Annotated in this window: 39 protein-coding genes and 2 rRNA genes (2 of these 41 running past the window's edge); 27 read left to right on the top strand and 14 right to left on the bottom strand. The window is 48.1% G+C overall.

Annotated features, from left to right (window positions below):
• The 13 genes from ACO6VG_RS11290 to ACO6VG_RS11230 all read left to right on the top strand — a co-directional run.
• Positions 1-1,188: the 3' portion of a hypothetical protein gene (locus tag ACO6VG_RS11290; protein ID WP_422473903.1), read on the top strand. Its footprint begins 897 nt before the window's first position; the window shows 1,188 of its 2,085 coding nt (coding positions 898-2,085); its start codon lies beyond the left edge, outside the window; it ends in the stop codon at positions 1,186-1,188.
• Positions 1,189-1,375: 187 nt separating this feature from the next.
• The gene (locus ACO6VG_RS11285) at positions 1,376-3,508 is read left to right on the top strand and encodes a hypothetical protein (protein ID WP_422473901.1); all 2,133 of its coding nucleotides are present in this window, start codon (positions 1,376-1,378) and stop codon (positions 3,506-3,508) included.
• 181 nt (positions 3,509-3,689) lie between these two features.
• Positions 3,690-5,744, top strand: coding sequence for a hypothetical protein (locus ACO6VG_RS11280; protein WP_422411205.1), 2,055 nt, complete (start codon positions 3,690-3,692; stop codon positions 5,742-5,744).
• 66 nt (positions 5,745-5,810) lie between these two features.
• Complete coding sequence (locus ACO6VG_RS11275; protein WP_422473899.1) at positions 5,811-7,859, top strand: hypothetical protein; 2,049 nt, start codon at positions 5,811-5,813, stop codon at positions 7,857-7,859.
• A 269-nt stretch (positions 7,860-8,128) separates the two neighbouring features.
• Positions 8,129-9,484: a hypothetical protein gene (locus tag ACO6VG_RS11270; RefSeq protein ID WP_422473897.1), complete on the top strand. Its 1,356-nt coding sequence runs from the start codon at positions 8,129-8,131 to the stop codon at positions 9,482-9,484.
• A 132-nt stretch (positions 9,485-9,616) separates the two neighbouring features.
• Positions 9,617-11,905 (top strand): hypothetical protein, encoded by a 2,289-nt coding sequence (locus tag ACO6VG_RS11265; protein WP_422137001.1) that lies wholly within the window; start codon positions 9,617-9,619, stop codon positions 11,903-11,905.
• 605 nt (positions 11,906-12,510) lie between these two features.
• Complete coding sequence (locus ACO6VG_RS11260; protein ID WP_422473895.1) at positions 12,511-14,097, top strand: hypothetical protein; 1,587 nt, start codon at positions 12,511-12,513, stop codon at positions 14,095-14,097.
• A 286-nt stretch (positions 14,098-14,383) separates the two neighbouring features.
• Positions 14,384-16,699, top strand: a complete 2,316-nt coding sequence (locus tag ACO6VG_RS11255) for a hypothetical protein (protein ID WP_422473893.1) — start codon at positions 14,384-14,386, stop codon at positions 16,697-16,699.
• Between the two features lie 227 nt (positions 16,700-16,926).
• Positions 16,927-18,579: a hypothetical protein gene (locus tag ACO6VG_RS11250; RefSeq protein ID WP_422473891.1), complete on the top strand. Its 1,653-nt coding sequence runs from the start codon at positions 16,927-16,929 to the stop codon at positions 18,577-18,579.
• Positions 18,580-18,904: 325 nt separating this feature from the next.
• Positions 18,905-23,062 carry a response regulator gene (locus ACO6VG_RS11245; protein ID WP_422473889.1) on the top strand — a complete coding sequence of 1,386 codons (4,158 nt, stop codon included), beginning with the start codon at positions 18,905-18,907 and terminating at the stop codon, positions 23,060-23,062.
• The gene (locus ACO6VG_RS11240; RefSeq protein WP_422473887.1) at positions 23,059-23,889 is read left to right on the top strand and encodes a CheR family methyltransferase; all 831 of its coding nucleotides are present in this window, start codon (positions 23,059-23,061) and stop codon (positions 23,887-23,889) included. The genes ACO6VG_RS11245 and ACO6VG_RS11240 overlap by 4 nt, the downstream gene beginning before the upstream one ends.
• Positions 23,889-24,464 (top strand): chemotaxis protein CheB, encoded by a 576-nt coding sequence (locus ACO6VG_RS11235; protein WP_422136995.1) that lies wholly within the window; start codon positions 23,889-23,891, stop codon positions 24,462-24,464. Before ACO6VG_RS11240 ends, ACO6VG_RS11235 begins: the two co-directional genes overlap by 1 nt.
• Positions 24,465-24,483: 19 nt before the next feature.
• On the top strand, positions 24,484-25,848 hold the full coding sequence (locus ACO6VG_RS11230) for a diguanylate cyclase domain-containing protein (protein ID WP_422136994.1): 1,365 nt from the start codon (positions 24,484-24,486) through the stop codon (positions 25,846-25,848).
• 635 nt (positions 25,849-26,483) lie between these two features.
• On the opposite strand, the gene ACO6VG_RS11225 is transcribed toward ACO6VG_RS11230, so the two are convergent.
• The 8 genes from ACO6VG_RS11225 to livH form a co-directional block, all read right to left on the bottom strand.
• Complete coding sequence (locus ACO6VG_RS11225) at positions 26,484-28,007, bottom strand: hypothetical protein (RefSeq protein WP_422473885.1); 1,524 nt, start codon at positions 28,005-28,007, stop codon at positions 26,484-26,486.
• A gap of 227 nt (positions 28,008-28,234) precedes the next feature.
• Positions 28,235-30,445 (bottom strand): hypothetical protein, encoded by a 2,211-nt coding sequence (locus ACO6VG_RS11220; protein ID WP_422473883.1) that lies wholly within the window; start codon positions 30,443-30,445, stop codon positions 28,235-28,237.
• On the bottom strand, positions 30,442-30,564 hold the full coding sequence (locus ACO6VG_RS11215; RefSeq protein WP_422136991.1) for a hypothetical protein: 123 nt from the start codon (positions 30,562-30,564) through the stop codon (positions 30,442-30,444). Before ACO6VG_RS11215 ends, ACO6VG_RS11220 begins: the two co-directional genes overlap by 4 nt.
• 1,185 nt (positions 30,565-31,749) lie before the next feature.
• Complete coding sequence (locus ACO6VG_RS11210) at positions 31,750-31,878, bottom strand: hypothetical protein (RefSeq protein ID WP_422442174.1); 129 nt, start codon at positions 31,876-31,878, stop codon at positions 31,750-31,752.
• Positions 31,879-32,071: 193 nt separating this feature from the next.
• Positions 32,072-32,791 (bottom strand): ABC transporter ATP-binding protein, encoded by a 720-nt coding sequence (locus ACO6VG_RS11205; protein ID WP_422136990.1) that lies wholly within the window; start codon positions 32,789-32,791, stop codon positions 32,072-32,074.
• 138 nt (positions 32,792-32,929) lie between these two features.
• A complete protein-coding gene (gene livG, locus ACO6VG_RS11200; RefSeq protein ID WP_422473880.1) occupies positions 32,930-33,697 on the bottom strand; it encodes a high-affinity branched-chain amino acid ABC transporter ATP-binding protein LivG in 768 nt (255 codons plus the stop codon).
• 14 nt (positions 33,698-33,711) lie between these two features.
• Entirely contained in the window at positions 33,712-35,034 is a 1,323-nt protein-coding gene (locus ACO6VG_RS11195) for a high-affinity branched-chain amino acid ABC transporter permease LivM (protein WP_422473878.1), read from the bottom strand.
• Positions 35,031-35,957, bottom strand: a complete 927-nt coding sequence (gene livH, locus ACO6VG_RS11190) for a high-affinity branched-chain amino acid ABC transporter permease LivH (protein WP_422473876.1) — start codon at positions 35,955-35,957, stop codon at positions 35,031-35,033. Before livH ends, ACO6VG_RS11195 begins: the two co-directional genes overlap by 4 nt.
• Positions 35,958-36,376: 419 nt before the next feature.
• On the opposite strand from livH, the gene ACO6VG_RS11185 reads away from it, so the two are divergent.
• From ACO6VG_RS11185 to ACO6VG_RS11145, 9 genes are all read left to right on the top strand, one after another.
• Positions 36,377-38,326, top strand: coding sequence for a type I restriction-modification system subunit M (locus ACO6VG_RS11185; RefSeq protein WP_422473874.1), 1,950 nt, complete (start codon positions 36,377-36,379; stop codon positions 38,324-38,326).
• Positions 38,256-38,609 carry a hypothetical protein gene (locus ACO6VG_RS11180; RefSeq protein WP_422473872.1) on the top strand — a complete coding sequence of 118 codons (354 nt, stop codon included), beginning with the start codon at positions 38,256-38,258 and terminating at the stop codon, positions 38,607-38,609. Before ACO6VG_RS11185 ends, ACO6VG_RS11180 begins: the two co-directional genes overlap by 71 nt.
• Complete coding sequence (locus ACO6VG_RS11175) at positions 38,606-39,658, top strand: PDDEXK nuclease domain-containing protein (RefSeq protein ID WP_422473870.1); 1,053 nt, start codon at positions 38,606-38,608, stop codon at positions 39,656-39,658. Before ACO6VG_RS11180 ends, ACO6VG_RS11175 begins: the two co-directional genes overlap by 4 nt.
• Positions 39,659-39,740: 82 nt before the next feature.
• Complete coding sequence (locus ACO6VG_RS11170; RefSeq protein WP_422473868.1) at positions 39,741-41,072, top strand: restriction endonuclease subunit S; 1,332 nt, start codon at positions 39,741-39,743, stop codon at positions 41,070-41,072.
• Between the two features lie 151 nt (positions 41,073-41,223).
• A complete protein-coding gene (locus ACO6VG_RS11165) occupies positions 41,224-41,817 on the top strand; it encodes a nucleotidyltransferase domain-containing protein (RefSeq protein ID WP_422473866.1) in 594 nt (197 codons plus the stop codon).
• Positions 41,814-42,230 carry a hypothetical protein gene (locus tag ACO6VG_RS11160; RefSeq protein WP_422412306.1) on the top strand — a complete coding sequence of 139 codons (417 nt, stop codon included), beginning with the start codon at positions 41,814-41,816 and terminating at the stop codon, positions 42,228-42,230. Before ACO6VG_RS11165 ends, ACO6VG_RS11160 begins: the two co-directional genes overlap by 4 nt.
• A 59-nt stretch (positions 42,231-42,289) precedes the next feature.
• Positions 42,290-43,249, top strand: a complete 960-nt coding sequence (locus ACO6VG_RS11155; RefSeq protein WP_422412304.1) for a PDDEXK nuclease domain-containing protein — start codon at positions 42,290-42,292, stop codon at positions 43,247-43,249.
• 238 nt (positions 43,250-43,487) lie between these two features.
• A complete protein-coding gene (gene iscB / locus ACO6VG_RS11150; RefSeq protein ID WP_422136981.1) occupies positions 43,488-44,708 on the top strand; it encodes an RNA-guided endonuclease IscB in 1,221 nt (406 codons plus the stop codon).
• A gap of 209 nt (positions 44,709-44,917) precedes the next feature.
• The gene (locus ACO6VG_RS11145) at positions 44,918-48,205 is read left to right on the top strand and encodes a type I restriction endonuclease subunit R (protein ID WP_422473864.1); all 3,288 of its coding nucleotides are present in this window, start codon (positions 44,918-44,920) and stop codon (positions 48,203-48,205) included.
• A gap of 64 nt (positions 48,206-48,269) precedes the next feature.
• On the opposite strand, the gene ACO6VG_RS11140 is transcribed toward ACO6VG_RS11145, so the two are convergent.
• On the bottom strand, positions 48,270-48,569 hold the full coding sequence (locus ACO6VG_RS11140) for a hypothetical protein (protein WP_422473862.1): 300 nt from the start codon (positions 48,567-48,569) through the stop codon (positions 48,270-48,272).
• On the opposite strand from ACO6VG_RS11140, the gene ACO6VG_RS11135 reads away from it, so the two are divergent.
• A complete protein-coding gene (locus ACO6VG_RS11135; protein WP_422136978.1) occupies positions 48,544-48,858 on the top strand; it encodes a hypothetical protein in 315 nt (104 codons plus the stop codon). The genes ACO6VG_RS11140 and ACO6VG_RS11135 overlap by 26 nt on opposite strands.
• A gap of 302 nt (positions 48,859-49,160) precedes the next feature.
• Positions 49,161-50,213: a PDDEXK nuclease domain-containing protein gene (locus ACO6VG_RS11130; RefSeq protein WP_422473860.1), complete on the top strand. Its 1,053-nt coding sequence runs from the start codon at positions 49,161-49,163 to the stop codon at positions 50,211-50,213.
• 109 nt (positions 50,214-50,322) lie between these two features.
• Here ACO6VG_RS11130 and ACO6VG_RS11125 read toward each other — a convergent pair whose 3' ends face one another.
• Positions 50,323-51,450, bottom strand: coding sequence for a branched-chain amino acid ABC transporter substrate-binding protein (locus ACO6VG_RS11125; protein ID WP_422413766.1), 1,128 nt, complete (start codon positions 51,448-51,450; stop codon positions 50,323-50,325).
• 231 nt (positions 51,451-51,681) lie between these two features.
• Between ACO6VG_RS11125 and ACO6VG_RS11120 the strand changes: the two genes are divergently transcribed.
• Positions 51,682-51,804: a hypothetical protein gene (locus ACO6VG_RS11120; protein ID WP_422136975.1), complete on the top strand. Its 123-nt coding sequence runs from the start codon at positions 51,682-51,684 to the stop codon at positions 51,802-51,804.
• A gap of 104 nt (positions 51,805-51,908) precedes the next feature.
• Here the strand turns inward: ACO6VG_RS11120 and rpiA are convergent, their stop codons facing one another.
• Positions 51,909-52,580 carry a ribose-5-phosphate isomerase RpiA gene (gene rpiA, locus ACO6VG_RS11115; protein WP_422139926.1) on the bottom strand — a complete coding sequence of 224 codons (672 nt, stop codon included), beginning with the start codon at positions 52,578-52,580 and terminating at the stop codon, positions 51,909-51,911.
• 188 nt (positions 52,581-52,768) lie between these two features.
• Here rpiA and ilvA point away from each other — a divergent pair, with 188 nt between their 5' ends.
• A complete protein-coding gene (ilvA, locus tag ACO6VG_RS11110) occupies positions 52,769-54,283 on the top strand; it encodes a threonine ammonia-lyase, biosynthetic (protein ID WP_422473858.1) in 1,515 nt (504 codons plus the stop codon).
• 553 nt (positions 54,284-54,836) lie between these two features.
• Positions 54,837-55,733 carry a hypothetical protein gene (locus tag ACO6VG_RS11105; RefSeq protein ID WP_422473856.1) on the top strand — a complete coding sequence of 299 codons (897 nt, stop codon included), beginning with the start codon at positions 54,837-54,839 and terminating at the stop codon, positions 55,731-55,733.
• Here the strand turns inward: ACO6VG_RS11105 and ACO6VG_RS11100 are convergent.
• From ACO6VG_RS11100 to ACO6VG_RS11090, 3 genes are all read right to left on the bottom strand, one after another.
• Positions 55,730-55,867 carry a hypothetical protein gene (locus ACO6VG_RS11100; protein ID WP_422473854.1) on the bottom strand — a complete coding sequence of 46 codons (138 nt, stop codon included), beginning with the start codon at positions 55,865-55,867 and terminating at the stop codon, positions 55,730-55,732. The two genes, ACO6VG_RS11105 and ACO6VG_RS11100, sit on opposite strands and share 4 nt — an antisense overlap.
• 539 nt (positions 55,868-56,406) lie before the next feature.
• Positions 56,407-56,522 (bottom strand): 5S ribosomal RNA (rrf, locus tag ACO6VG_RS11095).
• Between the two features lie 211 nt (positions 56,523-56,733).
• Positions 56,734-57,671 (bottom strand): 23S ribosomal RNA (locus ACO6VG_RS11090) (it continues 2,544 nt past the right edge of the window).

The following is a 57,671-nucleotide window of genomic DNA, read 5'->3' as shown; positions in this document are numbered from 1 at the left end:
GACATCCAACTCCCATTCGATTCTGCCCCACTATCAGAGCCACTGCTCCACGACATTAGTGGCAAGCCCGACAATAGCAGCAACTATACAAACGAAGTCGCCTTAATCGGAGTCACCTCAGAGTCAATGGTTGCTGGAGCAATCTGTGCAACCAAGACTCCCGCACCACTCCATGATGATATGGCAGGGAATTTGTCTTCCGGCGCTGACGGTTTTGCAATCATTAGCAGGTCACTCGACCCAAATAATCTTCTCGAAGGAGCCACTGCTTCGGTTACTAACTGGTTCACCCCGTCATTGGCTGAACATTGCCAATACAACCTGTTGAATTACAGAGGCAACATCCGCACCAGGCAGGAAATATGTGACTTGACAGTAATCGGTCAGGATAATATGCCACAGCCATGCGGAAAAGTTTTCACGAATGCTAAATATCTGTCATCTCATAAAAACAGAATCCACAGGGGGCAAAAAATCTGTTATCTGACCGTGGTCGGTAAGAATGGCAAGCAGCGAGCATGTGGGATGGTCTTTAGGAATATTAAAGCCCTGTCGTATCACAAAATAAGCCAACACACCGGAGAACAAACCTGTAGCATGACCGTGGTCAGGGAGGATGGTCAGAAACGACCATGCGGTAAGGTCTGCAGGTCTTATAAATCCCTGTTGGATCACGAAAGAAGAGGGCATAGTCGGCAACAAACCTGTAACACGACCGTAACCGGAGAGGATGGCCAGCCGCAGCCATGCGGAAAGGTTTGCAAGAGCGCTAAAGCTCTTTCCGATCATAAAAGAAGAAAACACACCGGGCAAAAAACTTGTGACTTCAGAGTGGTCAGGGAGGATGGCCAGCTGCAGTCATGCGGGAAGATCCTCAGCAATGCCAGGGCCCTGTCGGATCATAAAAGAAGAAATCACAGCGAGCAAAAAACCTGTGAAACAATAGTGATCGCAGAGGATGGTCAGCCCAGGCCGTGCGGGAAGGTCTGCAAGAGTGCCCTGACCCTGCTTGAACACATAAGAGGATGCCACGCCAAGAAAAAGACCTGTAACTTTATAGTGGTCGCCAAGGATGGCCAGCAACGGCCATGTGGAAAAGTCTACAAAAGTGTTCTTTCCCTGGCAATTCACAAATGTTCACATGGAAAACTCAAGTTTGATGGTCTGGAGGATAGCCCCAACCCTTGATCTGAAACCCTCTTTAATGAGGTTTTGCCTCCTACAACCTTTGGCTTTTGACAGAGTTTTTTTAACAGAAGAACTTCAGCAGAAAAACACGCTTATTTTCTTGATCTATCCTTCGCTTTTTAAACCAGAAGGCAAGGATAGAATTATTAAACATACACTCTTCGCAGCACAGGTGTTGTTGCTTCTGTTGCGGTCTGTCTTCTGTCCGGCCGAACCGTCGACAGAACGTTTTTCTGTTAAGCTTGAACAGAATTCAGGCTCTCCAATACAGAGCTTTTCCAAGTGTGACTGTCATACATTGCCGGGCAGCCTGTCAGGCACGGACTGCAATACCATCTGTACAGGCTCCTTTTCGCTACCCGAGAATAAACGACAAATATTTCTCAGTTTCGAAATAAAATCGACCATTCCCGAGTCGATTTCGTGGCAATGGCTTTATGCCACCCAGCTGCTGGTTGCCTGTGAACTGATCCTGACTGCCAGAGACACCCTAATGATCTCCAAACCATATTTATGCCTGCCTGTAAAATTGGTTGTCGCTATCGGTTGGCTTTTGAAAAGTGACTGGAATCCCGATTCACCATTGTTTAGTCCTATTGTACGACATTGTTCATTTATTCTGACATGGGAGGATCGTCTGTTTGCGGTCATCACTTCAGCACTTGACTCTGGAAAGAACTCAGCACAATACCAGTCATCAGAATCATCCGGCCAAAACACCAGGGAAAAACTCACCTTCACTAAAGGCTATTTCAGCAACCTCCTGTATCCTGACTCTGACAATGGTGACGAGGGCCCTGAACAACACCAACACACGCTGAATTTAAATTGCTACGTCTATCCCTGTAATAACGTTTGCATATTCCGACCATCATTCGATAGTTGCGAGTTATCTGAACAGCCACTGGATTACAGAGGAAGCTCACCTCATCTGGCTAATGGACACTGCCTGGATTACATAGATCTTTGTCATCCGGAGACTGCTGAAGACTCCCGGGAAGACCCGCTTCCTGAAATACTGAATGATTTTTCTGATATACAACCCCTATTCAATTCACACCCAGTATTTGCTGGCAACTCTGTAGACGGGATCGCATTAAATGGAATCGCTTCTACAACAAATGCTGCCGAACCATTTAATGATGAATTGCCAATGCCCGGGAATTGGCCTTACACCGCTGACCATTTAATGGACATTAATGGCTCAAGCGATCTATATGATCTTCTCAGAGAGTCCGTTTTTTCCTCAACGCCTGATTATTCAGAAATACCTGGATCAACTACTGAATCATCCCAACCGGATGATGACCAACCTCATCTTTCCCCGGTAGGCGCAATAAATGCCAAAAACGACAGAAGACAACCAACCTGTGACGTAACAACAGTGGGAAAAGATGGCCAGTTGCGGCCATGTGGGGCCATCTTCAAGAATGCTCAATCTCTATCGGCTCACAGATACAGTTACCATACCGGGCAAAAAACCTGCACCAAGATTCTGATCGGAAAAGATGGCCAGTCACGGCCATGTGGGCTCGTCCTCAAGAATGCTCAATCTCTGTCGGCTCACAAAAGCAGTTACCATAGCGGGCAAAAAACCTGCAACGAGATTCTGGTCGCGAAGGATGGCCAGTCGCGCCGATGTGGGGCCGTCTGCAAGAATGCTCAAACCCTGTCGAGACACAAACAAAGAGACCACACCGGACAACAAAGCTGTGACATAAGGGTGTTTGGGAAGGATGGCCAGCTGCGACTCTGCGGGAAGGTCTGCAATAATGTCATTGCCCTGAGGGATCACAAAAGAAGAGCCCACGCCAAAGAATATGCCTGTCGGGCAACAGTGGTTGTGAAGAGTGGCCAGTCGCAGCCATGTGCAAGAGTTTGCAAGAGTCTTCAAGCCATGTCGGCTCACAAAACAAAATACCACAGCGGGCAACAAACCTGTGACGTGACCATGGTTGGGGAGGATGGCCAGCAGCAACCATGCGGAAAAGTCTTCAGTAATATCAGAACCCTTATGAGTCACAATCGAAGAGATCACTGTGAACAACAAATCTGTAACCTGACCGTGGTCGGAAAAAATGGCCTGCAGCAGCCATGCGGGAAGGCCTGTAGGAATGCCAAGGCTATGTCATCTCACAAAAGCAAATACCATACCGGGCGAAAAACCTGTGAAGTGACCGTAGTCGGGGAGGATGGTCAGCCGCAGCCATGCGGGAAGGTCTGCAACACTGCTCAAGCCCTGAACAATCACAAAAGGGTACATCGAAAGCACAAGCCTGTTGATGTTGACCAGGAGGCTGACAGAGGACAGCGCCCGTAGAGAGGATGCTCAAGTCCGACAGGCTCCTGGCAAATAGCTTCATAGACTTCGGCTTCAGTCCATAATCTGACACCCGCACCTTCTCATAAGGTGATCTATCCTTCATCTCTGTAAACCAGAATGCAAGGATAGGATTATTAAACACTCACTCTTAGCGGCACCACTAATACTGCTATTGTCTTTGTCAGTCGCCTTTAAGGCCGAACCATTGACACGACGTTTTATTGTCGAGCTCGAGCAGGATGCTGATTCTCCAAAACAGAACTTTTCTATAAAATGTGACCGTCCTACATTACCGGACAAAGCTTCAGGCACTGCCGACAACAACGGCTGCACAGGTTCCGATTTACCGCCTGATGGCAAACGACACAGACCTTACGTTTACGGGATAAAAACGCCCCTTGTTACATCGATTTTATTGCCTATGCTTTACGCCACTCACCTTCTGGTTGCTTACGAACTGATCCTGACTACCAAAGATGCCCCTCCGGACTCACTCCCCTATTCATGGTTGCCTTTAGACCTGGTTGTCGTTATCAGTTGGCTTTCAGAAAGTTATTGCAGTCCCGATTCACTGCTGTTTAAAGCCATTGAACGACGGGTGGCCTCCATGTCAACAACGGGGGACCACCCGTTTGCAATCATCACTGCGATGTTTGGCTCCAGACGTGCGTCACCACACCATCAGCCATCAGAATCCTCCGCCCAGCAAGTCCCACATGACACTGCGCAACTTACAGGCTCTTTAATCGGCTCTTTGAATTCTGGCTCCGGAGGCGGTGACCGGGACCCTCAACAAAACGTGCACACTCTGGGCTTGAATTGCTACATTTATCCCTGTCATGGCATTTGTCAATTCCGACTCTCATCCGATGTCAGAGAGCCCGCTAAATGTTTGCCGAACTTCGAAGAAAGTTCGACAAGCCTCACAGCAATATCAGGACAAAGCCCATGCTCTCATTTGGCTGATGGCCACTGCCTTGGTTGCAGAGTTCATTTTGACCCGACAAACCCTTCCAGCTCCCAGCAACTCTCGCCGTCAGGAAAATTGAACAATCTCGCTGCCATTCAACTCCAATCTACTTCTGGCCAATTACTTCAGGCTCATGACATTAATGAAACACCTGCAAATATCTGCAACTACAGAGAGTCAACAGTTGCAGGGACCGCCTGCACCAATGACCCTAAAGGGCCAGTCAATGATGATGTGTCAAAGCCAGTGAATGAAATTAAACATTTCCAACGAGCCCTTTCGGGTCACAAACGCAAACACCGCACCAGGCAACGAACCTGTGACGTGACCGTGGTTGGTAGAGATGGGCAGCAAAAGCCATGCGGAAAGGTCTGCAAAAGGGCTCAGGATCTGCCTGAACACAAATGCAAATATCACGACGGACCAAAAACCTGCAACGTGACCGTAGTTTGGCAAAATGGCCAGCCGCAGTCGTGCGGGAGGACCTGCAAGAATAGCAGCGCCCTGTCAACTCATAAAAGCACATTCCACAGCGGGCAACGAACCTGTGGCGTGCCCGAAGTCAGAGAGGACGGCCAGCTGCAGCCATGCGGGAAAGTCTTCAAGAATGCTCAATCTATGTATTCTCACAAAAAAAGCCATCACAGCGAGCCAAAGACTTGTGTCTTCTCCATGGTCAGGGGAGATGGTCAGCAACGGCCATGCGGGAAAGTCTTTAGGAGTGCTCAGTCTCTGGCAACCCATAAAAGCAGAGTCCACAGAGGGGAACAAACCTGCGAGGTGACGGTGGTCACAGAGGATGGTCGGCTACAGCCATGCGGAAAGATCTGTAAAAACCATCTATGTCTGTCATCTCACAAAGACAGAGTCCACGGTGTTATTCGAACCTGTGATGCGACGGTGATCGGTAAGGACGGTCAACAGCGACCATGCGGAACGGTCTGTAAGAATCCCAAAGTCTTGTCACATCACAAAAGAAACTTCCACTCCGGACAGCAAGTCTGTGACGTGATCGTGGTCGGGGAGGATGGTCAACATCAGCCATGCGGAAGAGTCTGCAAGAGTGCTCCCGCCCTATCAATTCACACAAGAAGAAACCACGGCGAGATAAAATTCTGTGATGCGATCGTGGTCGGGCAAAATGGTCAACAGCGGCCGTGCTGGACGATCTGCAAGAGTGCCCTCGCCCTTTCGGATCACAAAAGGATACATCAAAAACGCAAGCCTGTTGATGTCAAACAGAATGACAAGTTCAGTCCCTGATCTGACACTCGCATTTTCAAGAGTTGATCTATTCTTCCTCTCTGTAAAAGACAATGCAAGGATAGAATGGTTAAGCATATATTCTTTTCAGCAGTGTTGTTGCTGATACTTTCGTTATCTGTCACCTGTCAGGAAGAGCCGTTGACACGACGTTTTTTTGTCGAGCCTGGACAGGATTCAGGCTCTCTAAAAAAGAACTTTTCTATAAAACCTGTCATACCTGCATTGCCGGACAACCCATCAGACATTGCCGACAACGACGGCTGTGCGAGGTCCGGCTCATCGCTTGATAACAAACGTCATAAACAAAACAGTTACGAAACAAAAACGCCCCTTGTTGAGTCGATTTCGTGGCAGTTGCTTCGCGCCACTCACCTGCTGTTTGCTTATGAACTAACCCTGACCACCAGAGATGTTACACTTTACTCTACTCCTTATTCATGGCTACCTGTAGAAGTGGCTATCATTGCCGAGTGGCTTTTGAAAAGCTATTGGAACCCCGGTTTTCCGCTGTTTAGCCCAGTTGAACAAAAAGCAGCATCTGTGGGAGCACACCCGTTTGCTACCATCACTGTGATGTTTGGCTCTGATCATAACCAGCAACAATATCAGTCATCAAAGTCATCCGGGCAGCAAGCCCCAAAGCCTCTCCCTCACCCTAAAGCCTCTTTCATCAGCCAACTGAATAATGACTATGGCGGCAACAGAGGCCCTCAACAACATTCACATACCTTGGAATTAAATTGTTACGTCTCTCCCTGTCATGGCGTTTGTCAATTGCAACCATCATCAGATAGCAGAGAACCCGCTGAATGGTCGCCGAATTCCGTAGCAAGCTCATGTCCCCACTTAGTTATTGGACACTGCTTAAATTGTGTAAGTCATTTTGATTTTTTATACACGGCAGATTCACAAGAAAAATTGTTCCTTGGAGCTTCGAATGATCTTTCTGATGTTCAACTTCCTTTTGATTCTGACCGACTATTTGATGACAACTTTATTGACGGGGTCGCCTTAGACGGGGTCGCCCTGGACGGGGCCGCCGATACGACCGGCGCTGCGGGTTCACTCAATGATGATGCACCAGTACTCGCGAGTTTTCCTACTACCACCCATGGTTTTGCGGCCATTCAAAAAGCATCCGATCTACAGCCTCCTATTCAAGAAGACGGTTTTTTTATTACGCTTAAACATTCAGAAACGCAACCAAGATCATCCCAATTGGATCAGAATCTGCCTCGTCTTTCCCGGACGGGGTCAAATCAAGCCACAGCCCACAGCGGACAGAAAGCCTGCAACGCAACAGTCATTGGAAAGGATGGCCAACTCTGGCCATGCGGGAAGGTCTGCAAGAATGCTCAGGCCTTGTCGCTTCACAGAAGAATGCACCACAGCGGGCAAGAAACCTGTAATGCAACAGTGGCCGGAAAGGATAGTCAGCAGCGGCCGTGCGGTAAGATCTGCAAAAATCTTTCATCCCTGTACAATCACAAAAGCAATGCCCACAGCGGACAAAAAACCTGTGCTGCAACAGTGGTTGGTGAGGATGGCCTGCTGCAGCCATGTGGAACAGTATGCAAGAGTACCAAAAGCTTCTCGGATCACAAAAGAAACTTCCACAGTGGTCGAAAAACCTGTGACTTGAAAATAGTCGGGGAAGATGGTCAACCGCGACCATGCGGGACGATCTGCAAAAATTTTTTAACCCTTTCTAATCACAGAAGAGACGTGCACAGCGGACAACAAACCTGTGATGGAATACTGGTCGGGGAGGATGGCCAGCCGCAGCCATGCGGGTTGGTCTGCAAGAATACTCAGATCCTGTCCTATCACAAAAGTTTAATCCACACTGGGCAACAAATCTGTGACGTGACCATAGTCGGGGAAGATGGCCAACAGCAGCCATGCGGGAAGGCCTGTAAGAATGCTCATGCCCTGTCATCTCACAAAAGCAAATACCACACCAGGCCAAAAGCCTTGGGTGAGATAGTGGTCCGGAATAATGACCGGCAGCGGCCACGCGGGAGGGTCCGCCGCCCTGCTGAAACCCTGTCGGACCACAAAAGAAAACATCGAAAACGCAAGCCTGCTGATGCGAACCAGGACGATGACTAAATCAGAATGCAAGATAGAATGATTAAGCACCCATGCTTTATGGCGTCACTTTTGCTGCTGTCGTTACCTGTCGCCTCTGATTGATTCGATGTCGTGGCAATGGTTTTACACCACATACCCGTTGATCGCTTACGAACTGATCCTGACCACTAAAGACACAACAAACACGCTTATGTTCTTGATCTATCCTTCCTCTCTGTATTCAGGAATCCAAGGACAGAATTATTAAAGGCTCACTCTTTGCGGCACCGCTGTTGCTGCTAATTTCGATGTCTTTCGCCTGTCAGGACAAACACTGGACAGGACGCTTTACTGTCGAACCTGAACAAAATTCAGGTTTTCCAAACCAGGGCTTTTCTATGAAGCATAACCTGAACACATTGTCGGGCAAGCCGTATGTCACTACCGACATAAACGACTATTCAGGATCGGATTCGCCGCTCTATAGTTCACGACATATATCGTTTATTTATAAATTAAACAGAAGCATCATTGAGTCAATTTCCTGGCATTTGCTTTGCGCTACTCAGCTGCTGGTTGCTAACGAAGTGACCCTGATTGCCAGAGACGACCCACTAAGCTTAGCCCTTTATTCAAAGTTACCTGCCGAAATAATTGTCACAGTCGGCTGGCTTTTAAATAGCTATTGGAGGGCTGATTCACCGCTCTTTAACCGAATACAACAACCTGATCTGATCGCACAACAGGCGAGTCAGAACCACCTGCCTGCGATTACTGTTATGATGTTAAACTCCGGATATAAACCATCAAACTACCAGCCATCACAATCTTCCAGCCAGCGGCCCCCTCAAGCCACCAGCCAATCAGTAAGCTATTTCTCTCATACCTTACATTCTAACTCAGGCAAAGGTAACGGAGACCCTCAACAACACCGTCATACGCTGAGTTTAAATTGTTTCGTCGATCCTTGTCATGGCGTTTGTCAATTCCGATCACTATCCGATAACAGAGGGTCTGATGAAAGTTTGCAGAATTCCCTGGAGACAGGTCAGGCAGAAGCATCTACCAGACAGAGCTCATGCCCTGATCTGCCCTATGAATCCTACTTAGGCTGTATCGGCTATCTTGATCCTGTAAACGACAAAGATTCCCGAAAAAACTCACCTGTAGAAACATCCTGTGATCTTTTTGACATTGAACATCCATACGACTCTGGAAATATGTTTGATATAAAGGCCTATGACATTGATAACGACCCAGCCAACTTCAACTTTATAGACCCAATGAGTGCCGAGGCTGGCTTTAAAGATGACACAGGCGGAACACTCAATGATGACGCATCAATGCTCAGGAATGATTACGCTCCCCGGGAATTAACTTCGACTTGTCAGTCAGCCCTGTTGGATCACAGAAGAAAATACCGAAGGCAAAAAGTCTGTGACATGGCCATAGTCGGAAATGATGGCCAAACCCTGTCGGATCAGAAAATAAAAAAAGACTACTCCAGACAAAAAATCTGTGGCTATACCGTGATCAGGGAGGATGGCCTGGAAGGGCCATGCGAAAAGATCTGCAATAATAGTAAAGCCCTGAGGAAGCACAAAAGAAAGCATCGTAAACGCAAGCTTGATGATCTAAGACAAGTCGATAGCTTCAGTCTTTGATCCGACACCCAAAACTCATAAGGGAAGCACAGATACATACTTATTTCTTGATCTATCCTTCCTCTCTGTAAACCAGAATGCAAGGATAGAATTATTCAACACTTACTCTTTACTGCACTGCTTTTGCTACCGTTGTCTTTGGTCTGTCAGGCCGAGCCATGGACAGTGCGTTTTACTGTCAAATTTGAGCAGAGTAAAGGCTCTCAAAAGCAAAACTTTTTTATAGAGAGTGATCGCCGTACTTTGTCGGGCATCCCGTCAGGCAGCACCGAAATAAACGTCCATGAAGGATCATATTTTTCGCCTGATTATAAACGACATAAACACATCGATTACGAAGTAAAAGCCACTATCATTGAATCGATTTCATGGCAATGGCTCTACGCTTCTAGTCTGCTGATTGCTTATAAACTGATCCTGACTATCAAAGACATGCCCTTAAATTCCAATCCTTATTCATGGTTACCTGTAGAAGTGATTGTCGGCTGGCTGTTAAAAAGCTACTGGAAACCCGATTTACTGCTGTTTAACCCGATTGACCAACAAGCAGCATCTATATTGAGACACGGGGGTCAGCCATTTGCGCCCATCACTACAATGTTTGGCTCCGGACATAAATCGTCACAACACCCGTCATCAGAATCATCCGTCCAACAAGCCCCACAAGCCAATAACATACCTACAGGCTATTCAACTCATCTTCTGTATTCTGACTCTGGCGACGGTAATGATGGCCCTGAACAAAACTCACACACTTTAGGTTTAAATTGTTTCGTCCATCCCTGTCATGGCGTTTGTCAATTCCAACCAGCATCCGATAACAGCTGGCCCGTTGAATGGATGCTGAATTCCGAAGAAAATTCGACAAACTACACAGAAGCAGCACCCGGACAAAGCTCACACCCTCATTTACTGGAAGGACACTGCTTAAATTGCATAAGTCAAAGCCAAACCTTTCAGTCTCAGGCTCATCAGCCTGATGATGAGCCAATGTCCCAGGTGGCACCAGCCACTACCGATGATGTGATTATAATCACCGGGTTACTCAATCTACGTAAAAGTAGTTCTCTCGAAGAAACCTCAACTTCCTCTGCACTCACTCATTTGCCCTCTCCATTGGAGACATCAGAAACACAACAAACAACAGAATCATCTCAATTGAGTCAGAGCCCACCTCGCTTTTCCAAGACAGGCACAGCACAGAGCACAGACCACACTCGGCAACGAAGCTGTGACGTGACCATAGACGAGAAGAATGGCCAACAGCAACCCAGCGGGAAAATCTTCAAGGGCACTCAAGCCTTGTCAGCTCACAAAAGGTTTAGCCATACAGGACAACATACCTGTGACTTAACTGTGGTCGGGGAGAATAACCAGCAGCGACCATGCGGGATTGTCTGCAAAAATGCTCAAGCCCTCACCGATCACAAAAGAAGATACCACACCGGGCAACAAACCTGTGGCGTAACCGTAGTCGGGCAGGATGGCCAGAAGCGCCCTTGTGGGGCAGTCTGTAAGAATGCTAAAGCCCTGTCGTCTCACAAAAGCGGCATCCACAGGGTGCAACAAATCTGTCGCACAACAGTGATCAGGAATGGCCAGCCGGAGCCATGCGGGGAGCTCTGCAGGACAGCTAAAGCTCTGGCAGGACACAAGCGCAGATACCACAGCGGGAAAAAAACCTGTGACTTTATAGTGTTAGGGGAGGATGGTCAGCAGCGGCCATGCAAAAAGGTTTACAAAAATGCTCAAACTCTGTTGTATCACAAAGGAAAAGAACACGGCAGGAAAAAAACCTGCGATATGATGGTGTTCACAGAGGATGGTCAGCAGCTGCCATGCAGAAAAGCCTTTGGCAATGCTAAAACGCTGTCGTATCACAAAAGAAAAGAACATACAGGACCACAAACCTGTGACGTGACTGTGGTTGGGGAAGCTGGCCAGCAACTGCCGTGCGGGAAGACCTGCAACAATTTTCAAGCCCTCTTGAATCACAAGAAAGCATGCCACACAGAAAAACTTATCTGTAACTTAACTGTGGCCGGGGAGAATGAGCAGCCGCAGCCATGCGGGAAGGTCTGCAAAAATGCTCAGGCCTTGGTGGATCACAAAAGAAGACACCACACCGGGCGGCAAACCTGTAACGAAACCGTCGTCGGTAAGAATCGCCAGCTACGGCCTTGCGGGCGAGTCTGCAAGAACGCCAGAACCCTGTCAGCTCACAAAACCAGGCTTCACAGACAGCAACGGACCTGTCACTTGACAGTGATTGGGGAGGATGGTAAGCAGCGACCATGCGGAAAGGTTTTCAAGGATGCTCAAGCGCTGTCGGATCACAAAAGAATGCATCGAAAACGCAAACCTGCTGACGGGAACCTGGACAATGAACTCAGTCATCAAGAAGGTAAAGTGAGTAAGTAACCATCTGACTCCAATCTTTTCGTGAAGTTTTGCCCTGTAAAGCCTTTAGTTTCTGACAGAAGTTTTTGAATAGAAAAACACGCGAATTGTCTTGATCTATCCTTCCTCTCTGTAAACCAGAACTCAAGGATAGAATTATTAAACACTTACTCATTACTTCGCTGCTTTTTCTGCCACTTACGTTTTCTGTCGTCTGTCAGGCAGAACCGTGGACAAGATGTTTTACTGTCGATCTTGAACAGAGTACAGGATCTCAAAAGCAAAACTTTTTTATACATCCTGAACCCAATATATCGTCGGGCACCCCGTCAGAAATCACCAAAACAAATGTCTATACAAGATCAGACTCACCGCCTGACGATAAACAACATAACGCCTGCAATTACGGGGTAAAAACAACCATTATTGAACCGATTTCATGGCAATGGTTCAACGCCGCGAATCTGGTAATTGCTTACGAACTGATCCTGACCATCAAAGACACGCCCTTAAATTCCAATCCTTACTCGTGGCTACCCGCAGAAGTGATTGTCGGCTGGCTTTTAAAAAGCTCTTGGAAACCTGATTTACAGCTGTATAACCCGATTGAACAGCAGGCGACATCCATGTTGAAACAGAGGAATCAACCATTTGCGACCATCACTACAATGTATGGCTCCACACATAACCCTCGACAATACCCGTCATCAGAAGCAACTGGCCAGCAAGCCCCACAAGCTACTAACAACCCTACAGGCTATTTCACTCATCGTCTGTATTCTGACTCAGGCAACGGTAATGAAGATCCTGAACAAAACTCACACACTTTAGGTTTAAATTGTTTCATTCATCCCTGCCATGGCGTTTGTCGATTCCGACCAGCGTTCCATAGCAGTGAGCCCGTTGAATGCCCCCTGAATTCCGAAAAAAAATCGACAGACCACATAGAAGCAGCACCCGGACAAAGCTCACGCCCTCATTTTTCAAACAGTCACTGCTTGAGTTGCAAAAGTGATTTTGATTCTTTAAAGGCTACAGATTCGAGACAAATCCCGCCTGTCGATACATTGAATGATCTCTCTCCTAGTCAGTACCAACAGGCTTCCTGCCAACCCTTTCAGCCTGATGAAGCGGGAATGCCTGAGAATTTACCTGCCACCTCTGCTGACATGATTATAATCGACGGGTTACTCAATCTACGTAAGCAGCCTCCTCTCGAAGATGCCAGAAACTCACTGACCATCAACAATTCTTCCACTCCAATAGGGACTTCAGAAATACAACAAACAACAGGATCATCCCAACCGGGTCAGAACCTGCCTCTCTCCCGAACAGCCACGAAGCAGACCTCAGACCGCAGCGGGCAACAAACGTGTGGCTTAACCACCATTGGGCAGGATGGCCAACCGCAGCTTTGTGGTTCAGTCTGCAAGAATGCCAGAGCCCTGTCGTCTCACAAAAGTGGCATCCACAGGGTGCAACAAACCTGTCACTTAACAGTGCTCGGGGAGGATGGTCAGCAGCGATCATGCGGGAAGATCTGCACAAACGCCCAAGCCCTGTCAGCTCACAAAAGAAAAAGCCACACCGGAGAACAATTCTGTGACGTAACCATGGTCGGGCAGGATGGCCAGCTGCAGCCTTGCGGAGAAGTTTGCGAGAATGCTCAAGCCCTGTCATCTCACAAAAGCAACATCCACTGCGGACAAAAAACCTGTGACGTCATCGTGGACGGGCAGGATGGCCAGCCGCAACCTTGCGGAAAAGTTTGCAAGCATGCTAAAAACCTGTCGGATCACAAAAGGAAAGACCACAGCGGGCAACAAACCTGTGACGTTACCCTGGTCGGGCCGGATGGCCAACTGCGACCGTGCGGGGTAGTTTGCAAGAATGCTAAAAACCTGTCGTGTCACAAAAGTGGCATCCACAGGGTGCAACAAACCTGTCACTTCACAGAAGTCGGGGAGGATGGTCAGCAGCAGCCATGCGGGAAGGTCTGCAGAAATGCTCGAGCCCTGATGTATCACAAAAGAAAAGAACACACGGGGCAACATGCCTGTCACTTGACCGTGGTCGGGAAGGATGGCCAACAGCGATCATGCGGAAAGCTCTGTAAGACTGCAAAAGCGCTGTCGGATCACAAAAGAATACATCGAAAACGCAGACCTGCTAACAGGGACCCGGACAACGACCTCAGCAAGGCGGCAAAGTGAGTAAGTAACCGTCTGACTGCAACCCTTTCGTGAGGCTTGCCCTGTACAGCTATAGCCTCCTGGTTTCTGGCAGAAGTTTTTTAATAGAAAAACACGCTGATTTTCTTGATCTATCCTTCCTCTCTGTAAACCAGAACGCAAGGATAGAATTATTCAACACTCACTCTTTTCTGCACTGCTTTGCCTGCTAGTGCCATTGTCTGTCCTCTGTCAGGCAGAACCCTCGACAGGGCATCTAAAAATCGACCATGAGCAGGGTGCAGGATCTCAACAGAAAAACTTTGTCATGAAAAGTGGCCGCCGTAGGTTTTCGGAAAACCCGTCAGACATTAGCGAAACAAAGGCCTACTCAGGATCAGATTTTCCACCTGATGATAATCGACATAATCCCTGCGTTTACGGGGTAACAATCACTACCATTGAGTCGTTTTCATGGCAATGGCTCTATGCCACGAATCTGGCGCTTGCTTACGAACTGATCCCTACCATCAAAGACAAGCCCTTAAGTTACAATCCTTATTTATGGTTACCTTTAAAAGTGATTGTTGGCTGGCTTCTAGGAAGCTATTGGACCCCTGATTCACCATTGTTTAAACTGATTGAACTACAGTCGGCATCTATGCTGAGGCAGGGGGATAAGCCGTTTGTGACCATCACTACAATGTTTGGCTCCGGACATAACCCTCCACAATACCCGTCATCAGAACCATCCGGCCAACAAGCCCCAAAAGCCACGACCCATCCTTCAGGCTATTCCACCCATCCAGTGTACTCTGATTCTGGCAATGGTAACGAAGACCCTGAACAAGATTCACACACTTTAGGTTTAAATTGTTTCGTTCATCCCTGTCGTGGCTTTTGTCGATTGCGAACATCAACCGATAGCACAGAACCTAATGAATGGCCGCTGAATTCCAGAGAAAATTCGACAGCCCCCACAAAAACAGCACCCGGGCAAAGCTCACACCCTCATTTGACGGATGGACACTGCTTGAGCTGCGTAAGTGGTTTTGCTTCATGGCAACCCTTTCAGCCTGAGACTCATCAACCTGATGACGCAGGAATGCCCGGAAATCTGTCTGCCACTGCTGATGACTTGATCATAATCAACGGGTTACTCAATCTACGCAGGCACCGCCCCCCCGGAGAAACCATCACTTCTTTTACGATTAAGCATTTGCCCTCTCCAATGGCGACTTCAGAAACACAACAAACAAGAGGATCATCCCAACTGAGCCGAACTCGCCTTTCCCAAACAGGCACAAAACAAGCCAGAGATCACAGCAAGCAACGAACCTGTGACGTGACCATAGTCGGGGAGAATGGCCAACAGCGTCCGTGCGGGAAGGCTAGCATGAATGCTCATTCCCTGTCGTCTCACAAAAGCAGATACCACAGCGGGCAAAAAGCCTGTGACATGATGGTGATCGGGGAGGACGATCAGGATCGACCATGCGGGAAGATCTGTATGAACACTCAAGCCCTGATAGCACACAAAAGAAAAAGCCACAACGTACTAAGAACCTGTAACAAAATCGTCTTCGGGCAGGATGGCCAACAACGGCCATGCGGGACAATCTGTAACGAAGCTCAAGCCCTGGCGGATCACAAAAAAAGATACCACAGCAGACGACAAACCTGTGACTTAAACGTCGTCGGGCAGGATGGCCAGCTGAAGCCCTGCGGAGTAATCTGCAAGAATGCTGCAACCCTGTCGGCTCACAAAAGCACTATGCATATGGGGCAACGAGCCTGTCAACTCACAGTGGTCGGAGAGGATGGTCAGCAGCGACCATGCGGGAAAGTCTGTAAAAATGCTCGAGCTCTGAAGTATCACAGAAGAAAAGAACACACAGGGCAACAAACCTGTAGCATGACCGTGGTCGCAGAAAGTGGCCAGCAACAGCCATGCGGGAAGATCTGCAAGAGCGTTCAAGCTCTCTCAACTCACAAAAGAATAGTCCACACTGGACAACAAACCTGTGACCTGACCGTGGTCGGGAATAATGGCCAGCAGTGGCGATGCGGTAAGGTTCTCAACAATGCTCAAGCACTCTGCGATCACAAACGAAGACACCACAGCGGGCAAAAAATCTGTGAAGCAACCTTGGTCGGGCAGGATGGCCAGCTTCGACCTTGCGGATCAGTCTGCAAGAATGCCAGAGCCCTGTCGTCTCACAAAAGCAGTATGCACAGGACACAAAAGACCTGTCACTTAACAGTGATCGAGGATGGACAGCCGCAGCTATGCGGGAAGCTCTTCAAGACTGCCAGAGCTCTTTCAGAACACAGAAGAAGATATCACGGCAGGCAACAAACCTGCGACAAAACCGTGGTCGGCGAGCATGGTCAGCAGCGGCCATGCGAAAAGCCCTGTAAGAATGCTGAAGATCTGGCGAAACACAAAAGAAGAAACCACACAGGGCAACAAACCTGCGACAAAACCGTGGTCGGCGAGCATGGTCAGCAGCAGCCATGCGGAAAGCTCTTTAAGAATTCTAAAGCTCTGGCGAATCACAAAAGAATACATCGAAAACGCAAACCTGCTGATGAGGATCTGCACGATGACCTCAGTCTCCAAGAAGGTAAAGTGAGTAAGTAACCATCTGACCCCAACCCTTTCATGAAGATTTGTCCAGTTCAGCCTCTAGTTTCTGACAGAAGGTTTTTGATAGAAAAACACGCTAGTTGTCTTGATCTATCCTTCCTCTCTGTAAACCAGAATGCAAGGATAGAATTATTAGACACTTACTCTTTACTGTACTGCTGTTTCTGCTGCTGCCATTGTCTGTGCCATCTCAGGCCGAACCTTGGACAGGTCGTTTTACTGTGGACCTTGAGCAGAGTACAGGGTTTAAAAAGCAAAACTTCTTTATAAAGAATGACCGTCGTACATTTTCGGGCAACCAGTCAGAAATTATCGAAAAAAACGGCTATGCAGGACAAGACTTTCTGCATAATCATAAACCCTGCAATTATGGGGTAAAAACACCCCTCATTGAGTCGATTTCATGGCAAAGACTCTACGCCACGAATCTGTTGATTGCTTATGAACTGATCCTGACCATCAAAGACACGCCCTTAAATTCCAGTGATTATTCATGGTTACCTTTAGAAGTGATTGTCAGCTGGGTTTTAATAAACTACTGGAGCCCCGATTCACCCGTGTTTAAACCGATTGAACTACAATCGGCATCTCTTTTGACACAGGAGGATCAGCCATTTGCGATCATCACCACAATGTTCGGCTTTGGACATAACTCACCACAATACCCATCACCAGAATCAACAGGCCAACAAGCCCCACAAGCCACTAACAACCCCACGGGCTATTTCACTCATCTTCTGTGTTCTGACTCTGGCAATGGTAACGAAGACCCCAAACAAGACTCACACACTTTAGGTTTAAACTGTTTCGTCAACTCTTGTCACGGCGTTTGTCAATTACGACCAGCATCGGATAGCAGCGGGCCCTCTGAATCGACGCTGAATTCTGAAAAAAATTCGACAGACAACACAGAAGCATCAGCCGGTTGCATCAGTGATTTTGATTCTGTAACCGCTAGAGATTCTCAGCCCCGAACTCATCAGCCAGGCGATATGCAATTGCCCGGGAATGTGTCTGCCACCTCTGATGATTTGATTATAATCAGCGGGCTACTCAATCTGGGTAAGAGTCAAAGCCCACCTCATCTTTTCCGGACAGACAAAGTACAAAGCAAAAACAGCAGTGGGCAACGAATCTGTGACGTAACTGTCGTCGGCCAGGATGGTCAGCCTCAGCCCTGCGGGACAGTTTGCAAGAGTGCTAAAACCCTTTCGTCTCACAAAAGTGGCCTCCACAGAGGGCAACAAACCTGTCATTTAAAAGTGGTCGCGGAGGATGGTCAGCATCGGCCATGTTGGACGGTCTGGAAAAATGCTCGAGCCTTAGATTATCACAAGAGAAAAGAACACACAGGACAACAAACCTGCGACGTATCAGTGATCCGGCAGGATGGTCAGCAGAGGCCATGCGGGACGGTCTGCAACAATGCCCAAGCCCTGAACGATCACAAAAGAAGGCACCACAGCAAGCAACAAACCTGTGACGTAGCTGTCTTCGGCCAGGATGGCCAGCCGCAGCCCTGTGGGGCAGTTAGCAAGAGTGCTAAAGCCCTGACGGATCACAAAAGAAGACAACACGGCAGGCAACGAATCTGCAACATAACAGTAGTCGGGGCAAATGGTCAGCGGCGACCATGCGGGAAGGTCTTCAAAGATGCTTCAGCTCTGTCGCATCACAAAAGAAAAGAACACACAGGCCAACAAACCTGTAACTTAACCGTGGTCGGGTTGAATGGTCAGCCGCGGCTATGTGCAAAGCTCTGCAAGAACGCTAAAGCACTGTCAGATCACAAAAGAATACATCGTAAACACAAACCTGCTGATCGGGGCCTGGACGATGGCCTCGGTCATAAAGAAGGTAAAGTGAGTAAGTAACGACCCGTCTCCTGCCTTTCATCAGGTTTTACGTTTTGCAGCCTTTTATTTGTGACACTCCCCGCCTTGTCGAGGATGTCGTAAAAGCCAAAATTCAAATCCAGTAAAGCCCTTCCCTTAGCAAAGTATGATGCTTTGCTGGGTTTCTTTCCCGACTGACCCATTTTCTATTGGATAACCGGTAGTATTTCCCTGCTTATCGGCTCTAAAACTTTACCTTAAAGAGGCGATGCAATAAGAGATAAACTACTGAAGTCTGGCAACTCAGGCTGTAAGCATTACACCGTACATAGTTGGGATTTAAGTGGCAGGGATGGCCAGATAAATGCAGGATGCACAACAATCAACTGAAAGAAAATTCAGGCATGGTCTATCAGTAACACTCTTTGTCTGGTTCATGATTCTCTCGTTGGGACCCATTACGGTGATTGGTTTCAACGAATACCGCCAGGGTAAGCAAACAATAGTTCAGACTCGTTATGAGCAGTTGAGTACCGTCAACCAGTTATTGAGTCAGCAAATTAATGATTATTTTGACTCAGTAGTGACCAACCTGTTTATCAAGGCCGGGGTGGCCCGGGATTTTCTGTCGCATCTGATCAAAAGTCACAGAGGTCTCAGAAAATCAACGCAAACGTTCATCAATTCTCACCATTACAACCAGATTCTGGATCAGTACTCCGGTGAGTTTGTGGACTTTTTACGTTACTACGATTACTCCGACCTGATTTTGGGGGATACGGAAGGTAATATTCTCTTCACCGTGAATGCCTACGACGATCTGGGCAAGAACATTTTCAATGGAACTCTTGCCAACACCTCGTTTGCAAAAGCTGCACGCGAGAGTCTTGAAGATTTGGTACCTAAGTACGCTGATGTGACTGCGTATCCACCCATTGGAGACCAGAAAGTCAGTTTTTTTATTTTGCCGCTGGTGGACGAGAGAGAGAAAGCCATTGGTTTTTTGGCGGTTCAGATTCTGGCTCACAACGTTCAGGACATTTTTGAGAGTGAAAACCAGTTTAGTGATGCTCTGAAATCTTATCTTATTGGTGAGGATGGCTACATTCGCTACGGTACAGACCTGGATTCAAGCCAGTCCATGATATTGAAAGCAGATAACATCCTGACGCAGGACTGGATAGCTCATATTGATGTCGAAGGTGTATTCCATGAAATCCATGACCATGACACGGAGGATGAAAGTCACGGTCTTGATAGCGATGCAGAGTTGAATGAGCTTTTTGGCGGAGAGCTTGATCTTCACTCGGAAGCCTCCGACAGTCATAAGGTCGATCAGCATTTTCATATCAAGAGCTACACCAATGTTTACGGCGAGAGGGTTCTGGGAACCTTTTATGCCATTGAGGTAGCCGGCACACCTATGGCACTTATCTCTGAAGTAAGCCAGAAGGATGCCTTCGACTCAGTTGTTCAGTTCAGAAACCGCCTGATCTATATCACAGCCATTACAGCCCTGATTGTTATTCTGATTGCACTGGTCATTACCCGAAGGTTGGTCAGACCTATCAGAGCCATCACGGCCTGGGTCAACCGGGTTGCGTCGGGAGATTATGCCCAGGGAGCTGTGCTCAGTGGCCACAATGAAATCAGTGACCTGAGTCGCAGCTTCTCTGAGATGACGGAGAAGTTGAGAAATGTCATCAGTGATAACGATCGCAAGAGCTGGCAACAGGAAGGTCAGGCAGGCTTGAATAACTGTATGAGGGGAGAGCAAGAGTTATCAGAGGTCTGTAAAAACATCGTTTCCTACCTTGCCCGTTATCTTGATATGCAGACGGGTGCCATGTATGTCATGGATGATGAGAAGCGGTTGCAGCTGATGGCATCCTACGCCTGGAAAAAACGCCAGCAAAGCAAAAACAGTTTTGAGATTGGGGAAGGTCTGGTGGGGCAGGCGGCTATGGAGAAGCAGGCCATTGAACTGACCAGCATCCCCGAAGATTACATCAAAATTGAATCGGGATTGGGCAGTACATCTCCGAAAGTGATTATTACCGTACCGCTTGTCTATGAAGGAGAAGTTAAGGGGGTTCTGGAGTTTGCCCTTATCAGGGAGCTGACGGATGAGCAGAGAGGCTTTCTGGAAGATGCCCTTGAAAGTGTCGCTATTGGTATTAATTCTGCCCAGTATCGTACTCGTGTCAATCAGCTGCTCGAAAAGACCACTCGGCAATCGGAAGCCATGAAAGAGCAACAGGAAGAGTTGCGTTCCGTGAATGATGAGCTGGAAAGCCGGGCCAGAGTGCTGGAAGAGTCTCAGGAAGAGCTGAAAGCCCAAAGTGAGGAAATGCAAAAGTCTAACGCTGAGCTGGAGGAGAAAACCGAGCTGCTGCAACAACAGAAAGCCGAGATTGAACGAAAAAACCTGGATATTGAGCTTTCAAGAAAAACCCTGGAAGACAAGGCAAAAGAGTTGGAACAGGCCAGTAAATACAAGTCTGAGTTCCTGGCCAATATGTCCCATGAATTACGCACGCCTCTCAACTCACTGCTCCTTCTGGCGCAGATGCTCGCAGATAATGACGAAGGTAACCTGAATGAAGACCAGATTGAATCCGCGCAGGTGATTTACAGCGGTGGTAAGGAACTTCTGGATCTGATCAACGACATTCTCGATTTATCCAAGGTTGAAGCCGGTAAGATGAGTATCAACCTTGAGGATATGGATATCGAAGAGTTGTGCTCCAGTATGCGGACTCTGTTCAAACCTCTGGCTGATAACAAGGGGCTGGATTTTGCTGTGGATATTGATCCGGGCACGACCAGGGTGATTCTCTCCGATAGCCAGAGAGTTATGCAGGTTCTCAAAAACTTCCTGTCAAATGCCTTCAAGTTTACGGAGCAGGGTGGTGTCTATATTCGGGTCTTTAATTCAATCCGCAAGACAGACCATGGCAATGAAACCTATGTCGGTTTTGCGGTCAGGGATACCGGGATAGGGATCCCGAAAGAAAAGCAGGACGCCGTGTTTGAAGCATTCCAGCAAGCGGATGGCTCCACCAGCAGAAAGTACGGCGGAACCGGGTTGGGCTTGGCTATCTCACGTGAGCTGTCTTCTATGTTGGGTGGTTATATCGGCATAGAGAGCGTTGAAGGAGAAGGGACAACGTTTACTGTGTATCTGCCTGACAATGCCGTCTGCTCACTTGATGGCGGAGAAGTGATGGCTGACAGTCATTCATCCGCTACCAGTGACGGTTATCAAAAAATAGCCTCTGCTGCTGAAAAAAAAACCAAAGCTCAACCCGCTCCTGAAGCTGAAAAAATTGCGACCAAAAAGAAGACGTCAGAGGCTGGCAAGAATATTTTGATCATTGAAGATGACCAGCACTTTTCGGATATCGTCAAACAGCTTTCCGGCAGCCATGGTTATCAATGTCTGGTGGAGGCCAGTGGTAAAGAAGGGATTCAGACAGCGATCGAAGAACAGCCTATGGCTATTATCCTTGATCTGGGCCTGCCAGATATGGATGGTGAAGAGGTGCTCAGGCAGTTGCAGAAGAATGAAGCGACAAAAAATATACCGGTGCATATCGTGTCGGGTCGTGATCCTGATGAGTCAGAGCGACAGGGCGCGGTTGGGTACCTCGTCAAGCCGGTGTCTATAGATGATCTGGAAATGGTTTTCAGCACGCTTGAAACGGCTCTGTCAGAAGATATCCAACATGCCCTGCTATTGGACAGTGATGCAGAGAGTCGATCGCACCTGGCGAAAATGCTGACAGAAAAGGGGATGAACATCGCCGGGTTCTCATCCGCTGAAGAAGCCGAAAAGTCGATGGCAGAGAATCAGTGGCAGTGTCTGGTGATGGATGTTGATTTACCCGACAGCAGTGGTCTGGAGTTTTTACAGAAACTGCAGGAAAAGATGGGCGACAATATGCCATCAATCGTCATTCATACCGATAAGAAGTTGTCGACTGAAGACCAGAAAGAGCTGCAGAAATATACCCGTGCTCTGGTTATGAAAGGAGATTACGCTTCTGAGAGGGTGATGGATGAGGTCAGTCTGTTCATCCATTCGGTTGAAAAGTCGGCTCCCGCTGAATTCAAGCCAGCAGCAGAGACCCTGAGTAACAAATCGCTGGAAGGTCATAAAATCCTGCTGGTGGATGATGATCTTCGTAATACCTTTGCATTGTCGAAGGGCTTGCAGGGGCTGGGGCTGGAAGTGGTCATTGCTGACAATGGACAAAATGCCCTCGATAAGCTTGATGAAGAAGACGGTATTGAGCTGGTGCTGATGGACATCATGATGCCGGTGATGGATGGCTATGAAGCCATGACCAAAATGCGTGAAATTGAACGGTTTAAGAGCATGCCAGTCATTGCATTGACAGCCAAAGCCATGTCCGATGACAAGGCGAAGTGCATAGAAGCAGGAGCCAATGATTATATGACCAAGCCAGTGAATATCGACAAACTGACTGAAATGATGAAAGTCTGGTTATTTAAATGACAAAACCCGTGGATTCGGATCAGGATTTTGAACTGAAACTACTGCTAAGGGCTGTTCAGGAAAAGTATGGTTATCAGTTTGGCAGCTATGCCAGGGCATCCTTAATGCGCCGTGTCAGAAGGCACATGAAAATGTCGGGTGTTCAGCACATCAGTGACTTGATTCCATTGTTTCTTCATGATGAATCTGCTTTCGCCGCTTTTGTTAAAGATATGTCAGTGGTCGTGACAGAGATGTTCCGGAACCCTGATTTCTTCAAGTCTCTGAGGGAAAACATAGTCCCGATTCTGAAAACCTACCCGTTTATCAAAGTCTGGCATGCAGGTTGCGCCAGTGGGCAGGAAGCATACTCCATGGCTATTCTCCTCGATGAAGAGGGTCTGCTGGATCGCAGTCAGATCTATGCCACAGACTTTAACGATCAGGCATTGCGTCATGCCAAAACCGGTATCTATCCCGAAAAAGAGATGGCCCTCTACGAAGAGAACTACCAAAAAGCAGGGGGCAAGAAAGAGTTATCAGATTACTGTCACAGAGGGTATGACTCTGTGAAGTTCAATGGACGACTGACCGAGCATATTACCTTTGCTAATCATAATCTGGTCACAGATGGTGTATTCGGAGAAATGAACCTGATTCTCTGTCGAAATGTACTCATTTATTTCAATCAGGAGCTTCAGGATCGGGTACTGCAACTGCTGTTTGACAGCCTGTGTTCCAGAGGCGTGCTCTGTGTTGGCAAGCGGGAAAATATTCTCTTCAGTACCATCAGTAATCAGCTGGAAGTAACGGATCGGGACCAGCGTATCTACAGGAAGAGTCTCTGATGAACGACGGGGTTGTGGTGATCGGAGTCTCTGCCGGAGGGCTTGCGGCACTGGAATTCCTGCTCCAGAAGCTGGGAAGTCATTTTGCTTGCCCCGTTGTTATTGCCAAACACCTGGCATCAGGTGATGAAGAGGGTTTATTAAACGTTCTGGACAAAACATCACCACTGGCGGTCAGTATTGCTTATGACAAGCAGAAGATGACCGACAACCATGTTTATCTGGCTCCCGGTGGTTACCACTTGCAGATTGAGGACAGGGAAACCCTGAGTTTGAGCATGGATGAACCCGTCTGTCATTCGATACCGTCGGTGGATGTTCTCTTTCAATCCGCTGCCGATGTTTTTGCCACACAGGTGGTGGGTGTCGTCTTAACCGGCGCCAATAGAGATGGTGCAGAGGGTATCAGGGCAGTTAAACAGGCCGGTGGAATAACCATTGCCCAGAATCCGGAAACAGCCGATATGCCAGTCATGCCCAATTCAGCTATTGCAACCGGTTGTGTAGACCATGTGCTGGACTTGAGTGATATTGCTATCTGTTTAAAAGCCGAGAATTTTAAACCTGGGACTTGACTGAGTCAGGAGGGCTGTCATGGATGACAAGCCAAGAGTTAAAATTCTGGTCGTGGATGATCGTCCCGAGAATCTGCTGGCCATGAACAAGCTTCTCAAGCCGTTGGGGGCCGAGATCCATAAAGTGGACTCTGGTGAAGCGGCTTTGTCAGAAGTTCTTCATCATCATTTTGCGGTGATCCTTCTGGATGTGCAGATGCCGGGCATGGATGGTTTTGAGACGGCAACTTTGCTTCACAGCAATAAGCAGACAGCCAGTATTCCTATCATTTTTGTGACCGCCCTTAACAAGGATCAGGCCTATATCAATAAAGGTTATCAGGCGGGTGCGGTTGATTATCTGCCAAAACCAATCAATCCGGATATCCTGTTGGGCAAGGTTAAGGTGTTTCTGCAATTGGAAGAACAGCGAATTGAACTTGAGCAGGTCTCCAGGAAACTTCGCTGGATCAGTCGCAAGAACAAGCTGCTGTTGGATAATGCCGGTGAAGGAATTGCCGGTCTTGATCCCGATGGCAGGATCTCCTTCATTAATCCAACCGCCTGCGCCATGCTTGAGGGAACAGAAGAAAATCTGCTGGGAAAACACATCAGTCAGTTTATCTACGACACTCAAGGAGAAGAGGCTCTGGAAAAGTGGCAAGAGTCAGAGATTCGTGAGAATACCATGGTCGGTGGAGGCGTCTTTCAAACATCCGAGAGACAACTCTGGACGCTTTCCGGAAACAGCTTCGCCGCAGAATACAATATGGCGGCTATTGTTAATGACAGACAGAAAGTGCAGGGTTGCGTTCTATTATTTCAGGACATTACCGAGCGTAAAAAGCTGGAAAATCAGTTGTTGCTGATGGCGAAATACGACAGTTTGACAGGGCTGGCCAACAGGACACTGTTCAGAGAATTTTTGGGTACTTCACTGGCCAGGAGTCAGAGGCGTAATAAGAGCACCGCTGTCATGTATCTTGATCTGGATCACTTCAAGGAAATCAACGATACCCTCGGACACGATGCTGGAGATCTTTTGCTGAAAAGTGTTTCACAAAGGTTGCAGGAGTGCGTCCGTGAAGGTGATCTGGTGGCCAGATTAGGTGGGGATGAATTTGCCATTATTCTGGATGATGTGGCGGAGGCTTCGGATGCCAAACTGATTGCAGAGAAAATTCTCACCTCAATCCGGGAGCCCCATGATCTTGATGGCGAAGCCAGACACGTAGGCACCAGCATCGGAATTGCAACGTCTGAAGATACCGGCTCCGACGCCGAAGCTTTGCTTAAGGCTGCCGATCAGGCCATGTACGTGGCCAAGAAAAGCGGGCGGGATGATTATCGGCTGGCGTCTGAGCTGGACAGTGAAGAGAGGGAACGGGCAGAACAGGGCAACTAAACGACACCTGAACAGACCCGGGTGGCTCTATAGATCTAAGGCCTGGGGTCATCGACCTTTTCCAAATCAACAGGCTTGTGTCGTTTTTAATCAAGCGGCACAGCTGATTCTTTATAGTCATCTGTATCGCTGATATCTGACGGGTTGCCTGACAGCAACAGCAGTATCGCAAAGAGAGAGTGTTTAATAATTCCACCCTTGCATTCTAGCAGCCTGTCGGACTTAAGACTGTCCTACTCGGCAACTGCTCCTGCGTTTCTCTAGCTCCTGCATCCATGCAGTCGTGCGGTTGCAATAAATTGGTCTAAAAATCCCTGTTTCTTCGTCAAATAGCTCGCTATTCTCCTCAGAAACAGAGATTTTTATCCTCAATTTCTTGCAATCCTCGCTACGGACACTTAAGTCCGACAGGCTGCTAGGAGCCTGACCGAGAATAGACTGCCCTACTGCGGCGGCAGCAAATTGGTCTGAAAATCCGCTTTTGTTCGTCAAATAGCTCGCTATTCTCCTCACAAAACCGAATTTTCATCCTCAATTTTCTGCCGTCCTCGCTACGGGCGCTATTCTCGGTCAGGCTCCTAGTGTTAAAACCAAAGGTTGCACCGGACAAAACCTCATCAAGAACGGGTGTCAGTTCAGGGAGAGTCATTGTTATTATCCGCATCGTCATGCGTACGTTTTCGGTGCTCTCTTTGGTGATCAAACAGCGTTTGGTCACTCTTGCAGATCTTCCCGCATGGTTGAGACCGGCCATTACTAACCACGATCACGTTACAGGTTTTATGTCCGATGTGGGATCTGCTTTTGTGAGACAACAATGATTCGGCACTCTTGAAGACTTTTCCGCATGGCCGTGGCCGACCACCCTCTTCGACCACGTTTACGTCACAGGTTTGTTCCCCGGTGTGGTATCTGTTTTTGTGAAGCGACAGGGCCTTGGCACTATGACAGACCTCACCGCATGACCGCGTCTGACGATCCTCCCCGACCACTATCAGGTTACAAATTGAAAGACCTTTGACGCTTATATGTTGTGTTGCGCCTGTCCGGGTAACATTGGGTTGATTGTGATTCGAGTGGAGTGATTCAGTGGTTGTTTGTTGTGTCTCTGAATGGGCAGGGGTTAAGAAAAACTCGTCTTGTTCGTGAGGATTCTGATGGTCAATTATCCTGTCAAAGACCGTAAAATCATTGGTGGAAGGCAAATTCCAGGGCGCCGGTACATCAGGATTGGGGTTCCCGTTATAGGCTGCCTCTGCAATCACTGAGCCTGAGGCGACCCCGTCTAAGGCGACCCCGTCTAAGGCGACCCCGCCAAAAGAGAGGGAATCAATGTAAGGCTCCTGAAACGGCTGCTCAGAAGTATCTTGAAGTTGAACGTCAGACAGGTCACTCAATACAGTGTTGCCTGTCGATCGTTCTGGTGAACCCATTGTCCATTCAGCTGGCATCCTGATATCGGATGATGGTCGCAAGCGGCAAATGCCGTTACAGACCAAACAATTTAATCCCAGTGTATGTTGGTTTTGCTGATAACCTCCGTTGCCATCGTCATCACCAGAGCCAGAAGGCGGTGGGCCAAGGGAAGAGCCTATATTGTATTGGCTTGTCCCTGAAGCTCTGTGACCGGATGATCCCGATGAATGGCGTTGTTGTTGGCCTTGTTCAGGAACAGGAACAACCATCATAATAATGCTCGAAAACGGCCTATCCTGACTCGTCTCCTGTTGTTTAGTCGGATTGAACAGCAGCGAATCAGGGTTCCAATAGCTTTTCAAAAGCCAACCAACAACGACCACCATTTCTGCAGGAAGCCATGAATAAGAGGTAGCGCTTATAGGGGCTACTTTGGTGGTCAGGGTCAGTTCGTAAGCAACCAGAAGGTTAGTGACGTAAGGCAACTGCCATGAGATCGACTCAACAAGGGTCGTTGCTAACCTGTAGCTGAGCGATAAATGTCGTTTATTGCTAGTCAGAAGGAATGGCCCTCTATGGTCATTTGTGTCGACAGTCTCTGGCAGATTGCCGGGCAATGCACTCGGGTCATGCTTTATAGAGAAGCTCAGGTTTGGAGAACCTTTTTCCTGCTCAAGCGCGACAACAAAAGAATTTGTCCATGTCTCGGCCTGACAGATGAGAGACAAAAACGGTAGCAGCAACAGAGCTGCTAAAAGGAGTGAGTATTTAATAAATCTGTCCCTGCGTTGTTGTCTTCAGGGAGAAAGGATAGATCAAAAAATTAAGTGTGTTTGTCTGATAAAAGCCTTTTGTAAATAGTCAAAGTTCGCACTGAGGAGACCTTTGTGCGCCGAAGTGGCCGTCCATCCACTCCGATCAAGGTCTTGCCAGAGTCAGAATAAAAAGGGGCAGTGAAAAAGCCTGTTTTTTATTCAATTTGCATTTTTTTAGAGCTAAGTTTATCGTTCTCGTTCATATCAACAGGCTTGCGTTTTCGATGTGTTTTTTTGTGATCTGACAGAGATGCAGCACTCTTGCAGATCATCCAGCATGGTTGCAGCTGGCCATCTTCTCCGGTCACGGATATGTTGCAAGTTTGTTGCCCTGAGTGCTCTCTTCTTTTGTGCTCAGTCAGGTGCTGAGTACTCTTGCAAAACTTTCCGCATGGTCGCTTTTGGCCATCCTTGCCGACTGCGATTATGTTACAAATTTGTCGCCCTGAGTGCTCTCTTCTTTTGTGATCTCCCAGAGTTCTCGAGCTCGTGCAGACATTCCCGCATAGCTGCGGCAGGCCATCCTCTCCGACCAGAGTTACGTCACATATTTGTTGCCCGCTGTGGTTTCTTCTTTTGTGATCAGACAATGCTTTGGCACTCTTGCAGACCATTCCACATGGCCTTGGCTGGCCATCATCCCCGACCATGGTGAAGTCGCAAATCTTTTGTCCGCTGTGGGCGCATCTTTTATGATCCGTGAGGGCTTTCTGGTTGTTGCAGATCCTTCTGCATGGTCTTGGCAGGCCATCCTCCCCGACCAGGGGCATCTCGCAGATTATTTGCCTGGTATGTTCTCTTCTTTTGTGTTCTTTCAGGGCATGAGAACTTTTCCAGACCGAGCCGCATGGCCGCTTATAGCTACCGTCTCCGATCACAGTTATGTCACAGACTTGCTGCCCGGAGTGGTATATGATTTTGTGTGATGATATGGATTGAGCATTCTTGCAGACTGTTTCGCATGCTCGAAGCTGGCCATTCTCACCGACCATTATTACGTTACAGGTTTTTTGCCCGCTGTGGACTCTGCTTTTATGAGACGACAGAGATTGAGTGTTCTTGCAGACTTTTCCGCAAGGTCGCGTCTGGCCATCCTTGCCAGCCACTGTCAAGTCACAGGTTTTTTGTCCGCTATGGATGCCTCTTTTGTGTTTCGACAAGGCCTGAGCACTCTTGCAGACCATCCCGCATGGTTTCGGCTGGCCATCTTTCCCGAACACAGTTTCGACGCAGCTTAATTGCCCGTCAGGTCCAGTTGTACAGGCTGCTACTACATTCAATGGGTTTGTGGCGATCCAGTTTGAGGCGACCTCGTCTAAGGCGACCCCGTCTAAGGCGACCCCGTCAACAGAATTACGGATATTGACTGAGTTGCTATCAATTTTATGTTCAGTTTGTCGTTCAAGTAACGGGCCAGCATGGCACTGGACTTGAATGTCAGGCGGATCTGTTTCGAAAGGCAGATTATGGTCGGAACCTGCAGCGTTTACAGGATCAGAATAGTCTACACAACTAAAACAGTATCCATCAGTCAAATGGGGGCACGAGCCTGGTTTTAATTTTGCTTCTGTGTGCCCTGTCGAATTTTCTACGAAATTGTGTGGACATTCTTTGGGTCCTCTGTTGCCGGATGACTGTCGTAATTTACACGCGCCATAACAGGGATAGACGAAACAATTTAAACCCAATGTATGTAAGTGTTGTTGAGGTCTTCTGCTGCCGCTGCCATAGTCGGTATTCAGTGGGCTGGTGTAAGAGCCTGCGAACTGGTTAGTTGTCTTTGGGGATTTCTGTCCGGATGATTTTGATGGCTGGCATTCCGGTTGGTTATGTCCAGAGCCAAACATCATATTGGTGGCCGTAAAGGACTGATCCTGAAGCAGCTCTTGCTTTTCATTCGGGTTAAACGGCGTTAAACCAGGTGTCCAGCAGCTTTTTAAAAGCCAACCGACAGCGCTAACCACTTCTACAGGTATCCATGAATAGGTAGAGCTTAGAGGAGCGTCTTTGATGGTCAGGATCAGTTCATAACCAACCAGCAGGTTAGTAACATAAAGCCATTGCCACGTAATCGACCCAATAAGGGGTGTTCTTACGGCGAAGCCGCTAAGTCTGTGTGGTTTCTCATAAGTTAGTGAATCGGATTCTGTGTTGGCCATATCAGATGGGTTGCAGGGCAGAGTGCGCCGGTCAGGTTTTACTGAAAAGCTCTGCTTTGGAGAACCTGTATTCTTATCAAGCTCGACAACAAAACGTCTTGTCGACGGTTCGGCCTTGCAGATGAAAGACAAAGACAGAAGTAGCGACAGCGGTACAGCAAAGATAAAGAGTTTAATCACTCTGCCCTTGCATTCAAATTCAATCATCGTCCCGATTCCACATCAACAGGCTTGCGTTTTCGATGTACCCTTTTGTGATCCGTCAGGGCTCTGGCACTGATACAGGCGCTTCCGCACGGCTGTGGCTGGCCATTCTTCCCGGCCATGGTCAAGTCACAGGTTGGTTTCGCGCTGTCGTCTGTGGTCTGTATTGCATCTGCCAGGGAAAGATGAGGCAGGTACTGATCCCATTGGGGTGGCCCTCCTTGAGTAAAGCATTGACTATAACCAAATCATCAGCACTGATTGGCAAATCCCCGGCTGTTGGCACATTATGATGGAGTTGTCGGCCTGTCTGCTGAATTAAGAGGCCATTCAGCGGACTCGCTGCTGTTGAATGATGATCGGAACCTGCAAATCCCATTACAGGGATAAACGAAACAGTTTAAACCCAAAGTATGCAGTTGTTGCTGAGGGCCACCGTCACTGCCGCCAGAGTCAATATAAAAGGGGTTGCTGAAAGAGCCAGTGGATTGGGGGGGGCCTGTTAAAAGCCAGCCAACAGTGTTAATCACTTCTACAGATAGCCATGAATAAGGAGTGGTGCCCGGAGGTGTATATTTAGCAAAATCGTCATAAACCCTCGCCCAATCGAGGGTGTCGCAAAACCCCGCAAAAGCCGGTAATCTTAGATAAAGCAGTTTTACCGGCTACCTCATGACAACAAGACGCCAAATTAAGATTAATAACGACCCTCAGCTGGATATTTTCTCAACAGCAGCTCGCAACTCTGATCAAAGCTCTTTCAAGGAGTCTTGCAACTCAGATGACCAAGCTCAAACAAGACGTTTTATTGCTCCAGACGTAAACTCCATTACCCTGGCAATACAAGCTTAAAAGAGCATCTTGAGTTAACCGACCAGAAAGCACCATTCACTGTCGCTAGTCTTCTTGATGAACAGGACTGAAAATGGATCAGTCGGGAAAGAAACCCAGTAAAGCATCATACTTTGCTAAGGGAAGGGCTTTACTGGATTTGAATTTTGGCTTTTACGACATCCTCTAAAAGTACGGGGCTTTCCGCTCATTCAGGTAAATCATAGAGAGGATTTAGTCAGCAAGCGATCACCTCGACACTGTGTCATTGCCTCTGACCTGTTTAATACTCTGGCAGCCATTCAGGTTTTTCTGGGCAAAACAGCTGAAGCAGAAAAAACCATTCAACAAGGCTTTGATTTTGAACCTGACAGCACCATTTACAGCCTTCAGGATGCCCGGCACGATCTCGAAATAACTGATGAGCGTGTGCTTCAGGACTTCCCTCCCAAGTCACCCTGAAGCTTCTTGTCCAATCAATAAATTGTCTTGACCAGCCAGACCATGATGCTGGCCAGGCTGTAAAAAGAGCAGGTTAACAAAGCAACTTCCTGAAGGGACAGCCGATCATTCGAAACTTCCATAATGCTTACCTCGTACTTCATAATCGCTATTCAACATTACACTTCTCAGTGTAGCGATCAGAATCGGCGCCCAAATGGCCAGCAAAACTTCAGAAGCCTGATGCTAACAGGTGTCCAGTCTGTTTCGATCCTGTTAGTCTCCATAAGCAGGAATAGATGAACGGTCTTTTGATAGTCCAGACAAACTGACTGGCTGTTTTTCGCCAGAAAAGTGTCAGGCTCCCAGATAAGCCTTCTGGACAGCGTCGTCCGCCAACAGTTCATCACTGTCACCCTGCAGCACGATACGACCGTTTTCCAGAACATAACCCCGGTCTGCCAGTCTCAGAGCCTGATTAGCATTCTGCTCCACCAGAAAAACCGTAACGCCTTTTTCCCGGAGGCGTTCAATAATTTCAAAAATCTGCTGAATAACAATCGGAGCCAGCCCCAGGCTGGGCTCATCCAGTAACAGCAGATCCGGGCTGCTCATCAAGGCTCTGGCGATCGCCAGCATCTGCTGCTCTCCTCCGGACATGGTGCCACCTCTCTGGTACAGCCTCTCCTTCAGACGAGGGAAAAGCTCCAGTACAAATTCATAGTTTTTTCGAAAAGGCTCGCCATCCACAAAAAAACCGCCCATAGTCAGATTTTCTTCGACGGTCAGTCTGGAAAAAATTCTCCGCCCTTCTGGCACAACAGCAATGCCTGAGCGCATGATTTCGGAGGTAGGACGACCCACTAACTCTTTCCCTTTGTAGAGTATGGAGCCAGATTCGGCCCTGGGCTCACCACAAATGGTCATCAGCAATGAAGACTTGCCAGCACCATTGGCGCCTATCAGAGTGACAATCTCACCTGCCGAGATATCTACACTGACGGCATCCAGAGCCTGGATCTTTCCATAGAAGGTTGACACATTTCGAATGCTGAGAAGTGGTTCAGGTGCTGACATACTGCTACTGCCCCTTATTTATTCTGATTGTTATCTATTCTGACTGTCTTGAGGAGTCATCGAAGATCGGAAATACGTCCGCAAGACAGCCCGAAGACTCCGGGACTATTACTACTGGAAGTCCCCAAAAATTTGTGACTATCCTTCACCCAGATAAGCCTTGATCACCTCAGGGTTGTTGCGAATATCCTGTGGTGAACCTGAAGCCAGAGGACGTCCCTGGTTAATGACATAAATCCGGTCAGAAATATCCATAACCAGCTTCATATCATGTTCAATCAGTAGCACAGTGACACCATGATCCCGTCGCAGATCAGAAATAAGCTCGTCCAGCTCTGCTGTCTCATTGGGGTTGAGACCAGCGGCTGGTTCATCCAGCATCAATAACTCAGGCTGAGTGACCATACAACGGGCAATTTCCAGTCTGCGTTGCTGTCCATAAGCCAGATTACCCGCTTCACGATTGGCAAACCCGGTCAGACCGACTTTATCCAGCCAGAACTCTGCTCTTTCCATTGCTTGTTCTTCACTACGCCGATAACCCGGGGTCTTAAACAACCCCGCCAACAACCCTGTATTCAGATGTCGGTGCTGGGCAACCAAAAGATTTTCCAGCACGCTCATGCCCTTAAACAGACGCACATTCTGAAAGGTTCTCACAACACCGAGCCGGGCTATTTTATAACCCGGCATCTTTTCGATAGCCTGACCTTTGTATTGAACAGAGCCACCAGTCGCCTTATAAAAGCCCGTAAGACAGTTAAAAACGGTCGTTTTTCCGGCACCATTGGGCCCGATCATGGAAACAATTTCACCTGGACAGATTTTCAGCGCCATCTGATCTACAGCCAGCAGTCCGCCAAAGCGCATACTCAAATCAGAAACGTCCAGTAAACATTCACTCATTCTGATTCCCCCGTTTACACGCTTTCAGCCAATGATGCTGTCTTGATCGGGCTAACCGACTCAGACTTATCCGATTTAATCTTGATATGAGGCCGCTTCATGGGCATCAGACCTTCAGGACGCCATACCATCATGCAAACCATCATCAACCCGAACATCAGCATTCGGTATTCCTGGAATTCACGGGCAAACTCAGGCAGAACGGTCATGATCACAGCAGCAAGAATGACACCGACCTGAGATCCCATTCCGCCAAGCACAACAATGGCAAGAATGATGGCAGACTCGATAAAAGTAAACGACTCCGGACTAATAAAACCCTGACGGGCAGCAAAGAAGGTCCCGGCGAAGCCAGCAAATGCGGCCCCTATAGTAAATGCAGACAATTTGATGGCCGTAGGATTCAAACCCAGTGAACGACAGGCAATATCATCTTCACGCAACGCTTCCCAGGCTCTGCCAATAGGCATTCGAAGCAGTCGATTGATCACAAACAGCGTGGCAATCACCAGCAACACTGCCAGTATGTACAGAAAAATCACCTTGTACTCACTGCTGTAATCAATACCAAAATATTCGTGGAAAGGAACATTCCCTTCTTCCTGCGCCCTGCGTCCAAATTCAAGGCCAAACAGAGTCGGTTTAGGAATCTGGCTAATACCATTGGGACCACCGGTAAATGTCGTCCAGTTGTTGAGCAAGATTCGAATGATTTCACCAAAACCCAGAGTTACGATGGCCAGATAATCACCCCGAAGCCTGAGCACCGGAAAACCAAGAATAAAACCAAAGAAAGCCGCCAGGATACCGCCCAGCACCAGACTGCTCCAGAAGTCGAGACCCAGATATTGATTCAATAAGGCATAACTGTAGGCACCCACGGCATAAAAGCCGACATAGCCCAAATCAAGAAGACCGGCCAGGCCCACCACAATGTTCAGACCCAGCCCCAACATCACGTAAATCAGGGCCAGAGTGGCCAGATCCACAGCCCCCCTGGAAACAAAGAATGGCCAGATCATAAATCCTGCAACTGCAAAGCAGATTAAAAGGGTCCTGGTCTCTTTGTTCCTGGTTGCTTTGGTCAGCTTTTCTGCATTAATAGATGGTAACTGTTGTTTTATTCTGGAAAGCCTCTGATCGATGAGGGCTCTGAACAGCTGGAAGAAGAAGACAGCAGCCACACCTGCTGCTATCCAGTAGAGGGAAGAAGGATCGGCCAATGTCACCTCAAGTCCAACGCCCGAGGGCTCAAGACGAACCCCCATCATCAGGCTGGTTAGTATCAGCAAAACAACTGCCGAGAGTATTGCCGGAGTGAAGCGTAATGATTTCATACTTTTTCAACCTCCGGCTTGCCCAGAAGACCCGTCGGCCTGAACAGAAGAATCAGAACGAGGAGACTGAAGGCGACAACATCCTTATATTCCGCACTGAAGTAACCTGCGGTGAAGGCTTCCGTGACCCCCAGAATCAAACCACCCAGCACAGCTCCGGGTATACTTCCGATTCCTCCCAGTACTGCAGCAGTGAACGCTTTAAGACCTGCCATAAAGCCAATGTGGGGATTGATTACTCCGTAATACATGCCAAGCAATACACCGGCTACCGCAGCAAGAGCGGCCCCGATCACAAAAGTGATCGAAATAATCTGATGCGTGTTGATGCCAAGCAGCCCGGTCATGCCAAGATCTTCAGCGCAAGCTCTGCAGGCTCGTCCCATTTTTGATCTGGAGATAAACAGAGTCAGGGCCGTCATGGCAATAAACGTCACCACAAAGATAATTAACTGCATGTACGACACCGTGGCATTAAAACCGTCTTCAGGACCAAAGGTCCAGCCACCACTGATCATGCTGGGCATGGCTATATCCCGTGATCCCTGGGCCAGGCGGACATAGTTCTGAAGGAAAATGGACATACCAATGGCAGAAATCAGGGCAATCAGCCGGTTGCTGTTCCTCAAAGGCCGATAGGCAACCCTTTCAACAGCAAAGCCATAGGTACTGGTGATAATGATGCTGATGACAAAGGCGGAAACCAGCATCAGTGAAACACTGTCGATTCCCATCATCGCTAACGCGGCCAGTACCGCAAAAGCGATGTAACTGCCAATCATGTAGATCTCACCATGAGCAAAATTGATCATGCCAATGATGCCGTAAACCATGGTATAACCGATAGCGATCAGTGCGTACGTACTGCCTATCGTCAGCCCGTTAAGCAGTTGCTGAATAAGGTAAAAACCTGAATCCCCCATTCCACGACCTCGTTTTTATTCTTGTGAAAACCCCTAATGCCAGGCTGATTCTCTCATACGACAACGGCTCTTGGTAGGGAAAGAGCAAAAGTAGTGCCTGTAGAAGTTACACCCACTATCCTGACACAGAGGGCCGCCCGCCCAAGCCAAAAGGCAGTAACCCAACCCTCGCTGAATACCTGCAAAAGCTTCTGGTATTGCCATTACCTATTAGACGACAATAACAATATGCCCTTACGATTCAGAGACTTCTATTTTTATAGTTTTCGAATGTGCAACCCTGAACGCCAGAGCTTGGGTAAACATATTTCGCTATTCGTTAATACTGAACTTTTGATGTACTCTAGCAGCATCAAAGTCAATCAATTGGTCACTTTTGCTGACTCACCTGCCAGCCAAAAGCTCAATCTGGTCAAGATATGCCCAACACCCAAACCTCTAACAACCTTGCCGCCTTCATCTGGTCCGTAGCCGACCTCCTGCGAGGCGATTTCAAGCAATCCCAGTACGGGCGCATCATCTTACCGTTTACCCTGCTGCGCCGCCTGGAATGCGTTCTGGAGCCCACCAAGGAAGCAGTGGTTGCCCAGCACGAAAAAGTAAAGGCCATGAACCTGCCTGAAGAAGGCATGGAGAAGATGCTGCTGCGTGCTTCTGGATTGTCGTTTTTCAATACTTCACCCATGAACCTGTCGAAGATGGGTCAGGGCGATATCAAGGACAACCTTGAAAACTATGTCCTCTCCTTCTCCAAAGATGCCCGTGAAATCTTTGAGCATTTCAAGTTTGATGAGTTTGTAGGCAGCCTGAACGAAGCCAACCTGCTGTTCAAGGTACTGCGGAAGTTTGCCACCATCGACCTCAGCCCCAAGGCGATCAGCAACCACGATATGGGCTTGGTGTTTGAAGAACTGATCCGTCGCTTTGCCGAATCTTCCAACGAAACCGCCGGTGAACACTTTACCCCAAGGGATATTGTCGAGCTCACCACTTCACTGGTGTTTATGGAAGATGATGATGCTTTAACCAAAGAAGGGATCGTTCGCAGTATTTATGATCCAACGGCAGGTACAGGCGGCTTTCTCTCTGCGGGAATGGAGTACGTATACAAGCATAATACAAAAGCTCGTATGACGGCCTTTGGCCAAGAGCTGAACCCGGAGTCCTACGCCATCTGTAAAGCCGATATGCTGATCAAGGGTCAGGATGTCAGTCGCATCAAACTGGGCAACACTCTGTCGAACGATCACCTCAGTGGCGACCAGTTTGACTACATGCTGTCTAATCCGCCATTCGGGGTGGACTGGAAAAAGATCGAAGGCACCATTAAAGATGAGCATGAACACAAAGGCTACGACGGTCGCTTTGGCCCCGGCCTGCCAAGAGTGTCCGATGGTTCGCTGCTGTTCCTGATGCACCTGATCAGCAAGTTCAGGGACATCACACCAGAGAACCAGAACCCCAGCCGCATCGGCATTATCCTCAACGGTTCGCCGCTGTTTACCGGCAGTGCAGGCAGTGGTGAAAGCGAGATTCGCCGTTATATTCTCGAAGCCGACCTGCTCGAAGCCATTGTCGCCCTGCCCACAGACATGTTCTACAACACCGGTATCGCTACCTATGTGTGGGTGCTGACCAATAAAAAGTCCAATGAACGCAAAGGTAAAGTGCAGCTGATTAACAGCGTAAACCTGTGCGGCAAGATGCGTAAGTCCCTGGGCTCCAAGCGGAACATAATGAGCGAGACAGACCGTCGCATCATTACCCAAAACTTTGGAGCCTTTGCAGAAGCATCCGAAGAAAATTTTGCCGCCAAAATTTTCGACAGTCATGAATTCGGCTACCGTCGTATTACCGTGGAACGCCCACTTCGCCTGTCCGCCCAGATTACTGATGACGCGGTAACGGGTCTACGCTATGCACCCAGGCCGTATAATGCCGTTATGCGCTGGATGGTTGAGGAATTCGGCACAGAATGTCATACAACCTTGGCAGACAACGAAGAAACCATCCGCACCAAGATCAAAAAAGACTTCAAAGAACTGAAAGAGAAGCAGATCAAAGAGGTGCTGAACGACAAACTCTGGCTTTTCCAGCGGGGGCTGATGGAGAAAGCCCAAACTCTGCAAAATACAGTCGGAACGATACTGTCCAACGACTTTAACCAGTTCGATAAAGACCTGAAAGCCGCCCTTAAAGCCGCTAATTTGAAGTTGGATACCAGAGAGAAAAAGCAGTTCCTCGATGCCGTCACCTGCAAGAACCCCGAAGCCGAACCTGTTATCAAAAAGGTGCTGAATGAAGAAGTCCAATCGCTCTACGGCGCATTTGAATACCAAGGCAAAGTCGTCGAATTCCAGACCGGGTGACCTGCGGGATAACGAGAACATTCCTCTTGACCCATCAATGCCCACTCATATCCTGATCGAAACCTACTTCAACCGGGAAGTGGCTCCCCATGTACCCGATGCCTGGGTCAATGCTGATAAATGCGATGCCCAGGATGGTGAGATTGGAATTGTGGGTTACGAGATTCCTTTTAACCGACACTTCTATGTGTATCAGCCGCCCCGTGCGCTGGAAGCCATTGATGCTGATCTGGATGCGGTGAGTGCTAGAATCATGAGTCTGTTACAAGAGGTTCACTCATGAGCAAGCCAAAAAACAACATTAACCTGAGCCTGAATAAGGAATACAAAAGCTGGCTGAAAAACCTTAAACAGAAGGTGCTGGCAACCCAACTCAAGGCAGCCGTTCAGGTGAACTCCACTCTGCTGAATTTTTACTGGGAACTGGGGGAAGACATTGTTCGGCGGCAGGTTGAAGCAAATTGGGGTGATGGTTTTTTAAAGCAGCTGAATAAGGATTTAAGCAGCGAATTCCCTGATATTAAAGGCTTTTCCCTCAGCAACATCAAATACATCCGTCAGTGGCACCTGTTCTACCGAGATGAGGTTGAAAAAAGCCAACAGCTTGTTGGCCAATTAACGTCGATTCCCTGGGGACATAACCTGAAGATAATCAGCAAGTGCCAAACAACGGCTGAAGCTCTGTATTACGTGGGCAAAACCATAGAACATGGCTGGAGCCGAAACGTCCTCACTCACCAGATTGAAAGTGGACTTTGGCTGCGGAAGGGACAAGCGCCCAACAACTTCAATGCAACACTGCCTGCCGTCCAGTCCGACCTTGCACAGCAAACCCTGAAAGACCCCTATATGTTTGACTTTCTTGCCTTCACTGATAATTACACAGAGCGAGAGCTGGAGCAGGGATTGATTAAGCATATCACTCAGTTTCTACTGGAATTGGGATCAGGTTTTGCCTACATGGGCAAGCAGTTTCATATACAGGTAGGACAGCAGGATTTTTATATTGACCTCTTATTTTATCATGCACACCTGCATTGCTACGTAGTCATTGAACTGAAAGCGGGTGACTTCAGGCCGGAACACGCAGGCAAACTGAATTTTTATATCAAAGCAGTAGATGAACTGGTACGCAGGGAGGGCGATGCGCCGACTATCGGCATTCTGCTGTGTAAGAACAAGGACAAACTCGTGGCGGAATACGCCCTCAGCGATATTCAAAAGCCTATTGGTGTTTCGGAATACCAACTGTCCCAATCACTGCCAGAAAATCTGCAATCGCAACTGCCCAGTATTGAAGAAATTGAGCAGGGACTGGGGGGTGAGTTGTGAGTAGGCAGTTGACAGTGGGCAGTTTGAAGTTGGATGCGGTCAGCGGGCGTATTATGAAGTTGCTAGCGGAGGTGCATTCCTGATGAATGCAGTAACAGGAAAGTATCGGAAATATTCTGAGTACCAATTCTCCGGTATCTCATGGGCCAGAGAAACGCCTTCTCATTGGAAGATAAAACGGTTTAAGAATATCTTCCGAATAAGAAAGCGAATCGCTGGCGAGCTTGGTCACGACATACTGTCTATCACCCAGAAGGGTATAAAAGTAAAAGACACTGAGAGTGGCGACGGCCAGCTTTCAATGGACTACTCGAAATATCAGTTAGTAAATCCTGGTGACTTTGCAATGAACCACATGGACTTACTGACAGGGTATGTTGATGTGTCAAAGTATTCTGGGGTCACAAGTCCTGATTACCGTGTATTCACAATCGAAGACGAAGCATCTGATAAGAGATATTTTCTTTATCTATTACAACTCTGCTACGCAGCAAAAATTTTCTTCCCATTAGGGCAAGGCGCAGCTCACATTGGTCGCTGGAGGTTGCCCACCGAAGCTTTCAGCGAATTCCGTACTGCTTGCCCCACATTTGAGGAACAGGTACAAATCGCCGACTTCCTCGATCGTGAAATCGTTAGAATCGACACCCTGACCGAAGAGCAGCAATCCCTGATCCGGCTGTTGAAAGAAAAACGACAGGCGGTGATCAGTCATGCCGTCACCAAGGGGCTGAACCCGGATGTACCGATGAAGGATTCCGGTGTGGAGTGGCTTGGGGAAGTGCCGGAGCATTGGAAAGTAGCCCCTTTGATGTCGGTTGCAGATGTCATTGATCCTAACCCAAGCCACCGTAACCCTACATACACAGAGGATGGCTTACCATTCATATCAACGGTTGAGTTTACCGGCATTGATGACGTTGAGACTGACACGCCAAGACGGGTTGCGGAAGAAACGGTTTTTGAGCAAGAGCAACGTTGTAAGTTCCAAGAAGGCTCTATGGCTTTTTCACGGAAAGGAACTATTGGCGATGTTCGAATCCTGCCGCACAACCTTCGCTTTGCCCTGCTGGACTCTGTTTGTGTAATCAATTGCAGTAAAAATTTGAACTACCGTTTTTTGTATCAACAAATTCGTTCAAGTGTATTTGACTCCCAGCTTGGAGCCTTGACTAGAGGAGCAGCATTAAAGCAAATCAGTGTTGGTAGAGTAAGGAATATAAAAATATTTGTTCCGCCTCTCACTGAACAAACAGCAATCATTGAATATTTATTCGATCAACTTAGTCATATAGACGAAACAGTTAATGATGCAAAGATAGCAATTGAGTTAATGCAAGAACGCCGCACCGCCCTAATCTCCGCCGCCGTCACCGGCAAAATCGACGTACGTGACTGGGTCGCTCCGTCATAATAATATCTGAGCCTGCAATTGTCTCCACACTGCGGAGACAATTCACATCAGTCCTAAATTGAGACTAAAAGGTCTTTTTTTGGGACCTTGAAAAGTCCCAATATGAGACCTATAGTTCCCATATTGATACCTCTATAGGAACTTCGTCACTGTGTCATCCATTGCCTCCGTACTGTTCACCAAAACTCAGCAACGTCTGCTGGCTGTGCTCTACGGCAAGCCGGACTGCTCTTTTTATCTGAACGAGGTGGCAAGGCTGGCCGGGGTCGGCAAGGGCGCTGTGGTTCGGGAACTCAAGAAAATGACCGCAGCCGGATTGCTCACCACTCACCAGCAGGGTAACCAGCAGCATTATCAAGCCAACCCCGATAACCCCGTGTTTGAAGAGCTGAAAGCCATTACCCGCAAAACCTTTGGCGTACAGAGCGTGATTAAAGGGGCACTGTCGCCCGTTTTAAGTCAATGTGACATGGCATTTATTTATGGCTCGGTAGCAAAAGGACAGGAACACGCGGGCAGTGATATAGACGTTTTGCTAGTGGGGCATGATTTAAGTTATGGCGAGATTATGGGGCATCTGGAACCAGCAGAAAATCAGCTGGGGCGAATCATTAATCCTACACTGCTGACGCCTGAAGAATTCCAGCAAAGAGTAGACAGTCAGCAAAGTTTTGTCACACGACTTATGGAACAGCCCAAACTCTGGCTGACCGATCAACCCTTAACCGGAGACAAGCCATCGTGAAAGAGCTGGATAATCTGGTCAAAATCAACAAGCTCAAACAAGAACCCCCTGATGCACAGGAATTTGCAGGGATGGTTCGGGCGGCTGAAACCAAACTCAAAGATGCTGCCATCAGTGGTTTATCCGTCGACAGCCAGTTTTCTCTGGCCTATAGTGCGGCCCATGCTTTGTCACTTGCTGCATTACGCTGGCACGGCTACCGCTCTGAAAGCCGTTATCTGGTGTTCCAGTGTTTGCAGCATACATTAGACTTGAGTCGTGCAAAATGGCGGGTTCTTGATCAATGCCACAACCATCGTAACCTGGCGGAATACGAAGGGCATCTGGATATTAACCCGCAACTGTTGAAAGAACTGATTCTGCTAACCCATGAGCTGTTAAATCTGGTTAAATCACTCCCTGAAATCTCTTAGGACGTACGTGACTGGCAACCAGAAGCACAACAACAAGAACAACCCGCAGAGGCCACCGCATGAGCAAAACACCCGCTTCATCAAAAGAGCCGGATAACCTGTTCGGCGAAATCAAAGACCTGATACAAAGAGCCAAACAACGGGCAGCGGTGGCACTCAATGCCGAGATAACCGCACTCTATTGGAAGGTCGGTCAGCGTATTCAGCAGGAAATCCTGAAGGGTAAGCGGGCAGACTACGGCAAACAGGTTATTTCCGGCTTGTCCCGCCAGCTCTCCGGGCAGTTTGGTAAGGGCTGGAGCCCTCAGCAATTGAGACATTGTATTAAGTTTGCCGAAATCTGTGAGGCTGATGAAATTGTCTCTACAGTGTGGAGACAATTGAGCTGGTCACACCTGAAACTGTTGATTTACATTGATGACCCACTAAAACGTGAGTTCTATATGACCATGGCGATTCAGGAGCGATGGTCTGTCCGCACCTTCAGCGAGCGTATGGATTCCATGCTGTTTGAGCGTACTGCCTTATCCCGAAAGCCGGAAGAAACCATCGTTCACGATCTGAAAATGCTGAGGGATCAAAGGAAAGCCGATCAGGATATCGTTCTGAAAGACCCTTACATTCTGGATTTTCTTGAGCTTAATGATACCTACGTGGAAAAAGATCTTGAGGATGCTATTTTGCGGGAAATGGAGCATTTCCTGTTAGAAATGGGTATGGGCTTCACTTTTGTCGCACGCCAGCACCGAGTTCAAATTGATGAAGATGATTTTTATATTGATCTCTTGTTCTATAACCGAAAACTGAAGCGACTGGTTGCTATTGAACTGAAAACAGGCAAGTTTAAAGCTGAGTACAAAGGACAGATGGAGTTATATCTACGCTGGCTGAATAGATATGACCGTCAGCATGGAGAAGACCCCCCTATCGGCATCATTCTTTGTGCAGGTAAGAAGCAAAAGCAAATTGAATTACTTGAACTGGGTCAACTACCCGTCCCTAAAGGAACGGGCTTGTAAAAGCCCTTGTTGACTAGACCACTATTTAGGAGAGGCAAAAAATAGTAGACGTTATTTCGGATGTAGATACCTTGGAATGTCGCCTTAGTTCCTTGCTCTATCGTGGCTCTGTAAACAGTCTTATTGGGTTATAGACAGTCAACCACATTGCGAAGCCGTTATAACTGGTCGAAAGGAAGTCTGAAACTGGTTTGATCCTACAAACCAGCGTAAGCACAACTCGAAGGAGGTAGACTGAATGCTAGTTTACGTACTCAACAAGAATGGTGAACCATTAATGCCATGCAAGCCCCAACGGGCCAGAAAGCTCTTGAAAGAGGGTAAGGCTAGGGTTGTTTCAAGGACACCATTCACTATACAGCTACAGTTTGGCTCTACAGGCTATAAGCAAACTGTAGTGGCTGGTATGGATACCGGCTCTAAGGTTATCGGCTGTGCTGCTATATCTAACGGCAAGGTTGTATATCAGTCTCAAGTCAAGCTTAGAACCGATATTAAGAAAAAAATGGATCAAAGGAGAATGTATCGGAGCAATAGACGTAACAGAAAAACCCGATATAGAAAGCCCAGATTTTTGAACAGGAAAAACTCAACCATGTTTGGAAGGCTTCCACCTTCTGTAAGGTCTAAGGTTCAGTCCCATTTCAGGGAAAAGAAACAGGTTGAAATGATTTTACCTGTTACCCGATGGAATGTAGAAACGGCCAGTTTTGACATTCACAAGATAACCAACCCTGAAGTGTCGGGAAGGGGCTATCAGGAAGGAAAACAGAAGGATTATTACAACGTCAAAGCCTATGTCCTTGATCGTGATGGATACAAATGTCATTCAAAACAGAAGGTTAAGCATAGTGAAAAATTACACGTTCATCATATTGTATTTCGATCAAATGGTGGAACAGATGAGCCTGGTAACCTAATAACCCTATGTGAAAGGTGCCACAAGGATTTACACGATGGGAAATTTGAGATTAAGAGCCAGAAAAGCAAGACTAAACACGCCACCCAAGTCAGCACCATCAAGGAAGTGTTAAAGAAAAACTGGTCATTCAAAGAAACCTTTGGGTATGAGACAAAATTCAAGCGTGAAACGATTTTAAAATTACCCAAAACCCATTTCAATGATGCTGTAGCTATTTGCAGTGAACATGGGGAGTTGGTTGAACCGAGTCCAATTGTGTATAAGAAGGTTCATGTCTCTAAAGGTGACTATCAGTTACACAAAGGGCAGAGATCAGAAAAGAAAATTCCTGTTGGCAAGTTGTTTGGCATTAAAAAGTTCGACTATGTAAATACCCAAAAGGGTAAAGGATTTATCAAGGGTAGAATGTCTACAGGATATGCTGTATTGATGGATATAGAAGGTAAAACTACAATAACCAGCACAACAATTAAGAAGGGCTGTAAAAGGTTAAGCGCCAGAAGCACAACCCTGATCGACTTCGAACATTGTGCATAGCGAATCTTGGCGGATTCGTTGCTTACATCCCCCCGCTGAAGCGAGGGGTTTTACGCAAAATTCGATAAAACTGAATAGTGGAATCCTCGAATTGTCTCCGCAGTGTGGAGACAATTCAGCCAGATTGATACATTGTGCAAACACTGTCTGCATAATCCCTGAAAAGTCCCAGATAGAGACCTTCAGGTACCATTTTGAGACCTTGAAATATGGACAGTACCAGCGAATCCACCTTCCAGAATGATATGATCGCCCGCCTGCAAGCCAAAGGCTGGCTGCTGGGCAGTGGTGACCAGTACGACCGGGAAACGGCGCTGTATACCAGCGATGTACTGGATTTTGTGAAGAACACCCAGCCGAAGGAATGGCAAAAGTTCTGCAAAAGCTTTCCTGTGGATTCGGAACAGCATTTTATCAGCCATCTGGTCAACCAGTTAAAGAAAGCCGATGCCAATGCCATTGATAAGGAGCTTCGCAGCTTTGGCACCCTGGGCGTGTTGCGTCATGGCTTGAAGATTCGCAATGCCCGGTTCTCCCTCTGCCAGTTTATGCCGGAACATACCCTGAATCCGGATACGCTGGCTCGCTATAAAGAAAACCGTTGTCGTGTGGTGCCGGAGCTGGTTTACAGTCCTTATGTCAATCTTGTCCCCCCATCCCAACCTTCCCCCGAGGGGGAAGGCGTCGACGCTCATCTGGCAGAAACCGGTAAAAAAGCCAAGGCATGGCGCATTGACCTGGTGTTGTTTATCAACGGTCTGCCCGTGGCAACGCTGGAGCTGAAATCGGAGTTCAAACAGGCCATTGAAAACGCCAAACGACAATATCAAAAGACCCGTCTGCCCAAAGACCCGGAAACCGGCAAGCCAGAACCGCTGCTGACCTTTAAACGGGGTGCGCTGGTGCATTTTGCCGTGAGTCAGTACGAAGTGTATATGGCGACCAAGCTGGCGGGCAGCGATACCTTCTTTCTGCCGTTTAACAAAGGCACGGCTGAAGGCGGTGCAGGCAACGATATTCCCGAAAACAAAGATGAGTACGCCACCGAATACCTGTGGAACGAGGTACTGCTGCCCGATAACCTGCTGAACATTATCGGTCGGTTTGTGCATTTGCAGATCGAAGAGAAGGAAGACTGGGAAGGCCGCAAGTCGAAAAAAGAGACCCTGATCTTTCCCCGTTATCACCAGTGGGATGTGGTGACCAAGCTGATTGCGGCAGCAAAGGCGGAAGGCACGGGCAACAAGTATCTGGTGCAGCACAGTGCCGGTTCCGGAAAATCCAACTCTATTGCCTGGACCGCCCATCAGCTTTCTACCCTGTACGATGGCGAAGGCAACAAGCAGTTCCATTCGGTGATTGTGATTACCGACCGAACCGTGCTGGACGATCAGCTACAAGACACTATTTACCAGTTTGAACACGCCGACGGTGTGGTGGGGCGCATCAACAAAAAAGAAGGCGATGGCTCCAAGTCGGAGAAACTGGCAGCGGCCCTGGAGAGTGCTCAACCGATTATTATTGTCACCATTCAAACCTTCCCTTATGTACTGGCGGCCATTGAGAACAGTACCAGACTGAAGGAACGCCGTTACGCTGTCATTGCCGACGAAGCTCATTCGTCACAAACCGGCTCCACCGCCCGCAAGCTGAAGGAAGTGTTGATGGTGGATGGTGCAGAAGATGGGGATGAGGACAAAGAACTGTCTTCAGAAGACATGCTGGACGCGACCATTGCCTCACGCCGGGGCAGCAGCAACCTGAATTACTTCGCGTTCACGGCAACACCCAAGGCGAAGACACTGGAGCTGTTTGGTCGCCTGCCCAAACCTGATGAGCCTGCTTCCGAGAAGAACCTGCCTGAAGCCTTCCATGTGTATTCCATGCGCCAGGCCATTGAGGAAGGCTTTATTCTCGACGTGCTGAAAAACTACACCAACTACAAGGTGGCCTATCAGCTGGCCCAAAAAATAGAGGCCGAGGACAAAGAGGTAGACAGCAAAAAAGCCAAGGTAAAACTGAACCGCTGGGTGCGTCTCCATGAATACAATATTTCCCAGAAGGTGAAAGTCATCACCGAGCACTACAAAGAGCATGTTATGGGCTTGCTCGCTGGTCAGGCAAAGGCCATGGTAGTTACCAGTTCCCGCAAGGAAGCCGTGCGTTACAAGCTGGCGTTTGATAAATATCTTTCAGAGCACAAAAGTTCTATCGAGGTCATGATTGCCTTCTCCGGCGAAGTGGAATTCCATAAGGACGATCCGGACAGCTCTGCCCTGCTGGACCAAAAGTTCACCGAAACCAATATGAACCCAGCTCTAAAAGGCCGGGACATGCGCAAAGCATTCGATAGCGACGACTACCAGATCATACTGGTTGCCAACAAATTCCAGACTGGCTTTGATCAGCCGAAACTCTGCGCCATGTATGTAGACAAGCCCTTAGGTGGTGTGGAATGTGTGCAAACCTTGTCCCGTCTGAACCGTACCTATCCCGGCAAAGCTGAGTGCGGCACTTTTGTATTGGATTTTGTCAATGAGCCGGAAGAGATTCTGGCCGCATTCCAGCCGTATTACCAAATCGCTGAACTGGCGGATGTGACAGACCCGGATAAGGTATTCGACCTTTACGAAAAACTCCGTGCCAGCGGTATCTTTACCTGGAACGAAGTAGAACAGTTCTGCGAGGCTTTTCTTTCCAAGAGCAAAAGCAATGCAGCGGTGAGCAACATCTGCAAGCCCGCTGTGGATCGCTGGCAGAAGCGATACAGTTTTGCCATTGATGCTTATGTGCGTGCCAAGGAGATGTTCGAACGAACCAAGAAGACTAAAGATGCCGTGCTGATCGCTAATGCTGAAAACAGTTTCAAAGAGTGCAAGCTGGAAAAAGACCGGCTGGAAATCTTCAAAAAGGACTTAGGCACCTTTACCCGTTTCTACGAGTTTATGTCCCAGATTGTGGACTACGACAACAAAGATCTGGAAAAGCTCAGCCTTTACGCTCGCTACCTGCGCCCACTGCTCCGTGAAAAGGTCATTGAAGAAGATGATATTGACCTGGATAACGTGGTGATGAGCCATTACCGGTTGTCCAGGATTCGCCAGCAAGACATTGAACTGAAGGAAGACGCCGAGGGCTATGAACTGGAACCCTCCAGCGATATCGGTTCCGCCAAACCCAAGGACAAGAAAGAAGAGTTCTTATCCCAGATTGTCGCTCGGCTGAATGAGCTGTTTATTACCGACAACCTCACCGATGCTGACTTGATCAACTACGCCTTTACCGTGCGGGACAAACTGGCCGAAAACGAAACGGTGATGAAGCAGATTGAGAACAATACGGCTGAACAAGCACTGCTTGGTGACTTCCCACAAGCCATTGATGATGCCGTGATGGACAGCAACGAGGCTCAACAGGAGATGATGTTGCAGTATCTTTCCAACCCGGAATTGGCTCGGGGCTTTGCTCGGGTTGTGTTTGATATGTTGAAGGCGTGAGTGAGTGCCCTGCACTGGGCTTCATTGCTGAAGTGCAGGGTAAGATTTCTATATTTGTTCTGACTCAAAGGACTTCAGCACCAGGAATAAATCCACCAGCTAGCGCGATCTGTGTTTTGATAGATTCTTCTGGACTGTTAGCCGCACCAACCCACTTTCTGATTTTCTCGATTTCTGAAATTGACATCCTCCCCGCAGTGAAGAGGCTGTCGCAAAACTCTGGTTCCCATGCTCCAGCGTGGGAACCCATACCCATCTCGCGCTGCAGAGTCCCCTTTTCAGGGGAGGTATGCATTCCCACGCAGAGCGTGGGTGTCGCAAAACTCTGTGGGAACGATTTGACTCCCATCATTCCCAGCTTCATTCCCATCATTCCCAGCTTCATTCCCGTCATTCCCAGCTTCATTCCCGTCATTCCCGCGAAGGCGGGAATCCAAACTGACTCACCACCAGAACCATACTGCCCGGTGCCCTCCTGGCCTTGTCATCCTCGAGAAGGCAGAGATCCACCGTTGGCGCTGGATTCCCGCCTTCGCGGGAATGACGACCTAAGAGCATGGGAACGAGCTGTTGGAGTTTTGCGACACCCTCAGAGCGTGAGAACGAGTTGTACCTGCATCCCCCATTCTACGACCTCGTTTTTATTCTTGTGAAAACCCCTAATGCCAGGCTGACTCTTTCATACGACAACGGCTCTTGTTAGGGAAGGAACAAAAATAGGCAGCAGAATGCTGACATTGAATTCGGGCAATATCTCGACTAGGAGGCTGACCGAGAATAGCGCCCGTAGCGAGGACGGCAGAAAATTGAGGATGAAAATTCGGTTTTGTGAGGAGAATAGCGAGCTATTTGACGAACAAAAGCGGATTTTCAGACCAATTTGCTGCCGCCGCAGTAGGGCAGTCTATTCTCGGTCAGCCTCCTAGGTTTCAGCGATGCCAAAAGAGGTTCGTGCATGAGCAAACAAAAAAACACCGTCAACCTAAGCCTGAACGGCGAGTACAAAAACTGGCTGAAAACCTTGAAGCAGAAGGTACTGTCAACTCAGCTTAAAGCCGCTGTTCAGGTGAATTCGACCTTACTGGCTTTTTACTGGGAACTGGGGGAAGACATTGTTCGTCGACAGGCTCAGGCTAACTGGGGTGAAGGCTTCCTGAAACAACTCAGTAAGGACTTAATGTCGGATTTCCCTGAAATTAAGGGGTTTTCGGAGCGAAATCTTAAATATATTCGCCAATGGTTTCTTTATTACTCCGGGGAGCAGGCAATTGGGCAACAGCTTGTTGCCCAATTAACACAGGTACCCTGGGGACATAATTTGCAAATTATCAGCAAGTGTAAAAGTGTTCCAGAAGCCCTGTATTACGTGAGAAGTACCATTGAGCACGGTTGGAGCCGAAGCGTACTCACTCACCAGATAGAAAGCGGCCTCTGGCAGCGAGATGGACAAGCCGTCAGTAACTTTAGTGCCACCCTGCCAGCCGTACAATCTGACATGGCGCAAGAAACTCTGAAAGACCCTTATGTATTTGATTTTCTCGCCCTGACCCAAAACTACAACGAACGTGAGCTTGAGAAAGGTTTGACCGAGCATATCACCCAGTTTTTGCTGGAATTAGGGGCTGGATTTGCTTATTTGGGCAAACAATTTCATATACAGGTGGGACAACGGGATTTTTATATTGACCTGCTGTTTTACCATGTCCGGTTACATTGTTATGTGGTGGTTGAGCTGAAGACGGTAGATTTTGAACCGGAACATGCAGGCAAACTGAATTTTTATATCAGGGCCGTGGACGAACAACTGCGTAAAGAGGGCGATACGCCCACCATTGGCATTCTGCTGTGCAAGAACAAGGACAAACTCGTGGCAGAGTACTCTCTCAGTGATATGCAAAAGCCTATTGGCGTCTCGGAATACCAGCTCACTCAATCACTGCCGGAAAACTTGCAATCGCAACTACCCAGCGTGGAAGACATTGAACAGGGATTGGGAACTAAAAGATGAGACAGAAGCAGACCGACAACTGAACATTTCAGCGTCGGCCTATGCAAGCTATTCCCTGTAATGAAAATACCATCACAGTTACAGTCGACGGTATTTCCCGATCGGACTCTTATTTTGAAGCCTCAGACTTGGTACCGTCAGCGTGCCATTCGTAAACGACAAAACTGAAGTCTTTCAGGTCTCCCTTGCCATCGAAGGCCAGGTTGCCTGTTGGCGTACTGAAGGTGTTTGAACGCAGAACGTCGGCTACTTCTTCAGGGCTTTCACTCTTGGTCAGTTCCATGCCTTCAGCCATAACCTGAACAGCAGAATAGGAAGGGAATACGAAAGGACCGGATGAATCTTCACCTTTTGCCTCGAAGGCGGCTACCAGTTTGGCGTTGGCAGGGTCCTGATCAAAACTCTTCGGCAGTGTTACGAGCAAACCTTCTGAAGCCTGACCGGCAATGGCTGAAATATCCTTGTTGCCCACACCTTCAGGCCCCATGAATTTAGCCTTCAAACCCTTTTCTGCGCTCTGACGCAGAATCAGGCCCAGCTCAGGGTGATAGCCACCGTAGTAAACAAAATCGACATCTTCCTTCTTCAACTTGGCAATGAGCGCTGAAAAGTCTTTGTCACCTGAAGTAACACCTTCAAAAACAGCCACATCAATACCGGCTTTTTCAACCGTATTCTTAACGGCTGTAGCAATGCCTTCACCATACTGTTGCTTGTCATGGATAACTGCCATACGCTCGGGCTTTATGCTCTCTACGATGTAGTTACCCGCAGTGGGTCCTTGCAGGCTATCGAGTCCAATTGTGCGGAATATCAGCTCATATCCACGACTGGTGATCTCCGGACTGGTGGAGGCGGGGGTGATCATCAGGATACCTTCATCTTCATAGATGTCGGTGGTAGGCTGGGTAGAAGCAGAACACAGATGCCCTACGACAAAACGGATATCGTCATTTACGATTTTGTTGGCAACCGCTACGGCCTGTTTGGGATCACAGGCATCGTCATAGACTACCGCTTCCAGCTGCTTACCATTGACGCCCCCCTGTTGGTTAATTTGCTCTACGGCCATCTTCGCACCGGTGAATTGCATATCACCATACTGGGCTACAGGACCTGTTACCGGGCCAGCCAGAGCAATTTTTATCGTGTCGGCGGCCTGAGCCAGACCGGAAGCCCCTGTTACGGCTGCAGATACCGCCAGAGCGGCCAGAGTTTTGTTCATTTTTCTTATCATGCTGTAGTTCTCTTGGAATGGAATTAATTCCATTTTCTCATTATCTAAATCCTTCTTTCTCTCGAAAAGTTATATTAAGGATTTTTTTCAGTCATAACAGCTTTTTTTCCAAACTTTTTTCTTCGACTTTTGTCTAAATCTATACGAACGTCTTAAGGCGGCAGAGCTATCACAGACCTAGAGTGAAAGCATTAAGGGAATACTCTAAACAAGGATGTAAGGAGAAGCAGTATGGATACGAATCAACATAATACTCAGGATAATGAACTGAAAACCGGCGAACTGATTATATTGTCACTTTCTTTAGGGAGCGTTCTGGCTTCGCTTCACTTCTTTTTGAACACCATTTTCTGACAACCATGGATTCAGGAAATCTTTGTTGTCCCACATTGGTGACAAATAATATTTCATAATAGAGGTCAGGGGAAATGGCCGGGTTTACACCCGGCCCAGGTTATTTAAGCCCTGATGGTTTTAACCCCTTCCGCAGTGCCCAGAAGCAACACATCAGCAGATCGCGCCGCAAACAATCCATTGGTTACGACTCCCACAATCTGGTTGATCTTTTCTTCAAGACCCATGGCGTCAGTGATCTCCAGATTCCATACATCCAGAATGATATTACCATTATCAGTCATAACCCCTTCACGGTAAGCGGGGTCACCACCCAATTTAACCAATTCACGGGCAACATGACTGCGAGCCATGGGAATAACCTCGACAGGAAGCGGGAATTCACCCAGCACGTCTACCAGCTTGCTCTCGTCTGCAATACAGATAAACTCTTTCGCCACTGCAGCCACAATCTTTTCCCTTGTCAGGGCTGCTCCACCGCCTTTGATCAGGTGCAGGCGATTGTTAGACTCGTCAGCCCCGTCAATATAAAAGCGCAGTTCACTGATACTGTTCAGGTCATAAACCGGAATCCCGTGCTGTTTCAGACGATCAGCAGAAGCCTCTGAACTGGCTACGCAACCATCAAAACTGTTTCTGTGTTCTGCCAGAGCATCAATAAAGAAATTGGCCGTGGAACCAGTGCCAATACCGATAATCATATCTTCTTCCAGATGAGGGAGGATCCGCTGCAATGCAGCCTCGGCAGTCGCCTTCTTCAGCTCGTCCTGGGTCATGTCTCTACCTTGCGGTCATGTACAATGAAGCCAAGGATTATACCCCCGGAAACGATCCCCCGCTGAACTAAATACTTCAAATTTCGTATAACCTTTTGTTACTTGAAAACGATAAAAGATTGTTTCTTGTACACATGCCTGTTTAGAATCAGTCCAACCAAGATAAGTTATTACAAAAGTGAAGTCCCATGCCTCATCAGTACATAAGAATGATTCTCGAAGCCAAAGTTTATGATGTGGCGATTGAGACTCCTATTCATGAGGCTCCTTTTCTCAGCAAGCGTTTGAATAATCAGGTTTTTCTGAAGCGAGAAGACCTGCAACCCGTATTCTCATTTAAAATCCGGGGCGCTTATAACAAGATGGCCCAGTTAACCGCTGAAGAAAAAGCCCACGGAGTGACCTGTGCTTCTGCCGGCAATCATGCCCAGGGCGTGGCCATGGCAGCCAAGACCATGGGAATCGAAGCCATTATCGTGATGCCCGGCACCACCCCTGAAATAAAGTACAAAGCCTGCGAGGCCAGAGGGGCAAAGGTCATCCTTCATGGTGATACCTTTGATCAGGCACTGGCTTACTCCATGAAACTCGTTGAAGAACAGGGCTATACCTTTATTCATCCTTATGATGATCCCTACACTATCGCCGGTCAGGGCACGATCGGCATGGAAATTCTGCGTCAGCATTCCGGTCAGCTCGATGCGGTTTTTGTACCTGTCGGTGGAGGTGGTTTGGCCGCAGGCATAGCGACCTATATCAAGTATCTGCGCCCTGATGTCAAAGTCATCGGCGTTGAGTATGAAGAATCTGCCTGTCTGAAAGCAGCTCTGGAAGCTGATGAGCGAGTGACCTTGCCCCATGTGGGTCTTTTTGCTGACGGCATTGCTGTGGCTCAGATCGGCGAAGAAACCTTCAAGCTCTGCCGGAAATACATTGATGAAGTGATCACGGTCAGCTCTGATGAAATATGCGCATCCATCAAGGATATCTTTGATGATACCCGTTCGGTTTGTGAGCCTGCCGGTGCGGCAAGTGTGGCTGGCCTGAAAAAATATGTCAGCGAGACAGGTGCCTGCAATCAGAAACTGATGGCTATAGCCAGTGGCGCCAATATCAACTTTGATCGTCTGCGTTATGTTTCCGAACGTGCGGAATTAGGTGAGAAGCGAGAAGCGATCATCGCTGTCACCATCCCTGAACAACCCGGCAGTTTCAAAAAATTCTGTGAAACCCTTGGTAAAAGGAATATCACCGAATTCAACTATCGCTTCCACGACCCCAAAAATGCCCGAATCTTTGTAGGTGTCCAGGTTCATCCTGATCAAATGCCCATTGATAATCTGACCCAAGAGTTGCAAGAGAAAGGTTATCCGGTAGAGAACCTGACCGACAACGAGATGGCTAAGTTGCATGTTCGTCACATGGTAGGCGGCCATAGTAAAGCTGTGAAGGATGAGGTGGTTTATTGTTTTGAATTCCCGGAACGTCCGGGTGCCTTGCTCAACTTCCTGAACAAATTGGGTGACCAATGGAACATCAGTATGTTCCACTACCGGAATCACGGCGCTGCCTATGGCCGTGTTGCTGTCGGTCTGGAAGTACCAGAAATGGAGAGACCACACATCGCAAAATTTCTGGCTGAGCTGGACTATTACTACTGTGAAGAAACGGATAACAAGGCTTATCAGGCGTTTTTGGGGTGATGACCCGCTGAGATGCCGGGTTTATTATCCAGGACTCAATTTCTCTCAGGAACAAAGCATTGGATAACCGGGATAGGGCGAAGCCTTACAGCTACGCTCCTCCCACAACACCCAGTTTACGGGTCCGTACTGGGCGTTTCGGTCAGTTAAGCAGCCAATAATCTAATCAAACCTAATTCATCGAACCAACTATTCGGCAATGCTAAGTGCAGCGCAGGACTCCGGCATACTCGCAACTGCCCTTTGCTAGATCCTACCGTCTGTCTCGTCAGTTCATCACTGACTCCCCGCCTTCTCAGCTCCGCATAACGCTTCGGACTTTTCTCCCATTGACACCAGAGCATAGTCTCGTTGGAATACAATTACTCAAGTATTATTACCATGGTCGTGATACCACTTGGCACACCTAGTAGCATCTGGTGCATCGGCAGACTGCCAGACTAAAGGGTAATACTGCCACTCATTGTTATATTGGCTGACCATTTTGTTATGAACTTTATATAGGGTTGTGACTCCGAACAACATCAATCAATAAAAGAAAAGGAGTTGCATCATGACGACACCGGTCAGCAATATTTCAAATAAAAGATTGCTCCCAACAACAGATATGGCTTCAACACAAAACCCGTACAATTCACAAACATCTGGAGCAACGTGTTATAACAGGTCTGTGGAGTGTTTAGAGCCATCAGTATCTATAAAAATTGATAGATCCAAAAAAAGAGAGACTGCTTTCGCTGGGTTTCATGAGAGAGGCTTGAAGAATAGAGTGGTATTAAAGCATATCCCTTTTGAAATAGACGGCACTGTGTTTAATTATATCGATGGCAATAAAAGAGATGATGAGCTGGCAAAAAAAATGATTGACATTAGTGACGACAGGCCAAAAAGCTCTTTCACTTTTAATATCAAAACACAAAATGGCAATCACGACTATGCACCTTCACATCTATGGCAAAAGCAATTCTTAAAATGTGTAAACTCAGGATTGCAGATTTATTTCGATGATTGCCCTCCAGATAGATTAGTCCCTTTCTTAGGAAATAAGACAGTTGCTGAGATTTATAAAGGTAAAAAAATCCCAGCAACTTGCTATCAGTTTGTGAACTTTATGGAGTTTAATTCAACTTCATTTCTAGATAAATTCCGCAACGAGTATACAAACTTAAAAACTTTAGATACAAACAATCAATTCACTCCTATTGCAATTTTAAAAAACAACGATCCCGTTCATACATTTATTCACATTGGAGATAATGTTTGCATAGGTAAACTGGGGGACGGGAATATTTTTTTCCATACTGCTGAAGATATATTGAGTCATTATCAGGAATCTTTTGAAACTCCTTTGCGTTTGGCGATTGCAAATATTCAACCTTTACAGTTGTGTGGCAACCAACGTCACACTCACTGGCAAAGTCAAGCGCAGCACACAGCTTCGGTTGATTAAGATCCGGCCTTATTGCGTTTAACTCGCTGTAAGGCTCTTGTTAAATTATTGGGGTTGGTGATACGTTCCGTCAGGCTCGTACCACCCGCCGGGCTTTCGTAATCCTGTGATACCGACACGACCTCAGCTCTCATAGCCTCGCAGCCTCCGTTTCCGCCGTGACCACTTGGTATGAGTTCCAGTGTTTGCTGGACTTGTCTGCGTCCGGTGTATCGAATGACAAAAACTACTCACCACTCTTTACCGTTCGGGCCTTTACTGACATACGCCAGCTACTATGCCGTCTGCTGACTTCTGTGTAGCGATCAGGACACCTTAGATGACCTCAGTCTGAAATGTCAGACACTACACAGACCTCCCGAGGTAAGTCACACCGCCTTCACTGAACAACTGCCGGATCTACTGCCTGAATGTCCGGATGAGTATGGGACTTCGTTATCAATTGCTAACTCGTCCCGACGCAGACAGCCTCATATCCGATTTCTGTTCGTCAGCTCGCAGTTTTGCTCCACACTGCCTTCAGCCTGCACCTCGCGATACAAACCTTGTGTTTCGCTAACCCTTCGCCCTCATCTGGCTGAGCAGGGGACTTTCACCCCCAAGCTGTGCAACATGCTCGACACACAGCAAAAACCCCGGTCAATCTCTCAACCGGGGTTTTGCTTTATTCAATGCCTGGCGATGACCTACTCTCACATGGGGAAACCCCACACTACCATCGGCGATGTGTCGTTTCACTTCCGAGTTCGGGATGGGATCGGGTGGTTCCAACGCTCTATGGTCACCAGGCAAAACTGGTCGAGCCGTTGGCTCTCGAGCTGGAAGCTTTAAGCTGGAGGCTTGAAGCTGTTTCTCGAAAGCGGAAGGCTCTGGAATCCAAATCTCGTTTAAGCTGTGTCGTCTATTCTTGCTCAACACTCTCGTTCACTGTGTACGGCTTCAAGCTTCCAGCTTCCAGCTTTTGCTGGCAGCTTCGCTGCGCAAATCGCTTTGGCGTTATATGGTCAAGCCTCTCGAGTCATTAGTACGGGTTAGCTCAACGCCTCACAACGCTTACACACCCCGCCTATCAACGTCATAGTCTTTAACGTCTCTTATGGGCCTTACGGCCAGGGAAGTCTCATCTTGAAGGGGGCTTCCCGCTTAGATGCTTTCAGCGGTTATCCCGTCCGAACTTAGCTACCGGGCAATGCGTCTGGCGACACAACCCGAACACCAGTGGTTCGTCCACTCCGGTCCTCTCGTACTAGGAGCAGCTCTCCTCAAACTTCCAACGTCCACGGCAGATAGGGACCGAACTGTCTCACGACGTTCTAAACCCAGCTCGCGTACCACTTTAAATGGCGAACAGCCATACCCTTGGGACCGGCTTCAGCCCCAGGATGTGATGAGCCGACATCGAGGTGCCAAACACCGCCGTCGATGTGAACTCTTGGGCGGTATCAGCCTGTTATCCCCGGAGTACCTTTTATCCGTTGAGCGATGGCCCTTCCATTCAGAACCACCGGATCACTATGACCTACTTTCGTACCTGCTCGAGATGTACCTCTCGCAGTCAAGCTGGCTTGTACCATTACACTAACCGCACGATGTCCGACCGTGCTTAGCCAACCTTCGTGCTCCTCCGTTACTCTTTGGGAGGAGACCGCCCCAGTCAAACTACCCACCACACAATGTCCCCGATCCTGCTAAAGGACCTGGGTTAGAACCTCAATATTGCCAGGGTGGTATTTCAAGGTTGGCTCCATGCAGACTGGCGTCCACACTTCAAAGCCTCCCACCTATCCTACACAAGCAACATCAAGATCCACTGTGAAGCTGTAGTAAAGGTTCACGGGGTCTTTCCGTCTAGCCGCGGATACACTGCATCTTAACAGCGATTTCAATTTCACTGAGTCCTGGGTGGAGACAGCGTGGCCATCGTTACGCCATTCGTGC

The sequence above is a fragment of the Endozoicomonas sp. ALB032 genome (assembly GCF_049310125.1).
Taxonomy (GTDB): domain Bacteria; phylum Pseudomonadota; class Gammaproteobacteria; order Pseudomonadales; family Endozoicomonadaceae; genus Endozoicomonas_A.
This window is presented reverse-complemented; position numbering and strand designations above follow the sequence as displayed.

What these genes read in the sequence shown, in the direction of transcription:
- ACO6VG_RS11275 (WP_422473899.1), top strand. Translation starts at nt 5,811, where the DNA reads ATGGTTAAGCATATATTCTTTTCAGCAGTGTTGTTGCTGATACTTTCG.
- ACO6VG_RS11270 (WP_422473897.1), top strand. Translation starts at nt 8,129, where the DNA reads ATGTCTTTCGCCTGTCAGGACAAACACTGGACAGGACGCTTTACTGTC.
- ACO6VG_RS11260 (WP_422473895.1), top strand. Translation starts at nt 12,511, where the DNA reads ATGTTGAAACAGAGGAATCAACCATTTGCGACCATCACTACAATGTAT.
- ACO6VG_RS11255 (WP_422473893.1), top strand. Translation starts at nt 14,384, where the DNA reads ATGAAAAGTGGCCGCCGTAGGTTTTCGGAAAACCCGTCAGACATTAGC.
- ACO6VG_RS11245 (WP_422473889.1), top strand. Translation starts at nt 18,905, where the DNA reads ATGCAGGATGCACAACAATCAACTGAAAGAAAATTCAGGCATGGTCTA.
- ACO6VG_RS11240 (WP_422473887.1), top strand. Translation starts at nt 23,059, where the DNA reads ATGACAAAACCCGTGGATTCGGATCAGGATTTTGAACTGAAACTACTG.
- ACO6VG_RS11235 (WP_422136995.1), top strand. Translation starts at nt 23,889, where the DNA reads ATGAACGACGGGGTTGTGGTGATCGGAGTCTCTGCCGGAGGGCTTGCG.
- ACO6VG_RS11230 (WP_422136994.1), top strand. Translation starts at nt 24,484, where the DNA reads ATGGATGACAAGCCAAGAGTTAAAATTCTGGTCGTGGATGATCGTCCC.
- ACO6VG_RS11220 (WP_422473883.1), bottom strand. Translation starts at nt 30,445, where the DNA reads ATGATTGAATTTGAATGCAAGGGCAGAGTGATTAAACTCTTTATCTTT.
- ACO6VG_RS11215 (WP_422136991.1), bottom strand. Translation starts at nt 30,564, where the DNA reads ATGGCCGGGAAGAATGGCCAGCCACAGCCGTGCGGAAGCGCCTGTATC.
- ACO6VG_RS11210 (WP_422442174.1), bottom strand. Translation starts at nt 31,878, where the DNA reads ATGAAGTACGAGGTAAGCATTATGGAAGTTTCGAATGATCGGCTGTCC.
- ACO6VG_RS11205 (WP_422136990.1), bottom strand. Translation starts at nt 32,791, where the DNA reads ATGTCAGCACCTGAACCACTTCTCAGCATTCGAAATGTGTCAACCTTC.
- livG (WP_422473880.1), bottom strand. Translation starts at nt 33,697, where the DNA reads ATGAGTGAATGTTTACTGGACGTTTCTGATTTGAGTATGCGCTTTGGC.
- ACO6VG_RS11195 (WP_422473878.1), bottom strand. Translation starts at nt 35,034, where the DNA reads ATGAAATCATTACGCTTCACTCCGGCAATACTCTCGGCAGTTGTTTTG.
- livH (WP_422473876.1), bottom strand. Translation starts at nt 35,957, where the DNA reads ATGGGGGATTCAGGTTTTTACCTTATTCAGCAACTGCTTAACGGGCTG.
- ACO6VG_RS11185 (WP_422473874.1), top strand. Translation starts at nt 36,377, where the DNA reads ATGCCCAACACCCAAACCTCTAACAACCTTGCCGCCTTCATCTGGTCC.
- ACO6VG_RS11180 (WP_422473872.1), top strand. Translation starts at nt 38,256, where the DNA reads ATGAAGAAGTCCAATCGCTCTACGGCGCATTTGAATACCAAGGCAAAG.
- ACO6VG_RS11175 (WP_422473870.1), top strand. Translation starts at nt 38,606, where the DNA reads ATGAGCAAGCCAAAAAACAACATTAACCTGAGCCTGAATAAGGAATAC.
- ACO6VG_RS11170 (WP_422473868.1), top strand. Translation starts at nt 39,741, where the DNA reads ATGAATGCAGTAACAGGAAAGTATCGGAAATATTCTGAGTACCAATTC.
- ACO6VG_RS11155 (WP_422412304.1), top strand. Translation starts at nt 42,290, where the DNA reads ATGAGCAAAACACCCGCTTCATCAAAAGAGCCGGATAACCTGTTCGGC.
- iscB (WP_422136981.1), top strand. Translation starts at nt 43,488, where the DNA reads ATGCTAGTTTACGTACTCAACAAGAATGGTGAACCATTAATGCCATGC.
- ACO6VG_RS11145 (WP_422473864.1), top strand. Translation starts at nt 44,918, where the DNA reads ATGGACAGTACCAGCGAATCCACCTTCCAGAATGATATGATCGCCCGC.
- ACO6VG_RS11140 (WP_422473862.1), bottom strand. Translation starts at nt 48,569, where the DNA reads ATGAAGCTGGGAATGATGGGAGTCAAATCGTTCCCACAGAGTTTTGCG.
- ACO6VG_RS11130 (WP_422473860.1), top strand. Translation starts at nt 49,161, where the DNA reads ATGAGCAAACAAAAAAACACCGTCAACCTAAGCCTGAACGGCGAGTAC.
- ACO6VG_RS11125 (WP_422413766.1), bottom strand. Translation starts at nt 51,450, where the DNA reads ATGATAAGAAAAATGAACAAAACTCTGGCCGCTCTGGCGGTATCTGCA.
- ACO6VG_RS11120 (WP_422136975.1), top strand. Translation starts at nt 51,682, where the DNA reads ATGGATACGAATCAACATAATACTCAGGATAATGAACTGAAAACCGGC.
- rpiA (WP_422139926.1), bottom strand. Translation starts at nt 52,580, where the DNA reads ATGACCCAGGACGAGCTGAAGAAGGCGACTGCCGAGGCTGCATTGCAG.
- ilvA (WP_422473858.1), top strand. Translation starts at nt 52,769, where the DNA reads ATGCCTCATCAGTACATAAGAATGATTCTCGAAGCCAAAGTTTATGAT.
- ACO6VG_RS11105 (WP_422473856.1), top strand. Translation starts at nt 54,837, where the DNA reads ATGACGACACCGGTCAGCAATATTTCAAATAAAAGATTGCTCCCAACA.
- ACO6VG_RS11100 (WP_422473854.1), bottom strand. Translation starts at nt 55,867, where the DNA reads ATGAGAGCTGAGGTCGTGTCGGTATCACAGGATTACGAAAGCCCGGCG.